The organism is Ruegeria sp. SATB045 (assembly GCF_059613525.1).
The window spans coordinates 1-54,256 of record NZ_JBXWSR010000025.1 but is presented as its reverse complement, the minus strand read 5'-3'; the positions used below and the strand labels follow the sequence as shown (position 1 = coordinate 54,256).

The following is a 54,256-nucleotide window of genomic DNA, read 5'->3' as shown; positions in this document are numbered from 1 at the left end:
ATCTGAGCTGACCGGATCACAATTGACGGGATCTCGGGGATCGTGAAACCTTCGACCACGAACATCTCGGCATAGCTTTTTTCGGTCGGTGAAACGTTGCTGCGCGCGCCCATTAGGCGGTTGATCGGATAGCTGACCAAGCCTGCGATCACGCAAAAACCGACTGTCACACCGGCCGCTTCGGTGGGTGAGAATTTACCGGTGTAGATGCCCCACAGGACCAAACCAATGGCAAAGAAGCCAAGCCAAGCACCGAACGCGGTTTTCAACACTCGGTTCAATTGCAGCGGGATCAGATGCCCCCAGCCATTCATGCGGCAGATGATCCAGCAGGCGAACTGCATCCCTATGACCATAAGCGCACCAGGAATTATGCCGGCCACAAACAGCTCAGATATCGGCAGGTTCATCAAGAATCCGTAGACGATAAAGATAATAGACGGAGGAATGATGATCCCTACAGTTCCACCCGCAGCTGCGGTGGCAGCGCTGAAGCGTTCATCATAGCCACCTTTTACCATCTCAGGGTGCAGCATCGACCCGATGGTTGCTGTTGTTGCCGAGTTGGACCCCGAAATTGCCGCGAACAGCCCGCAGGCCCCCAACGAGGCCATTGCCAAGCCGCCGCGTATCCAGCCCAGACAGGCATAGGCAAAATCGCTGAGGCGCCGCGCAATTCCTGATTTGTTGATCAGGTCTCCAGTCAGGATGAACAATGGCATCGCCAGCAGGGCAAATCCTTTGTTGAAAACGTTCAGCAGTTCGGCGCCCATATTGTCCAGTGTCAGACCGAGGACAAAGGAACAGCCGATGACCCAATAGCCGATCACCAACAGAACTGGCACGCCCAGCATGAATAGAAACGTAACCCCAAGCGAGATCAGTGTGACCATAGTTCCGTCTGTCATCAGTCTGCTCCGATCACGGCCTGCTGAATCAGCGGCTTGCCTGTTGTCCAGTTATGCAGATCGTCGGCGAGGTTCTGAAATACGCGTCCGACCATCAGAAAGAAAGACAGCGGCGCGGCCAGAAGAAACCACCACTGCATGACATTGTCAGTACCCAGTACGATCTGGAAATTAGATGCAGAAAGCGCCACCAGCCGGGTCGTGGTGACGATGACGATCATCGCGAAAATATACCACAGAACCGCATCAAGGATGAGGCAAGCCAGCTGACCTGCCCTCGGCATCGCAGTGCGGAATTCGCTAAAGCTCAAGTGCGTACGCAGGCGTACGTTGTAAGACGCCCCGAACCAAGCCATTACCATGAACAAAAGTGGCGGAATGGTCGTTGACCATGGCTCTTGATCATTAAACACAAAGCGGTCGATCACACCCCAGAAAATGATTAGCGCAATGGTAAGATACGAATAGACCATCACGGATCGTTCCAGATGGCGCTCTATAAAGGGCACCTTTCGATAGACCAGCATGACCAGAAGCCCGCCAAATGCCGAAACCACTGCACCCAGTACCCAAGCAGCGTCAGATTCCAGAGCGGATTGAATCTCGAACGAATCCTGGCTGAGAAAGGCGCTGAAGATCGCGCCTATGTCTGCCCATAACGACATGTACCCCGTCCTCCCAGTCGGTGTGTTTTTGGAACCGGCCCGATTGGGGCCAGTTCACATCAGCTTATCAGGCTTGGCCCATCCACCAACGGCGCGGCTCGACGTTTTCCGGCAGGGTGTCAGCCGGAATTTCACGCGCGATATCGTAAATTTCCTGATACGTATCGATGCCGCCAGCCCATTTGTTCAGACGTTCACGCCACTGTGCCCAAGGCTCAGGGTTATAGTTCGGGGCGCACATCTCTTCGGCCAGTTTGATCTGATCGTCGGGCAGGAAAGCAGGACGCACGCCGTTTTCGGCAAAGATCGTGTTGGGCAGTTGCGGGTCCGAGAATCCCACGGTGTTCAGCAGCGCCGCCTCATTCGCGCCCTGAATCAAAGCCTGTGTGAAATACGAGGACTCCATCACCGCGTCCTGCAACTCGCCGCCGAGACCGTCGAAGACCTTGGCTGACATCGAGGTATGCTCGGTGCCACAGAAGAACTTCAGGTTCACCGACTGCGAAACCACTGGTGCCATGTTGGCGTAAGCCACGGCCGAAGCCCAGGTTTCGGCCCCGTCGATCAGACCGGTTTTCAGGGCGTCCAGCGTTTCTTCCCACGCGACCGGTACCGGGTTCAGGTTCAGCAGCTGCATCGCTATCCGCCCCAACTGCGTGCCTGTCACGCGGTTCTTGGTGCCGAACAGCTCTTCCAGTTTGGTCACTGTAGGCTTGTCGGCAAACGACGAGCCCATTTGCAGGCCACGCAACTCACAATGCGTAAACAGAAACTTCAGCCCATGCCGTTTCTCCAGGGGGTCGCGGAGAATGCGCTGGCTCGCAGGGCTGTAGAAGAAATGGTACTGCGCCGCACGGCTTGGGAACATATAGGCGTAGTCCAGTACGTTCAGATAAGGCGCACCACCAGCCGAGTTCTGAGTCGAAGCGGCGTAGATATCGACGATTCCCTGCTGGGTTTTTTCAACACAGCTGAGCTGACCACAGATCTGGTTGTCGCCGATGAACTCGATCCGAATCTCACCGTCTGTGCGTTCTTCCAGGTCGCGCGCGAACTCGATGGCCCCGGCGCGTTCGATCAGAAGGTTGCGGGTGTTGAAGCCCGAAGCACCGAATTTAAGGGTGTGTTTAGGCTCTTTCGAAAAGCGCTTTTCATAGGTTGATTCTGCGGCTTGAGCCAGATTCGCCAGACTCATCGCCCCTCCGAACCCACCTGCTGCCAGCAACGTGGAACTCATTCCATAACGACCAGCCACGCGGAAGAAATCCCGCCGCGAAATCCCACTTAGTTTTTTACCGATCTCCATTGCTTACCTCCCTGATTGCAATTATTGAGACGTTTTGTATCAAAAAATGCTAGTGTAATTCTTGCATCTTGCATAGAGTTTTTTCAACGGCACGAGGAGGAGGCAGTCATGGAAGTGGATTATGCGGTTGTGGGCGCTGGGTCTTCGGGCTGCGTCATTGCCAACCGGCTCAGCGCCAATCCTAACACGACTGTTGCACTGCTCGAGGCTGGTGGCCGCGATACCAACCCGTGGATTCACATCCCTGTCGGCTATTTCAAAACCATGCATAACCCCTCGGTCGACTGGTGCTATCGCACCGAACCTGATCCGGGGCTGAACGGGCGATCCATCGATTGGCCGCGCGGCAAGGTGCTGGGCGGCTCGTCTTCACTGAACGGGTTGCTCTATGTCCGTGGACAGAAAGAGGACTACGACCGCTGGCGACAAATGGGCAATGAAGGCTGGGGTTGGGACGATGTCCTGCCCCTGTTCAAGCGCTGCGAAGATCAGGAGCGGGGTGAAGATGAATTTCATGGCGTTGGCGGGCCTTTGTCCGTGTCCAATATGCGTATTCAACGCCCGATCTGCGACGCATGGGTGGCCGCAGCGCAGGCGGCGGGATATCCGTTCAACCCGGACTACAATGGTGCAGAACAAGAGGGGGTGGGGTACTTCCAACTGACCACCCGCAATGGCCGCCGGTGCAGCGCTGCCGTTGCCTATCTGAAACCCATCCGGGATCGACAAAACCTGAACATCATCACGAACGCTCTGGTCACGCGCGTGGTTCTGGAAGGGAAAAAGGCAACCGGTTTGGTCTACCGAGACCGTTCTGGCGCTGAGAAGAACTTGACGGTCCGACGCGAAATCATCCTGTCCGGCGGGGCCATAAACTCACCACAAATCCTGATGCTTTCAGGAATCGGGGACCCAGATCACCTAAAGGAAAATGGCATCGAGCCGCTGCACGCCTTACCAGGTGTCGGCAAAGGGCTACAGGACCACTTGCAGGCCCGGCTAGTATTCAAATGCAATGAGCCGACGCTGAATGATGAAGTCCGCAGCCTGTTCAATAAGACGCGCATCGCCCTGAAATACGCGCTGTTCCGTGCAGGCCCTATGACCATGGCCGCCAGCCTTGCTGCCGGATTCATGAAAACCCGCCCGGATGTAGAGACGCCCGACATTCAATTCCACGTTCAACCCTGGTCCGCCGACAGCCCCGGCGAGGGCGTACATCCGTTTTCAGCCTTCACCATGTCGGTTTGCCAGCTGCGTCCGGAAAGCCGGGGAGAGCTACGTTTGGACGGCCCGGATCCGTCTAAACACCTAAAAATAATACCGAACTATCTGTCCACTGAAACGGATTGCCGTACCATTGTCGACGGAGTGAACATCGCGCGCGAAATAGCCAAGCACAATCCCTTGGCCTCGAAGATTTCAGAGGAATTTCGGCCAACAGCTCAGCTGAGTTGCGACGACTATGAAGGCACACTGGAGTGGGTAAGATCAAACACCGCATCAATCTATCATCCCACCGGCACTTGCGCGATGGGAAGCACCGAAGCATCGGTCGTAGATGCAAAACTAAAAGTGCACGGAATAGCGAACTTACGAGTAGCCGACTGCTCGATCATGCCGGAAATCGTGAGTGGTAACACCAATGCGCCAGCCATCATGATCGGCGAAAGGGCCAGCGATCTGATAGGAGCGGATGCCTGAAGCAACAATTAAGGGTAAGGTGCTTGATCCCTCGGTTTGATTGTGTGCTCTTCTCTCTGGAAAAGAAAGAAGACCAACGTTAGGTCTCAAGACATCTACTTCAGCAGCATCTTCCATGGATGGGATTCAATTGGTCAACGTGATCCAAAAAAGTCAATTCATGCATGCCCCCAAGTTTCAGCAATTCGCCAAATTGGCAGACAGCGAAGAGCTGCCAGTCTTGTACGGGGATTCCATCAATTCTGCCACAACGGCAGCTTCGCGTGATTTAGGGCAGTTTGTTTCGTATGCAGCATCGGTGTTTTGGGCTCTTTCCCACCATCCGCTGCGTTCTGCCACAAGGTTCGCGTTGCGGTATCAGACAGTAACTGGCTTTCGCACATGACGAGGAACAACTCGTTGCCAATCGAGACCTTCAAACAGGGCTTCAAGTGTAGAATTTGAAGTTTCCGGATGGCGAGATCAGGAGAGCACTTGGATCAATGAGATGAGGTTTGAACCCGGATCGTAAGCGGGCAAGGTAATCTTGAGTTTGTTACTACGCAGAACGATGTTGAAAGGGGCGTCAGGCTCGACCGGATCCTCTAGAAGGATGATCTTGGAAAATACCCTTTCCTCCCGGACATCGGTTGTCATACGTCCTGCGCGCTGAACGCCACTTGACCAACTTAAAAGCGGCGTGGTCCGGCGAGCTTTTTTTTTCTTGATTTCAATGCATAGCCAAAATATTTCCAAGGGTGGCGCCTCGCATGGTCGCGCTGCTTGCAAGCGACGTCTCTTTCGTGCTCCAACTCACTAATTTTTGCTGTGTCACTATTATTGTCACGCATATTAGCTATGAACTGAACCAATGTTCTGGTTAGTTGCTCCACGGACTTTTCAGTCCACAGATTCACTTCGCTTTCCGGATATTCTTCAAAACGTTCACTGAATATCCCATAGGTCCCATTCACCCTTAGTCTTTCGTTAAGTTTTTGGTTACTTTCTTTGTACGGGCTGTAAAATGCTTCGGCGTCACGCCTGCAAGGTAAATACTTTTTGTCTTCCTCGGTAAGATCCAGGAGAAGTTGTTTTGTTGACGATGGAAGACCCATTTCATTCATAATGTGACCCAGAAACGTCCTACTCTTACCCATAGATGCATTTAGCAAGGGATGATCTATCATGCCCTCCGGTTCAATCGACAAAGTCTTCAAAAAGTCCAACCAGATGTCTGAACCTTCTAATTGGTCCCTCTCGAAAGGACGGACAATTATGTTTTCTTCTCCAAATACATCTGCCCACATTCCAATTCGTTGATTGTAATCAAGATAAAAATCCAACACATTGCTTCGCATAGGCAACGGAGTCGGTCTGTAACCATAAAGTTGCTCCTCCGCCAATCGATCTGGTTTTGCTCCTTCTTGATAGTGTGAAACGGCATGAGCGTCCTGGCGCCTAAGGTATGTCAAAATCGTGACTTTATTAAAGAACGGGTTAATCCTCTGAGCTAGCCTATTGATGCTGTCTTCTGCGAAAAAAAACGAAAAATTCTCAGACGATGCTATGACACGGTCCATGTCATGATTCGTAAGATTTTGAACTAGATCATCGATTTTATAAACACGAAAGCCCTTTGGGATAAGCTTTCGATACTCGACCGGTCCAAGTGACTGGTGAACATTGTTGTGGTCACCCGTTGTTGCAAAATGAACGTTTTTTTTTGACAATTGCTCTCGATAGAGAGCCAATGCTTGTTGAATTGTAGTTGTACCCGTTTTATGGGCACCAATGTGCAAAACCAGCTCCTCTTTCATTTCATTTCCTTTTCGCAAATTTTGTAATCTTCAGTGTCTTGGAGCCGATGCTGACTGGCATTTACTTATTCCTCAAAGCACATTGATAGTGAACAAGGTGACGATTATCTAGAAGGAAAATGTGACTTCCACCTAGGGTCAGGACTCATAACCAGTAGATGACTATTGCTGCGAGGGCGATGGCTGACAGGAAGACCTTCGGGCACCTGTCATAACGGGTTGCCACACGTCGCCAATCCTTCAACCTGCTGAACATGATCTCGATCCTGTTGCGCCGTTTGTAGCGACGCTTGTCATACTTTACAGGTTTCTTCCGCTGGCTCCGGCCAGGGATGCAAGCTGCCGGAATAGACTACACTGGGTTTCGGACAGGAGCTGTGAATAAGGGACCATCTGATACAAATCGTGTATTGAAAGACGCGCTATCGAACCCTTTAACAGTGGACAGGATTACAAAGCTTTATGGAAGGGATTTTGATGCATACGGCTATTCAACCGACCCTTTGGCTCCAACTAATAGCTCAATGAGGGCGGTTAGAACGGAAGGAAAACACCCTGGGTTAGCAAGCTTGGCGAATCTTGCAGTCGCTTTGGACCGTCGCCGGTTTTTGCCTCATGATGCCCAAAGTGAATTCGAAATGGTGACGGACAGGCTTTTCAAAGCGTTCTCCGGCTCGGACACAAGTGTAGATATCCTAGCAGAGATAGATGAAGCGTTGCGCCTGCTGAATGTGACAGTTGGAGACATCCTGAAAGGTTTGGATAAAACAACGGGAGCGCTTAAGGTAAAAAGTGTAGACTACAATCAGATGTTGCAGCAACTGGATCACTGTAAAAGATATCCGTGGAAATGCCTTGTGGGCGCCATAAAGCTGCGACTGCCGGGTGAAAAAACATAGCTCGCAAGTAGTACTTTTTTGACCCAACGTTAACTTCATTCAGAGTTATTGCGGCCAATTATTTGAGTATTTACAACCGTCCCAACAACTCGTCTGTTGGCCACGCATCCGCGGGCAATCCCAGCCGCACCTGTTCTGCCTGCACGGCCGCCCGTGTTCCGGCCCCCAGAATCCCGTCGATCTTGCCCACGTCATGGCCGCGGGCCTGAAGTTTGCTCTGTAGTTGCTTCATTTGCGCGCCAGAAAGGCCTTGCGCCGGGTTACCTGCATCATAAATCTGCGCGCCCTCCAACCGCGTGCCGAAATATGCGGCGGTCAGGACGTAGGTAAAGCTCTGGTTCCACTCGAAATAGACGTCGAAATTCGGATAGGCCAGAAAGGCAGGCCCTTTATGCCCTTGCGGTAGGATCAGCGAGGCGGGCAGGTTGGACAGCGACCCGCTGCGAGCCCGAACGCCCATCGCCTGCCACTCGGACACAGGGCGCGGCTTGCCGGGGCCGGACAGGGACCAGTCCATTCGCTCGGTTACCGTAACTTCTTGCAGCCATGGCTGACCGGGCTGCCAGCCAAAGCTCGAAAGCATTTTTGCGCCCGACATCAGCGCATCCGGGGCCGAGGTTTTCAGTGAGACCTTACCGTCCCCATCCCCGTCCACACCGTTTTCAAGTATGTCGCGGGGCAGCATCTGGACCATGCCGATTTCTCCGGCCCAAGCCCCGGTGGTGCGGGCGGGATCGAAATTGCCTTGTTCGTACAGTTCGATGGCGGCAAAGATTTGCGGGTGAAACAGTTCGGGACGGCGGCAATCATGGGCCAGCGAGACCAGCGCGTTGCGGGTGTTGAAATCGCCCTGAAACGCGCCGTAATCGGTTTCGAACGCCCAGAAGGCCAGCAGTACGCCGCGCGAGATGCCGTATTCGCGCTCGATCCGGTCAAAAACCGCGTCGTATTTGCGCGACATGGCCCGCCCGCGATCAATCCGGTTTTGCGAAATCAGGCGGCGCGAAAATTCAATGAAGGGCTTTTGGAACACGCCCTGCGCACGGTCGGCTTTAAGCACTGCATTGTCCTGTTGCACACCTTTGAAGAAGGCGTTGACGGTGGCGCGGTCATAGCCTTGCTGCGCGGCCTCGGATTTCAGATCCTTGACGAAACTATTGAACCCTCCGCCACATTGGGCAAAGGCGGGCGAGGTCAGCAGGGCGGTGGCCAAAAGGCCAGAAAGCAAGCGCATGAAACGGGTCCGTTACAGAATAAAGCTAAACCCAACCCACACCGACACGAGGCCAAGCGCAAGCCCCCAAACCCGCCATAGCATGTCACATGCGCGGAAAACCTCTGACGCGCCGATATCGCGGGGGGCGTCGCCATTAACCCAGGCAAGATCGCGCAACTGCCCGTCATAACTGCGAGGCCCGGCAAGTGCCACGTTCAGGGCGCGGGCCATTGCGGCTTCGGGCCAGCCTGCATTGGGCGAGATATGGCGGTGCGCATCGGCGAACATCTCAGACCAGCGCGCCCATTGGCCTGATAGGGCTACGATCATCATGCAGGTCAGGCGGGCAGGGATCAGGTTCAGCAGGTCGTCCAGACGGGCGGCGGCCCAGCCGAAGTCTCGGTATTTGTCGGTCCGGTAGCCGATCATGCTGTCGGCCGTGTTAACGGCTTTGAAGACCAGCAGTCCGGGCAAACCGCCAATAAGAAACCAGAAGGCGGGCGCAATGACCCCGTCGCTCAGGTTCTCGGCCGCGCTTTCGATGGCGGATCGAGCCACCTGCGCCTGTGTCATGTCGCGTGTATCGCGTGAAACGATCATGGCGACCTGCGCACGCCCCTCAGGTAGGGATACCCGCAAGCCTTCCCCGACCGCGCGCACATGGTCAACCAGCGATTTTTGCGCCAACAGGATGGCGCAGGCGATGATCTGGACTACTGGTCCCAGCAGTCTGAGTCCCCAACCGATTACCAATGCACCTACTACCAGTAGGATGACCACACCAACGCCCTTCAGCCGCCGATGCGCCCCGTGGTTCAAACGCTTGTCCAGCGCGCCGATCACGTTGCCGATCATGACCGCCGGGTGTTTGACGCGCGACCATAGCCAGTCTGGCTCACCTAAGGCAGCGTCCAGACATAGGGCGCAGACCAGCAGGAAGGCGGTGCTCACAGTGCGGCCTCAAGCCTGTCCCAGCCATCTGCAGGGGGCAGGCCCAACCGCAGGTAGGTTTGGGAATAGGGGAAGATGCGGCTCCAGATATGGGCGCGGGCCAGACGGGTTTGCCATTGGGCAGCGTCATCGACTTGATAGAGGCGGAACAGTGTGGTGCCGCCAGCAAGCTGCGCGCCCTTTGCGATCATAAGCGCATCCAGTCGAGCGGTGTCCGTCGTCAGGCGCTGACGGGTGGAATTGGCCCAATCGGGATCGGTCAGGGCGCGCTGACCGACGCGAAGCGCCGGCCCAGACACTGCCCAAGGGCCGGTCAGGTCGTTCAGGCGGGCGATCAGCAGTGGATCACCGATTGCAAACCCTAGACGCAGCCCGGCCAGCCCCCAGAACTTGCCGAAGCTTTTCAAAACGATCACGCCCGGTCGCGCGGCCAGGTGGATCAGTGACACCTCTGGAGTGACGTCACAAAAGCTCTCGTCAATTATGGTCAGCGGGGCATTCACGTCTGACTTGTCCCAATAGCGACCATCTGGATTGTTGGGGTGGACGATGACGCGGGCCTGGGCCGGTCCACCAGATTGGACTTTCCAGCCCTGCGCGGAAAAGGCTGCGGCATGTTCATTGTAAGTGGGCATGGTGATCTGAACGCGGCCTGTCGGCGCAAGTGCGGGGATACGGGCGATCAGGGCCGATGCGCCGGGCGAGGGCAAAACGGCCGCGTCTGCCGGGACTGACCAGAAGTGTCGGGCGGCTTGCGACAGCTGTTCGAATGCGCCGTGATCTGGAAGTGCGGTCCAATCTTCATGGGACAGCGCGGCTATGGGGTACGGATGAGGATTGATTCCGGTCGAAAGGTCGATCCAGTTCCCGCGCGCGCCGCCATAGGCCGCAATCGCTGCATCCAACCCGCCGCCGTGGTCTCGCGCAGCCCGTGGGTTCAAGTTTTTGTCAGAGCTTGTCATCTAGGTCCCGCCGGAATCGCGTATTTCTGGCTGTTTCAAGCGGATTTTCGCCGTTTTTACAAGCGAATCCGCGCGGTCACGAAAAGCCGAAAACAGCGTTAACACTTTGTTAAGGAAATAACGTGATCACAAACCACAGGGATCGGCACTACTCACCACAACATGGGCCGAGGTTTTGCGTATGAATGTTTTGATTGTTGAGAGTAACCCCGATCTGAGTCGGGTCTGGCAAAGGCATCTTGAACGACAAGGTGCCGAGGTGACGTTGGTCACTGGGCAAGAAGCTGCAATTCTTGCGCTCTATGGGGCTGAGTTCGATATCATCGTGCTCGATTTGGTGTTAGAGGCGGGCAGCGCGCTGGCCGTCGCAGATTTCGCCAGTTATCGCCGCCCCGAGGCACGGGTGATTTTTGTCACCAATACCACCTTCTTTTCGGACGGGTCGATCTTTGCCCACAGCCCTAACGCTTGCGCTTATGTGCAAAGCGCAACGCCGCCAGAGGATCTGGCGGCGATGGTCGAGCACTACGCAGCGGGTCGCTGACCGCGCCCATGAGGTTCCATGAAGTCCAGCATCGGGTTGGTCGGGATGATGCGATGCGGATTGATGCTTTCGTGGCTATAGTGATAGTGGCGCACGATGTGCTCCAGGTTGACCGTGTGTGCGACGCCCGGCCATTGGTATAGCTCGCGCGTGTAGGCCCACAGGTTCGGATAGTCGATCAGTCGCCGCCGGTTGCATTTGAAATGCAGATGATAGACCGGGTCGAACCGGATCAGAGTGGTAAACAGGCGCCAATCGGCCTCGGTGACGCGATCACCCATCAGATAGCGGCTCTGAGACAGGCGCTGTTCGAGCCAATCCAGAGTATCAAATAGCGGTCCCACCGCACTGTCATAAGCGGTTTGGCTGGTGGCGAAACCGGACTTGTAGACCCCGTTATTGACGTCGGAATAGATGCGAGCGTTGACCTCCTCGATGTCGTCGCGCATCGCCTCGGGCCAATAGTCATCGGTGTTTCCGGTGATGCCATCAAACGCCGAATTGAACATGCGGATGATTTCCGAGCTTTCATTGGAAACGATCGTCTCTTGCCGTTTGTCCCAAAGGATTGGCACAGTTACACGGCCGGAATAGGACGGATCCGCCTGGGTATAGACCTGATGGGCATAATCCAGCCCGTAAAGATCGTCGCCGGTCGCGCCGTTGTCATCCGTCTCGAAGGTCCAGCCTTTATCCAGCATATCCGGATGAACGACCGAAACCGAGATCAGGTCGTTTAGCCCCTTGAGTTCGCGGAAGATGAGGGTGCGATGCGCCCAGGGGCACGCGTGGCTCACATAGAGGTGATAGCGCCCCGGTTCCGCATTGAACCCACCCTTGCCCGAAGGGCCGGGCGTGCCGTCGGCGGTCAGCCAGTTGCGGAACTGCGCGGCGCTTCGTTTGAACGCGCCACCTGTGGATTTGGTGTCATACCACGTGTCATGCCACTTGCCGTCGACCAACAGGCCCATCTGTATTCCTCCGCTTAGAGATTTATCGAAAGATAGGCGTTTGAGCGCGGTGTTCCTATGCGAGCAGGCGCGCATTTTGCCTGCGTTTGCGCACAGACCATGGCGCGTGCGCCCGCAACACGGTGATGAAGACTGGATTTAAAGTAACCGGTTTCACTAGATTTTTACGATTGAGAGCGCACAATAGTACTCACTGCCGGGGGAGTTTTTTGATGAGTACCTATGTTTCCAAGGAAATAAGCGCTGAACTGGACGCGGCTCGAATCGCGGGCCTGAAGAGAACGAGCCGTCTTCGTGTAGAATTTGGCGACAATACCTTCAAAATTTTAAGATTGTGGAAGGATGGCTTCACGGTTGAGGCTGAAACCACTCCGCAACTGCGCGGTCTGGTCGATATCTATGACGGCGCGCGCCATCTGTACCAATGCCTGATCATCGCGGATGAAGCGCAGGCGGGTGAAATGCGCTATGATTTCAAACGCAGCACTGCCGCAGCCGACAAGGCGCCGCTGGATTTCTACCGCGCGCCGGATGCGCCGATCGCGCTGTTGGGGCACGAGGACTAGGGGCGGATTTCCACGGTCGTCCCATTTGGCGTCAAACTCCAGCGCCGTGCCATTTCGACATTTGACAGGGCGATACAATCGGCTGCCCAATCACCGGGCAGGGATAGGCCTACAATCCCGTTCGGCTGGCCACGAATGAATATGTCGCCCCCCGGATCAACGCCCTGAGCCCGCGCGCGGGCGATGTCTTTGGGTTTGGGGTAATTGATCCCAAGGGAAAGGTGATAGGCGCTCTGAGGATTGCGCTTGTCAATCTTGAACGCCCTGATGGACGTTTTTCTATCGCCCTTTTGCTGTTTGTCACCCTGCGGCGCAAAGCCCAGTGCGATATCCGATTGCATCACGACCATCCCGTTCGCAGACGCGGTCAGTCGCCGGGCGGATTTTAGATCAGGATGTGGTTGATCTGTGCGGTTTCGGGAACCATTCCGGCGCGGGCGGACGTGGCCCGTATCGGTGCTACCCAACCCATGCTGCGCTGATCAGGCACAGCACAAGAGTTATCTTTAAGGCCCGCCTCACTGCAAATCGGCAAACGCTTGTTTCAGGCGGGCACAGGCGTCCTCCACTCGGCTGCGTTGGGTGGCCAGGTTGAACCGCTCAAAGGTTTCTCCGCCCGCGCCGAAGCCTGGGCCCGATGTGGTGGCGATTTTGGCATCCTGACGCAGGCGACGAATGAATTCGGGATGGTCCATTCCGGTGCCCGAGAAATCAACCCAGGCCAGATAGGTCGCCTGCAGTGGCATGGACCAAAGACCGGGGATTTCCGCAATCGTTGCATCAAACAGACGGCGGTTGCTGTCCAGATGTACGATCTGCTCGTCGACCCATGCGGCGCCCTCTGGGGTGTAGGCGGCCGTGATCATCGCCACGCCAAGCGCACTGGGGTCGTAGTCCAGCGTCTGGATGCGGTTGCGCATGGCCGCGCGCAATTTGGGATCTGGGATGATCATGTTGCCAGTGCGCTGACCGGCGATGTTGAACGTTTTGGAAGGCGCCGTCAGCGTTACGGTCCAGGGCCGCGCATCCGGGGCGGCCACGTCCATCGGGACAAACGTTTGGCCGGGATAGACCAGGTCATGATGAATTTCATCCGACACCAAAACCAGCCCATTCCGTTCGGCAAAAGCTGCAACGGCGCGCAGCTCATCTGGTGTCCAGACCCGCCCCGACGGGTTCTGAGGCGAACACCACAACAGCATCTTTTCTGATCCGTCCAGCCGCGATTGCGCATCATCCAGATCCACCCCGTAGCTTTCGCCATCTCGCACCAACGGGCACTCTACCACCCTGCGGCCCGATTTGTTCACCTTGTGCGCAAACTCATGGTAAACGGGCGAAAAAATGACCACTCCGTCGCCCGGTTCGGTCCAGACGTCCAGACATAGGGCGATCGCGTTCCCCAACCCCTGTGAAGTCAGAACCCAATCGGTGTCGATGTCCCATCCATGACGGTTTTTCATCCACCACTGGACCGAACTCAGATAGTCCGGGTGCATCCAAGAATAGCCAAAAACCCCATGGTCCGCCGCGTGCCGCACGACATCGACAACACATGGCGCCGTAGGATAATCGGAATCGGCCGTCCACATGGCCAGCCCGTCATCCGGTGAAACGCCGTACAGGCGCTCCATCTTATCCCATTTAGAACTATTGGTGCCCCGGCGGTCGATCAAGTCGTTGAACGTCATGTTGTCTCCATCTGTCGGACGGAAAGCTAGTCACAATCGTGGCGGGTGCAAGGGGGGCGTTGCGGCGGGGGGCGCGATGGCCTAAATCAACGACATGAAACGCTCAATTCTTATTCACCCCGATCCGCGCTTGAAAAAAGTTTGCGCCCCCGTTGCTGACCTGACGGATGAACTGCGTAAACTGGCTGATGACATGCTGGAGACAATGTACGACGCTCCTGGTATCGGGCTGGCTGCACCGCAGATTGGCATCCTGGATCGGTTGATCGTGTTGGATTGCGTCAAGGAAGAGGGCGAGGCACCGCGCCCCCTGATCATGTTCAACCCCGAGATCGTGGCCTCTTCGGACGAAACAAATGTTTATGAAGAAGGCTGCCTGTCGATTCCCGAACAATATGCCGAAGTCACCCGTCCCAAAGTGGTGGAGGTGGCTTGGATGGATCGTGACGGTAACGCACAGCAAGAAACGTTTGATGACCTTTGGGCGACCTGCGTGCAGCATGAGATCGACCACCTGAACGGTAAGCTGTTCATCGACTATCTCAAGCCGCTGAAACGCCAGATGATCACGCGTAAGATGCAGAAGTTGAAACGCGAAAAGGCCCGCGCATGACCGTTCGCACCTGCCTGCCTTGGCCCGACAAACGCCTGCGGACCAAGGTTGAGGACGTGGCCGAGATTACCGATGAAATCCGGGCCATCTGGGACGACATGATCGACACGATGGAGGCGATGCCCGGTGTTGGTCTTGCGGGCCCTCAGATCGGAGTGATGTTACGGCTGGCCGTGGTGGATGGCTCGACCGAGCGTGGACGTGCGGTGCGGTTGGCGAACCCGGAAATCCTGCACAGCTCGATTGAACTGCGCGAGCATGATGAAGCCAGCCCGAACCTTCCCGGCGTGTCTGCCAAGGTGAAACGCCCCCGTGCGGTGACGGTGAAATTCCTGAACGAACAGGGCATGATCGATCGTCGTGATTTTGTGGGGATTGAGGCCACCAGCGTGCAGCACCAGATCGACCACTTGAACGGTCGGATGTATTTCGACCGTCTCAGCAAGGTCAAACGCGATATTCTGCTGCGCAAAGCCAGAAAGCAGGGGTAGAAATGCGCATCATTTTCATGGGAACGCCCGATTTCTCGGTGCCGGTACTGGACGCGCTGGTCGAAGCCGGGCATGAGATCGCCGCTGTTTACTGCCAACCACCACGCCCAGCAGGGCGAGGTAAGAAAGACCGGCCAACCCCTGTTCATGCACGGGCCGAGGCGCTTGGCTTTGATGTTCGTCACCCGATGTCATTAAAGTCGATCGAAGAACAAGAAGCCTTCGCAGCGCTGAAAGCGGATGTGGCCGTTGTCGTTGCCTATGGTCTGCTGTTGCCGCAACCTGTTCTGGATGCGCCCAAACAGGGGTGTCTGAATATTCACGCCAGCCTTTTACCGCGCTGGCGCGGGGCCGCGCCACTGCAGCGCGCAATCATGGCGGGGGACACTCAGACCGGCGTCTGCATCATGCAAATGGAGGCCGGACTGGATACCGGGCCGGTCCTTTTGCGACGTGCCACCGATATCGGGGCACAGGAAACCACGGCGCACCTGCATGACAGACTGTCAGAAATGGGTGCAGCGATGATTGTGGAAACGTTGGACACCTTATCGGACCTGACACCGGAACCTCAGTCCGAGGATGGAGTAACCTACGCGGCAAAGATCGACAAGTCCGAGGCGCGTGTCGACTGGACCCGCCCAGCCGTCGAGGTCGACCGGCAAATCCGTGGCCTGTCCCCCTTTCCCGGCGCCTGGACCGAGATGGGAGGCGAGCGTATCAAGCTGTTGGCCTCTCGGTTGGCAGTGGGGCAGGGGCAGCCGGGTGAGTTGTTGGATGATACCCTCCGCGTTGCCTGTGGCGATGGCGCGATTGACCTATTGCGCTTGCAGCGGGCTGGGAAAGCGGCGCAGGATGCAGCAACTTTCCTAAGGGGTTGGCCAGTCGCAGCTGGGACCAATTTAACGTCGGGGTAAAGTAGATGTTCATGGTCTTGATGGGTACGGTGGTTATCGCTGGCATCGTAGGATATCTGTCTGAGAAGACGGGATTTACCCACAATGGGTATCTGCCCTCAATCATCATTTGTGTGGGCGGAGCGTTCCTGTTTTACTTTGTCCGGATCATGTTCGGCATCAGCTTTGGGCCGCCTGGTTTTGATGCCGTGCTGTCCTCGATTGGTGCGCTTATCATCGTTCCGACTCATTGGAGGAAATAACGTGCCCGTCATCGCCCTGATCATCATCGGAGCTGCAGCCGGGTTTCTGGCGACCCGCCTGATGCGGATCGAGGCGGATATCCCCACAACCATGCTGATCGGCATTGTCGGCGCATTGGTGGGCGGGTTTATCCTGCGTGCCCTGATTGCCATGGCGGGCTGGCTGTCGGGTTTTGTTGGCGCGGTTCTGGGCGCTTTGTTGGTGATCTGGATCTGGCAGAGATATCTGCGTCGCTGACCCCTTGACCTTTCGGGTCGAACCCGGCCAGATCGCCAGGAAATTCTATCCGAAAGGCGCCCCATGTCGCATGACTTGAACCCCGGTGACGTTGCCCTGATGGGCGTTCCGCTGGACCTGCATTCTTCGTTCCTGCAGGGGCCTGCCTTTGCGCCGGGCCGCATTCGTGAGGCACTGCATTCCGGAGCTGCCAACCTGACTGCCGAAGACGGCACCGATCTGGGCGCGACCGACCGGTTTAAGGATACCGGCGATCTGGACGTGTTCGAGATGATTGGACAGGAACCCATCGACCGGATCGAGGCCGGGGCCGCCGAGCGTATCGCAACCGGCGCGCGGCTGTTGTCGCTGGGGGGCGACCACTCGGTCGCGTATCCGCTGATCAAAGCGCACTCAGAGCGGTATGAGGGATTGAACATCCTGCATGTCGACTCGCACCCTGACCTTTACGACAGTCAGCAGGTCGGCCCGCTGGGTCACGGTTGCCCCTTCGCGCGGGTCATGGAGACGTGCCAGATCAACCGTCTGGTGCAGGTCGGTATCCGCACCATGAACAAGCATCAGCAGGAACAGGCCGACAAGTTCGGCGTCGAAGTGATCGACATGCAAAGCTGGAGCCCGGATCTTGAGATCAGCTTTGACGGCCCTGTTTACCTTTCGCTGGATCTGGACGCGCTGGACCCGGCCTTTGCGCCGGGTGTTTCGCATCACGAGCCCGGTGGGCTGAGCACGCGCGAGGTGATAAACCTGATCCACCGTTTCAAGGGCCAGTTGGTTGGCGCGGATATTGTCGAGCTGAACCCTCACCGCGATCCCTATGGCATCACCGCGATGGTGGCGGCGAAATTCGTCAAGGAAATCGGCGGGCGTCTGCTGTCGCGCTGACCCTAACGCGCGTCACATTGGGCGGCTGATCCCAGACGGGGTGCGCCACCCGTGGTCATGTCGAACCGGTCAGCCTCGGACGCGTTCATCCAATGCATCCCTTCGGACGGGGCCGCGTCCAACGTGTACCAGTAGAACGCCTCATCCACGCCGATATCTTCGAAATAGTCCAGATATCGGTCATGTTCCGGGTCGTCCTTGGGGATTTCGGTGGCGACGATGTTCCAGCCGCCCCAACTGTGGACGCCGACGCAGGCTCCGGGCTCCAGCACGCGGCGCTTCCCTGCCAGAAACAGGTCGGTTCCGCCCGAAGCGATCAGCCCGTCTGAGGGCACAATCGTATCGAACCCCTGCTCGTGAACCACGCGGGAAAAAACCACATTCGCGTCGTCATCCATCGAGCCTTCAATATAGCTTAGCACCAGTGTTTTTGCGTCGGGGTTTCGCTGGATTACCTCAAGAAACGCATCCAGCGTCGTATGGTCGATAGTACCTGTGGCCACGATTTGATCTCCCTGCGCGGCAAACTGCATGGGGTCATATTGTTGACCGCAGCCAGCGAGGGCAGCGAGTCCGGCGATGACGATACAAAATGCAGGTTTCATGCGTAGAGGCCCTATTCAAACACGCGGTGGGCGGCTTTTGTAGACAGGCAGTTTCCAACCAAACAGCAATGACCCCGCCCTCAAGGCCCAGCAGACCAGCGCACAAGACGCCAGAATGGCCAGATCGTCCAGCCCAAGGCGGCTGGCGGCAACGGCGGTCAGCGCCCCGGCAAAGGCGCACGAGACGTAAAGTTCGCCCTGTTTCAGCACCAGAGGCACTTCGTTGCAGACCACATCGCGCATCAACCCGCCCAGACATCCGGTGCTGATCCCCATCAGCACGACGACCACGCCCGATTGCCCCAGCGACAAAGCGGTGGCCGATCCGGCTGCGACGGCGATTGACAGTGCAAAACTGTCCAGCCAGATCAGCCAGTTATAGCGGCTTTCCACCAGATGTGCGGTGAAGAACACCAATACGGCGGCTGCCACTGCGATCAGGATGTAATCCGGTTGTCCGACCCAGAAAACCGGGTCGCGGTTTAGCAGCAAATCACGGACAGTGCCGCCGCCCACGGCGGTCAGGCTGGCGATAAAGGCAAAGCCCACCAGATCCAGCTGCGCCCGACTGGCCACCAGCGCCCCGGTCAGTGCGAACACAAGAACCGAGGCATAGTCGAGCAGCGCCAGCCAGCTCATGCCTGTGTCTTTTTTGGCTTGAACGGTGCCATGCCGGCGCGGGCCAGTTCATCGGCCTTTTCGTTTTCAGGATGGCCCGCGTGGCCTTTGACCCATTCCCAGGTCACGTCATGACGAGTTTGTGCCTCGTCCAGCCTCTGCCACAGATCTACATTCTTGACAGGCTTCTTATTCGAGGTTTTCCAACCGTTCCGCTTCCACCCGAAAATCCACCCCGTGACGCCGTTTTTCACATAGGCGCTGTCTGTCACAACGGTGATCTTCGAGGCCCGGTCCAACGTTTCGAGCGCGCTGATCGCGGCCAGCAGCTCCATCCGGTTGTTTGTGGTCTCGGCCTCGCCGCCGTTGAGTTCCCGCTCTTTCAGGACATTGTCGCCATCCATCGCGCGCAAAAGCACGCCCCAGCCGCCGGGGCCCGGATTACCGGAACATGCGCCGTCGGTATAGGCAAACAGCTCAGGCATGGGCCAACACCAGAATGAAACCATCATACGAACCCGCAAGGCCCGCACCCACGCCCGTGGTGATCCAGTCGATGGTGAATCCGGTCTGGGACAGCGCTTCTTCGATTTCAGTCTGCGAGAAATAGGTGTAACGGCGGTCCAGATCGTCGCGATGTTCACCAGTCCCGAGTTTTAACCCCAGAAAAAAGACTCCTGCGGGTTTCAGCGCCTTGTGGATGGCTGACAGGTGTCGGGGGAAATCGGCGCGAGGGGCATGTAACAGCGAGAAACTTGCGTAGACTCCATCATACTCGGCCTCTTCGGTCACGTCGTCGAACGTCCCCAGATGAGCGTCCACACCGTTTTCACGCGCGTGTTCGACAAAAGCGGGTGTGGCGTCGATGGCGCGGACGCGCAGACCTTGCCGTTGCAGAAAGGCGCTGTCCGATCCCGGGCCGGCCCCGAGATCCAGTACGTGTCCGCCTTCCACGACCGCTTCTGCAAAAGCCATGCGGGCTTCGATCTGTTCAGGGGGTAGGGGAACACTGAGGTAATCAGCGACGCGAGAGGAATAGGCGTCAATCGTTCTTTTGTCGGTCACAAGTATACTCCAACGGCAAGGCAGACCAGAACGACGGCTGTCAGTAACATGCGCAGACGCATCCACCAAGCCGGCGTCAGTCGCCAGTATGAGAACACAGCGTCCAGCAAAAGTAACCCGGCAAAGCCCCACATCAGGTTGGTACCTGCCGCGAGGGGTCCACCGCCCGTTGTGAAAAAGGCCCAAAGCGCGGGGAGAACGGACAACAGATAGCAGGTCGCAGCCTTACTGCCCGATGTCTTCGTCGCAAACCCCCACAAAACGCCAGACATAAAGCTGAGGATGATCGAGCCGTAGAACAGCTGAACGTAAGGCCCCACGAAACGGGGACCCAGCGCCTGTGTGCCCCAGGCATGCAGATCATCGTTCAAGTAAGTCAGCGCCCCCCAGACGAAGGGGATCAATCCGGCTAGCCCCAAAACCAAAGGGGCGCGTGGAATACCGTTCATGCCGGTTCGCGCAAAACGCGCGGGACTTTGAATTCGACGTTTTCAACCGCTGTTTCGACCAATTCGACTTTTACATCAAAATGATCTCGGAATGCGTCGATCACTTCATTCACTAAGACCTCGGGAGCAGACGCACCAGCAGTGATCGCGACCGAGGAAATCCCTTCCAAGGCGCGCCAGTCGATATCTGTCGAACGTTGTACCAGTTGCGCATAGTTACACCCGGCGCGTGCGGCAACTTCGACCAGACGACGTGAATTGGACGAATTGGGCGCCCCCACAACCAACAGCGCATCGGATTTGGGGGCCACAGCTTTGACAGCTTCCTGCCTGTTCGTGGTCGCGTAGCAAATGTCTTCTTTGTGTGGGCTTACAATGGCTGGAAACCGCGCCTGTAGCGCTGCGATGATGTCCTTGGTATCATCAACGGACAGGGTCGTTTGCGTTACAAAGGCCAGCTTGTCGGGATCGCGCACGGCGACGGTGGCGACGTCCTCGACGGTTTCGACCAGTAGGACCTCGCCCTCGGGCAGTTGCCCCATGGTGCCGACAGTTTCGGGGTGTCCTTTGTGACCGATCATGATCATCTGCAACCCGGCTTCGGCATGGCGCTGCGCTTCGACATGGACTTTAGACACCAGCGGACAGGTCGCGTCGACGTAGATCATCTCGCGCTGGGCAGCCGCTGCAGGTACCGATTTAGGAACGCCGTGGGCCGAAAAAATTACCGGCCGGTCATCGGGGCATTCATCCAGTTCTTCGACGAACACCGCACCTTTTTCACGCAGCCCGTCCACTACGAATTTGTTGTGCACGATCTCATGACGCACATAGACCGGAGCGCCCCATTTCTGTAGCGCCATTTCCACAATCTTAATCGCCCGGTCTACACCGGCGCAGAACCCACGCGGTGCTGCCAGATACAGCGTCAGGGATGGCTTTGTCATGTCACGTTCTCCTTAAGGCCACAGGTAGGTCTTTTCCTCGCCATGGTCCAGACAGGACAGTGTCATTCATCTGACATGAATCAGTGCTATCAAACAGATGTTTCATCACCTGTTTCTAGTTTAAGACGCGCGGTCAGGGCATCAACCCTGACCGCGTTCTTTATCTTTTGGTGTTTGGTGCGTGTTACTGACCGCTTGCAGCCACGCTGCGCGGTTCCATCGGAATGTCACGCGGCGGGCGGCCGATCACATCGCGCAGGTCTTCAAGCTCGATGAAGTTGTCGGCCTGACGGCGCAACTCGTCCGAGATCATCGGCGGCTGGCTACGGATGGTCGACACGACCGAAACGCGCACGCCCTGACGTTGCAGACTTGCTATCAGCGGGCGGAAGTCCCCATCGCCCGAAAACAGCACGATGTGATCAACGCGCGGTGCCAGTTCCATGGCATCGACGGTCAGTTCGATATCCATGTTTCCTTTGACTTTCCGACGCCCCATACTGTCGGTGTATTCTTTCGCCGGTTTTGTCACCATGGTGAAGCCGTTGTAATGCAGCCAGTCTACCAGGGGGCGGATGGGCGAATACTCGTCATTTTCCAAAAGCGCTGTGTAGTAAAAAGCACGAAGCATCTTCCCGCGGCGCATGAATTCCTGACGCAGCAGTTTGTAGTCGATGTCAAATCCAAGTGCTTTCGCGGCCGCATAAAGATTCGAGCCGTCGATGAACAGCGCTAGCCGTTCGTCTTTATAAAACATAAATAGGTCCTTCCGGTATCTACCAGAACGCCGGGTGTTACGTGAGTGAGCTAGGAAATTGGCGGCGCGCTGATACGCCTATAATTAGGGCATTTAATGTGTATCGCAAGTATGCAATTCGCCGAATATAGGGAATAGTATGTGCAAATTTACGTCAGAATCGGTCATTGCATTGGGCGCAAATCTCAATTTGAGAGGCTGCGGACCCAAGGTGACACTAGAACAGGCAATTGACGCAATTTCACGTCAGGGCTTGGTGATTCGCGCCGTCAGCCGATTCTACGAGACCCCCTGTTTTCCAGCGGGTGCTGGACCGGATTACGTGAACGCGGCTGTTTTGGTCGAAACGGAAAAGTCAGCTGCAGACTTGTTGCAACTGCTGCATGAGGTCGAACACGAATTCGGGCGCGAACGAATACAGCGCTGGGGGATGCGGACGTTGGATCTGGATCTGGTATGTTTCGGCGACCAAGTGCTTCCGGATACGTCAACCTATAACCAATGGCGGACGCTGCCGTCGCAGGAACAGATGCAGCAGGCGCCGGACCGGTTGATCCTGCCGCATCCCCGTCTTCAGGATCGCGCCTTCGTGCTGGTGCCAATGGCTGATGTCGCCCCGGATTGGTACCATCCCGTGCTGGGTCTGACGGTCCGGGAAATGGTGGCAGCCCTGCCTGTCGATGATATTGCCGCCGTTACCCCTTTGTGATCGGTGCATTTGCGGCATTTCCTGCTTGTCAAGGCAGGGATTCGCCCTTAGATAAACCTCTTCCTGACATGGACTCAGAAACGGAGAGCGCCCAATGGCCCGCGTGACGGTAGAAGATTGCGTAGACAAGGTACAAAACCGGTTCGAGCTGGTGATGCTTGCCGCCCATCGTGCGCGTGAGATTTCCGCAGGTGCTGCGATCACTGTGGACCGCGACAATGACAAAAACCCGGTTGTGTCGCTGCGCGAAATCGCCGACGAAACCCAAAGCGCTGATGAACTGCGCGAACGCCTGATCGAGGCCAACCAGACCCAGATCGAGGTTGATGAGCCCGAAGAGGACCAGATGGCGCTGCTGATGGGTGCGGAATCCGACAAGCCTGCAGATGATGACATGTCCGAAGAGAAGCTGCTGCGCGCTCTGATGGAGGCTCAAGGCCAGGGGTAATCCCCAAAAACGAAGGTGCGGACCGGATGATTTCTGCTGAAGACCTGATTGCGCTGGTCCGCAACTACAACCCCAAGACAAATGCTGACCGCATTGCCCGTGCCTATGAGTTCGGAAGCCAGATGCATGAGGGTCAGTTCCGCCACTCTGGCGAACCCTATTTCACCCATCCTGTTGCCGTTGCCGCCATCCTGACCGAACAGCGTCTGGATGATGCCACGATCATTACCGCACTACTGCATGACACGATCGAGGATACCAAGGCCAATTACGGCAAGGTGTCCGAGCTGTTCGGGGATGAAGTGGCCAAGCTGGTCGATGGCGTCACCAAGCTGACCAACTTGCAGCTGTCCAGCAGGGAAACCAAACAGGCCGAGAACTTCCGCAAGCTGTTCATGGCCATGTCCAAAGATTTGCGGGTCATTCTTGTCAAGCTGGCAGACCGTTTGCACAACATGCGCACGATCAAGGCGATGCGCCCCGAAAAACAGGTTCAAAAAGCGCGCGAGACGATGGATATCTACGCGCCACTTGCGGGCCGTATGGGGATGCAATGGATGCGCGAAGAGCTGGAGGATCTGGCCTTCCGCGTGCTGAACCCCGAAGGTCGGCAGTCGATCATCCGGCGGTTTATCACTCTGCAAAGGGAAACCGGCGATGTGATCCATCGGATCACCGGCGATATGCGCCTTGAATTGGACAAGGCTGGGATCGAAGCCGAGGTGTTCGGCCGAGCCAAAAAACCCTATTCGATCTGGCGCAAGATGCAGGAAAAGGATCAGGGCTTTTCGCGTCTGTCCGATATCTATGGCTTCCGCATTATCACTCAGACAGAAGAAGACTGCTATAGGACCCTTGGCGCGATCCACCAGCGCTGGCGCGCGGTGCCGGGACGGTTCAAGGACTACATCAGCCAGCCAAAATCGAACGGATACCGCTCGATCCACACAACGGTATCGGGGCGGGATGGCAAACGGGTCGAAGTGCAGATCCGTACCCGCCAGATGCACGACGTGGCCGAAACGGGTGTGGCGGCGCACTGGTCGTACCGCGACGGGGTGCGGTCCGAAAACCCGTTCGCCGTCGATCCGGCCAAGTGGATCGCCAACCTGACCGAGCAATTTGACAGCGAGGATGACCACGAGGATTTCCTCGAAGCCGTCAAGCTTGAGATGTATTCCGACCAAGTGTTCTGCTTCACGCCCAAGGGCGATGTTGTGAAACTGCCGCGTGGGGCGACACCAATCGATTTCGCTTATGCGATCCATACGCGGATTGGCCATGCTTGTGTCGGGGCCAAGGTGGACGGTATCCGAGTGCCGCTGTGGACCCGGATCAAGAACGGTCAGTCGGTCGATGTAATCACGGCCGACGGGCAGACCCCGCAGGTCACATGGCTTGAGATTGCGGTCACTGGCAAAGCCCGCACCGCCATCAGGCGCGCTCTGCGTGAAGTTGACCGCGAGCGTTTCATCAAATTGGGCAAGGAACTGGCGCGCTCGGGGTTCGAACATGTGGGCCGAAAGGCGACGGACAAGGCGTTGGACACGGCCGCCAAGCATTTGCGTCTGAAGGACAGACACGAATTGTTGGCTCGTTTGGGCAGTGCCGAACTGACGGCCCATGACGTGGTGAGCGCCGTTTATCCAGAGCTTACGCAGGATGAAGGGGACGCGATCCCCCTGCGCCGCGCTGTGATTGGTCTTGAGCCGGGTCAGAAATTCGACCGGGCACCATGTTGTCAGCCCCTGCCGGGAGAGCGGATTGTCGGCATCACCTATCGTGGCAAAGGGGTGGTGGTGCATGCCATCGATTGTGACCGCCTGACCGAGTTTGAAGGCGAACCCGAGCGTTGGGTGGACTTGCATTGGCACACTGGCACCCATCCGGCGGTCTATGGCGCGACGCTGGATCTGACCATTGGAAACGATGCGGGTGTACTGGGGCGTATTTGCACATTGATCGGTGAGAAAAAGGCCAATATCTCGAACCTTGAATTCGTCGACCGGAAACCGGATTTTTACCGTCTTCTGATCAATGTCGAACTGCGCGACCTTGAACAGCTTCATTCTTTGATGCTGATGCTTGAGGCCGAAAGCGATGTTGCTGCTGTCGAACGCTACAGAGACAGGACCAAGACCGCCGTGGCGGCTGGCTGAGAAGGGGTGATCAGGAGTGGTTTTCAAGCGCCGAGATCGACGCTCGCCTGTCCAGATCGCATCTGAATTCGTCTACCCCCGTGGCGGATGGACCCGCGCGTTCCACTATGTAAAACACCGCGTCCGTCGGTTGCCGGACTCCCCTGAACGCATCGCACGCGGTATCGGGGCAGGGGTGTTCGCAGCGTTTACTCCGTTCTACGGGTTGCATTTCGTCGTGGCTGCGTTGGCGGCGCGTTTGATCAACGGCAATATTTTGGCTGCGCTGAGCGGAACGTTTTTCGGAAACCCGCTAACTTACGTTCCGATTGGTGTCATCTGCCTTCAGGCCGGTCATTTCATTTTGGGAACCGAGTTTCAGGAGGGCGACACCCATGGCCTTATGGGTAAGTTTGCCGACGCGCTGGGCGACCTCAAGGATAACTTCATTGCCATTTTCACTGATCGCATGGCTGATTGGTCCGGGTTGCGTATATTCTATGACGAAGTGTTCTTTCCCTACCTAATAGGGGGCATTTTGCCCGGTTTGCTGGCCGGGGCGATCTGCCACTATCTGAGCCTGCCTTTGATCCGAACCTACCAGCAGCGGCGGCGCGCCAAAATCAAAGCGAAATTTGACGAAATCCGCCGTTTGGCAGAATCCAAGCCTGCCGTTTCAGTTTCAAAACCACTAGGCTCGGGCCAGAATTCGGCAAAGGAATCAAGCGATGTCTGACAATCCCCTGCGTCTGGGCGTGAATATCGACCACGTGGCCACCGTGCGCAATGCGCGTGGCGGGGCGTACCCTGACCCTCTGCGCGCCGCCAAACTGGCCGAAGAGGCCGGGGCTGATGGCATTACAGCCCATCTGCGCGAAGATCGCCGCCATATATCGGACGCAGATATCGACGGGTTGATGGAGGTTCTGTCGGTCCCGCTGAACTTTGAAATGGCCGCGACGCCCGAGATGCAGCAGATCGCCCTGCGGCACAAACCGCATGCGGTGTGCATCGTTCCCGAAAAGCGCGAGGAACGGACGACCGAAGGCGGTTTGGAAGTCGCGCGCGAGGAAAACAAGCTGGCCCATTTCATCGCCCCCCTGCGCGACGTGGGCTGCCGCGTGTCCATTTTCATCGCCGCCGACCAGCGCCAGATCGAAGCCGCGCATCGCATCGGTGCCGAGGTGATCGAACTGCATACCGGTGCTTATTGCGACGCCGTCTCCGAGGGTCACACAGACGTAGCCAACCAAGAGCTGGACAGCCTGCGTGAGATGTCCGCATTTGCCCATTCGCTTGGGCTGGAAGTCCACGCGGGCCATGGTCTGACCTATGACACTGTGCAACCCGTCGCGGCTTTCCCTGAGGTGCGCGAGTTGAACATCGGTCATTTCTTGATCGGCGAGGCTGTCTTTCGCGGCCTGACCCCGGCGATTGCCGAGATGCGACGGCTGATGGATGAGGCGCGGGCAGTCGTCTGATCGCTAAGGTAACGCTATGGATTCGAACAATTTGTGGCGCTACAGCGTCTTGCTTGTCCAAGTCCGGTTATTAATGCCGATCGCTATTGTCGTTCCGTGGCATGTGACCGGGCTAAATTTAGCGAATGTGGGGATACCCTTCCTGTCAGCGATTGCCGCAGCGATGATAGCGGGCTGCGGCATAGCGCGGTCGATGGGCCGAATGCCGCACTTGCGCGAGGTGCTGGGCTTTGCGGTTGCGGGGACCGTGATATTCATGGTCGTGAACGCTGCGGCCTATCTGATTTTGGCGATCAGCAATATCGGACCGGTCGATATGTCGCTTCTGATGTATTGGCACAGAGGTGGCTATATGGGCAGCCTTATGCTGTATCTGGCGATTTTTGCTTTCTTCGCCAACAGCGTTCTATTCTATCTGTCGACCAAAATGGAACTCAGGGCGATTGCCAGACGGCGTAGCAAAGAAAGCGCGAAATGATCCTAGGCATCGGCACAGACCTCGCGAATATCGAGCGTATTCAGGGTACGCTCGACCGGTTCGGTGACCGGTTCCGCAACCGCGTTTTCACCGACACCGAACAGCGCAAGGCCGAACGTCGCCATGACACGGCTGGCACCTATGCCAAGCGCTGGGCCGCTAAAGAGGCGTGCTCTAAGGCTTTGGGCACCGGCCTGCGCATGGGCATCGCGTGGAAGGACATGGCCGTCACCAACCTGAACACCGGCCAGCCGGTCATGCATGTCACCGGCTGGGCCGCCGAGCGCCTGCGCGAGATGACCCCCGAAGGCCATGAGGCGATCATCCACGTCACCCTGACCGACGACCACCCTTGGGCGCAGGCTTTCGTGGTGATTGAGGCGCGCGCCATCACGAACGCAGCGGCCAGCCTTGACTAACCTCTCTGCGCCCCGCATGTAGCACCCCAACAAACCAAGGACCGGAGAGCAGTATGGCCGAGGACGTCAAAACCGGAAATCCCGTGTGGGAGACGATTAAAACCATCGTCTACGCATTGCTGATCGCAGGCGTTTTCCGGACACTGTTTTTTCAACCCTTCTGGATTCCGTCGGGCTCGATGAAACAGACCCTGCTGATCGGGGATTTCCTGTTCGTAAACAAGATGGCCTATGGTTATTCCTACGCCTCGTGCCCTAGTCTGATCATTCCCAGTGTTGGCCTGAATATCGATGCCGAGGATGTTTGCGGCTGGATGTCGGGGGACGATAACTCGCGCCTTTGGGCCGGCGATCCTGAACGCGGGGATGTCATCGTCTTCCGTCACCCTGTTACAGGGCGTGATTTCATCAAACGCCTGATTGGTTTGCCCGGTGATCGTATCCAGATCCGCGAAGGCCAGATCATCCTGAACGGTACGCCTGTTCCACAGCAACCGGATGGTGTTTTCACCGAAACCGCTTTGCCACAGGGGCCGCAAGGTCTTCGTCCGCGATGTGAAAACGGCCCGGTCGGGATTGGGGCGATTTGCGAAAAGTCCCGGACGATCGAAACGTTGCCAAACGGCGTCTCTTACGACGTACTCAATATCGGCAACCAGGGATCCGACAACACCGGGATCTACACTGTTCCCGAAGGTCACTATTTCTTCATGGGCGACAACCGTGACAATTCCAGCGACAGCCGTCTGCCGCAATCTGCGGGTGGCGTGGGCTATGTGCCTTACGAAAACCTGATTGGTCGCGCAGATCGGATCATGTTCTCTTCCGCTGGCCGGTCGATGCTGTTCTTCTGGACCTGGCGGAGTGACCGATTCTTCAAGGCGGTCAAGTGAAGCTTTCTGCCGAGATAAAGTCTTTTCAGCATCGGTTGGGCTACACGTTTTCCAACCCTGAGCTGCTTGTTCGCGCGCTGACTCATGGCTCAGTCTCGTCCTCAACTCGACCGGATAATCAGCGGTTAGAGTTTTTGGGCGACCGTGTATTGGGGTTGGTTATGGCTACGGCCCTGCTAGAGGCCGACAAAAAGGCAACTGAGGGTCAACTCGCTCCGCGATTCAATGCGTTGGTCCGAAAGGAAGCCTGCGCCGATGTCGCGCGACAGATCGACCTCGGTGCGGTTCTGAAACTGGGCCGATCTGAGATGCTGTCGGGTGGCCGTCGAAAACAGGCACTCCTGGGCGACGCGATGGAGGCGGTCATCGCCGCAATCTACCGCGATGCCGGGTTCGAAGCGGCACGAGACGTGATCATTGCTTTGTGGGGCGATCGCATCCATTCGGTCGAAGCGGATGCGCGCGATGCCAAAACGTCTCTTCAGGAATGGGCGCAGGCACGCGGCCAGAAACCTCCGTCTTACGTCGAGGTCAAACGCAGCGGACCCGATCACGCCCCGGTATTCACGATCGCCGCGCGTTTGCAGGACGGTACAGAGGCGCAAGCCACTGCAGGATCAAAGCGCCAGGCGGAACAGGCCGCAGCCAAATCGCTACTCGATCAGTTAACGAAATAGCATATCCCTTTGGCGAGGAGGCTGGCTCCCACTGGATCGGATTGGCGCAAACAATTCGAAATTGAAACGACCTGATACCACCCGACCTGACAGCCGATTATCCAGTGATAAGACGCCTCATTCTTAGGGGCCGCGACGCCTCCTTTGGCAAGCACCGGAAACTCTAGCCAGATCAGGTCTGCCAACGTCGACAACCAATCCAGATGAGCCCACTTTCTTAAGCACAGCTGCCCTGATGGTGCTTTCTCTCCAAGAGAAGTGCAAACCCGCTATGAGACAAAACCCTCTGGCCCGCGAAGTCTTTCTGCTATAGGGGTGCGCACTTGCAAACAGGATCGCAGTACACATGACCACACGCGCCGGATTTATCGCCCTGATCGGAGAGCCCAACGCGGGCAAATCCACCCTTCTGAACCGCATGGTTGGGGCCAAAGTCTCGATCGTGACGCATAAGGTGCAGACCACGCGTGCGCGCATTCGCGGCGTCGCGATGGAGGGCGAGGCCCAGTTGGTCTTTGTTGACACGCCGGGTCTTTTCAAGCCGCGCCGCAGGTTGGACCGCGCTATGGTCGCTGCCGCCTGGGGGGGCGCAGCTGATGCAGATGTCGTGGTCTTAATGGTCGAAGCGCATCGCGGTATCACCGAAGGAGTCGAACGCATTCTGGAAGGTCTGGACGAGATCGGGCAAGGCCGCACCGTCGCCCTGGCCATCAACAAGATCGACAAAGTACCATCCGAGAAACTGCTGGCCCTAACCAGCGGCCTGAACGCACGCTATCCGTTTGCTGAAACCTTCATGATTTCAGCCGAAAAAGGCCACGGGGTTGAAGACCTGCGCAAATGGCTGGCGGGCGAGCTGTCCGAAGGGCCTTGGCTCTACCCCGAGGATCAAATTGCCGATTTGCCCTTGCGCATGATCGCCGCCGAAATGACGCGCGAGAAACTGACCCTGCGCCTGCATCAGGAACTGCCCTATCAGCTAACCGTCGAAACCGAGAACTGGGAAGAGCGCAAGGACGGATCCGCCAAAATCGATCAGGTCATCTATGTTATGCGCGACGGCCACAAGGGTATCGTTCTGGGCAAACGTGGCGAGACGATCAAGGCGGTTAGCCAAGCTGCGCGCGCCGAGCTGGAAGAGTTTCTTGATCGCAAAATTCACCTTTTCCTTCAGGTCAAAGTGCGTCCAAATTGGCTTGAGGAATCTGAGCGTTACTCGGAAATGGGTCTGGATTTCAAAGACGGCAACGCATGAGCGGGACGAAGAAATCTCGTCGTAAATTGTTGGCGCCTTTGCTAAGGAGCGCGCAATGACCCGGCTGACGGCGGAATTTTGGGTTCACGCCTACTTGGCCCGCCTGCGGTTTCAAGAAATTCCTGCGTTTGTCGTCGCTCACGGTGACAACACGGCCGGCGCTGTCCTGGTCAAGCTCAATACTCTGGATGGGCAGGCCGTCGCGTTCCAGCGCAGTTTTGATCTGATGAGTGGGGAGCGCAAATGGGTCGAACTATCCGCTGGTCCCGAGGCCGACGTGGATGTGGCGATTACAAAACAACGCAGTTTTGATCCAGACCTTTGGGTGGTCGAGGTCGAAGATCGACAGGGGCGGCATTTGTTGGGTGAAGACGGGTTAGAGTAATTGCCCGCCTCACTTAAAAGCTGAAAAGACTGCAACTTCTGTCCGGTATTTCTGTACGACCTGATTTTAGAATCTCACGTTTTATTGATCCGACGCGCCGCGCCCCCCGTAGTTACAGCACATGTCTACCAAAAAGGGGGAAATTATGAAGATTTTGACAATCACTGCAGCCGCGGCTGTCGCACTGGGTACTGTTGCAATGGCAGATCCGGGAAAGAGCAAGGGAAAAGGAAATAACGATCAGGCTCAGGCAATGTCAGGCGCACTGCAAGGGAACCGTGGATTTGCGAGTGTCGCCGCAGATGTAAGCGGCAAAAACGCATTGGGCAAAGGTCTGTCGGGTTGGGGTAACGCCGGTAGTTCTTTGGATGACGGAAACAGCGTCAGTGGTAGAATCACAAGCGACGACGATTGATGAAATGGGGCGTCGGCTTAAGTTGGCGCCCCTGCTTTAGACGACCGATCAGAAAAGCCTTTATCAACCACCGATGAATAGTGCTTTTGCCGACGAAGTCGCTGCTCATTATCAACAAACAACTTGTGTTGGGCGTTATCTTTGGATTTTCTACCTACATTCTGAGACAAACGGCGGCAATGTGGACTGGCGCGATCACGGTATACTTCTGACCACACGCCGACATGGTGAGACAGCGGCGATCATCGAGGTCTTCACCGAAATCCACGGACGTCATGCCGGGGTTGTGCGCGGTGGGACCAGTCGGAAAATTGCGCCGATCCTGCAGCCGGGAGCGCAGCTAGACGTGCTTTGGCGCGCGCGGCTCGAAGAGCATATAGGCACGTTTCAAGTCGAACCCCTGCGTTCTCGTGCAGCGGTGGCGTTTTCGGGGCGGCTGGCACTGGCGGGATTAAACGCGGTCGTGGCACTTTTGGCCTTCTGCCTTCCCGAACGGGAACCGCACCCGGTCATCTACAAACAAACCGAACAGTTGATGGACCTGCTGGGGCAGGATGATGTATGGCCGCTGGCCTACTTGCGATGGGAATTGGCCATGCTTGAAGAGTTGGGCTTTGGTCTTGATCTGACCGCTTGCGCAGTTACCGGGGCGGTCGAAGATCTGATCTATGTCTCTCCGAAATCGGGCCGCGCGGTTAGTGAGAAAGGGGCGGGGGAATGGGCGGATAAGCTGTTGCCACTGCCCCCATGTCTGCGCGGCGAGGGGGCCGCGCCGGATCCCGAGATTGCCGAGGCACTACGCACCACCGGGTACTTTCTGGAGCACCGGGTCGCGCCGTCCCTCGGTCATCGCCCGCTGCCCGAAGCGCGGGCGCGGTTTGTCGAGCAGTTTACTCGGCGGCTTTGAACACCATTTCGTGGCCGTCCTCGTTCCGCAGGATCAAAACATCTCCGGCCACTTCAGACTGTGTCATGGCAATCAGAGCGGCGAAATAGTATCCTTCGGCTTCCAGCCCCGCGCAGGCTGCGCGGGTGGCGGTCAATCCGGTCACTTCAAACCAGGGATATGGGGCGCTTAGGGTGCCGTTGTAGCTGTTGCACGGGGCGTTACCCGCAATCTTCCCGTCTTCCGTAAAACGTAGCAAAGCGCTGGCTTCATAAGGCTGACCGTCGATCTCTTGCAGCGCCCATGTTCTATCCGCCGCACCATAGGCGGCGACGGTTTCATCCCTGTCGCATTGAAACAGAGCCATGAAGGGCAGGATCAGGGTTAGTCGTATCATTTGATCACGTTAGCCCAAATCACCCTAAATCCGAACAGGGTTAATAGGGGTTCTGACCGCTCACCAACTCGGCCCTTACTTCGCTGCGAGGGCGCCAATTATATCGTGTATCCTCGCGTGTAGGAGCCCAGGTCAGTGCGCCGCTGTTGCGCCATGGATCAAGAATAAGCCCATCATACATCGAATCCCCCTTGGCGCTGATCAGCGCAGAATGATGGATTATGCGAAATGCCGTGGGGGGCGAAGTCGCCCAATGCAGATCCAAAGTCTCGAAATTCTCTTGCCGAAGCCGGGCAGTCATGGCTTCGGCCCAATCGTTGCACAGTCCTTTCTCGCGCAGGCCATTGACGACCTTGGCGTTGTGAATGATGGCTGGATCGGTCACGTTCCATTCCTGCGCCAAACGGCTCGAGTATGTGTACGCGATTTCAGCGGCTTGCTGCGCTTCGACAGGGTCGACGTTGGGCCCGAGGTCGCGGATAGCCAGCGCCAGTTCGTCAATGTCGTTCTGGCCAGCGGCTGGGTATTGCTTGGCGCAGCCTCCTAGCGCCATAGCCACTATTACTGCGAGGCAGGCCAGAATAGATCGCATCATGTCGTGTAATTTCCTGTTCACTGTCCCAGCTGATGTAACCGTATTCAAGGCATCGTGGTAGTGAGAAATTCCGGGCGTTGGCGAAACTGGGCCTATGTCATTAGCAAAAAAAGACCCGGCGCGCGCGCCGGGTCAAGTTGGGGAAACAGGGCTACCTATAAGATCAACCCAGCAAACGCCGAGCGATGACCTGTGCCTGAATTTCGGCAGCCCCTTCGAAAATGTTCAGGATGCGCGCATCACACAGAACGCGGCTGATCTTGTATTCCAGCGCAAACCCGTTGCCGCCGTGGATCTGCAGGCCATTATCCGCAGCAGCCCACGCAACCCGTGCACCCAGCAGCTTGGCCATGCCGGCCTCAAGATCGCAGCGATGTCCGTTGTCCTTTTCCCACGCGCTGAAATAGGTCAGCTGGCGCGCAATCATAATCTCGACCGCCATCATCGCCAGCTTGCCCGAGACGCGGGGAAAGTTGATCAGCGACTTGCCGAACTGCTTGCGATCCTGCGCGTATTGCATGGCGATATCCAGCGCGCTTTGCGCCACGCCGATGGCGCGGGCAGCGGTCTGAATGCGGGCAGATTCGAAGGTCTCCATCAGCTGTTTAAAGCCTTTGCCTTCTTCGCCGCCCAGCAGGTTCTCACCTTTCACCTTAAAGCCGTCAAAGCCCAGCTCGTATTCCTTCATGCCGCGATAGCCCAGAACCTCGATCTCGCCGCCGGTCATGCCGGGCGTGGGGAAGGGGGCCTCGTCCGTGCCGGGAGTTTTCTCGGCCAGGAACATCGACAACCCGCGGTGGTCAGAGCTGTCGGGGTTGGTGCGGGCCAGCAGGGTCATCACATGGGTGCGGGCCGCGTGTGTGATCCAGGTCTTGTTGCCGGTGATCTCATAATCGCCTTCGGCATTCTTGACTGCGCGGGTGCGCAGGCTGCCAAGGTCGGACCCGGTGTTGGGCTCGGTGAACACGGCGGTGGGTAGAATCTCAGCGCTCGCGAGTTTTGGCAGCCAGTTGGCCTTTTGCTCGTCCGTGCCGCCGGCGATGATCAGCTCGGCCGCGATCTCGGACCGGGTGCCCAACGAACCCACGCCAATATAGCCGCGCGACAGTTCCTCGGACACCACACACATCGAGGCTTTGGACAGGCCGAACCCGCCGAATTCTTCGGGAATGGTCAGGCCAAAGACGCCCATCTCAGCCAGTTCCTCGATGATTTCCATCGGGATCAGCTCATCTTTCAGGTGCCACTCATGGGCGTGCGGTTCGACCTTTTCGACCGCATAGCGGCGGAACTGGTCGCGGATCATTTCCAGTTCTTCGTCCAGACCGGATGCGCCAAACATTGTGGCACCGGATTGATCTTCCATCAATTCTACAAGGCGGCTGCGGGCGGCTTGTGTATTGCCGCCTTGGGTCAGAGTCATCACCTCAGGGATCATCAACGCGCGCATATCATCTTGGCTGAGGCCAAGATCCTGCAGGCGAACGATTTCACCCTGATTCATTTGGATGCCGCCATAGACCTGCCACAGATATTCGCCGAACGCGATTTGATGCAGCAGCTGTTCGATTTCACCAAACTTGCCATCACGATCCAACGTCTCGGCCCAACGCTGCATCTGTTGCAGCGACTGACTGTAGGTGGCCAGCCACGCGAGGCCATGAGCGGCCGTTTGGTTGGCTTCGATCAACGCACCGGACACGCGACCCTCGACAGTCACCATCTGGCGCACAGATTCACGCGCGCGGTCGAACACAGCTTCGACTGCCGGGACTGCGGCGCGGGTCAGTGTCAGAAGGTCGGGCAAAATCGCGGATGCTGTCATCTGGGTCATATCCTGTCCGTCATGGGCCATGAATCAAGTCCTTTTCTGGGTCGATTGGTCATACCATGCTGCACGTGCAGCGCAACAAAAATACGAATTACGTTGCGAAATAGTTCAAAAATTTCTTGCGCAGTTTTGCGATGCAGAATTTTTCAGGAGTGATATCACAGGCGCATGACCCTGTTCTCCGTTGTGTCACCGTCGGAAATTCTGTTTGCCCTTGCCGCCGCTTTTGCGGCGGGTTGGGTCAAAGGGATGGTCGGTTTTGCCATGCCCATGGTGCTTGTCTCTGGACTTAGTGTTTTCCTGTCGCCGCAACTGGCGCTGGCGGGATTGATCCTGCCTACGTTGGCCACAAATGGCGTGCAGGCATTTCGCGAAGGGGTTCCGGCCGCGATCGATGCCATACGGCAGTTTCGCGTTTTTCTGTTGGTTGGCCTCGTGTTTTTGTTAGCTGGGGCACAACTGGTCCGCTTCGTGCCCGAGACGGTGTTTCTGTTGATGATCGGCATTCCGGTCTCGGTCTTTGCTGTGATTCAGATCGCCGGGTGGAAACTGACCCTCGAAAAGACCTCGACCCGAGTTGAGGCTGCGATTGGAGCCGTAGCCGGTTTCGTGGGGGGGATGTCGGGGATATGGGGGCCTCCGACGGTCGCTTATCTGACAGCGTTGAATACGCCCAAGGATGTGCAAATGCGCGTACAGGGCGTAATCTACGGGCTTGGGGCAGGCGCATTGGTTATTGCGCATCTGGGCTCGGGTATTTTGCGGGCCGAGACAGCACCATTCTCGGCAATTCTGATCCTGCCCGCACTGCTTGGGATGTGGGTCGGCCTGCGCCTGCAGGCGCGCATCGACCAGGCGCGGTTTCGGAAACTGACTTTGATGGTGCTATTGATCGCAGGATTGAACCTTCTGCGTAAAGCGGTGATGGGTTAACTGCGGCTATCTGCCAAGCGGAAGGCGAAATACAAACCCAGCATCAGGAAGAACAGACCTGAAATGTCGCCGATCAAATAGGCAATGTATTCGACGCGTGCGCTGCCAAAAGCCATATTTGTCAGACCTGCCACAAGGAATGAGGTGATCACACCGACACCCATGACACAGACCCAGCACGGTTTGCGATCAGCCCTTGGAAACAGATCCCATCCGGCCCATTTGAGCAAATAGAAGACTGCCGGTACTGTCAGAACGGCGATTGCAATAGCGGCAAGACGGCTGGGCAGGAAAACGTCGCTGCCCCCCAGCGCCGCAAAGACGATGAAAACGCCGGGAAGAAGGGCAAAAATGGCTCGCCAGCCCAATAGCCATGCAGACAATACCCGAACCCCATGGGGCAGGAACAGAAGGCTGGCCCGGCTTGGATATTCTGGAAAAAACATGTTCTGAAGGGGCATCAGAACCTCGAATGTAAGATACGATGCCACGACATATGCCAACGAGGCAAAAAACGTTTCAGAAGTCCATTTGCGCACGACAATCAGCCATTGTCGTGGCTGTTGGGCGCGTCACCTGGGAGCATGAACGACGTACCGCCCCCGGTTTGCGCTGCCGCTTTGCGAAAGGTATCCCTTTTGCACCAGGGACTTGAGTGCACGGAAAAATGTCGGGCGCGATACGCTTTGAACCAGTGTATGTTCGATCAAACCAAAGGTGCGAACTTCCTGATCGTTTTTCGACAATTCCTCAGCCGCGTAATAGATATCGCGCTCAACCGGAGAGAGTTGTTCCAGGCCCAGCGTCCGCTCCATACTTTGCATCAATTTACGCAGTTCGGTGAGTTTCGAGATTTCTGTCATATCGTTACCTGCCTTATTCCGTGTCTTCCGCCCCTTTACGGTGACGAACTGAGGTATGCCGTTTTACGAGTTACCCGGCAAATCTCATATTGACACTCATCCCCTTTAGAATACACTAGCTATCTGATTAGGCTGCTCAAATCGCGTTTGTGAGTGTGCGCTTGAGCATCCCACAGGTCTTTTCACTTCTCACCCGATGCGAGAGCGTCGGGTTTTGCCATATTTCTGACATGCCGAGATACCTCAGATCGACACTTCGAGCAACGCAATTGCATTCACATTTTGCAATATACAACTTATGCGCGATCACGATGTAGTGAGACTCTTTAAAGAAAAGGGGGCGATTTCGCCCCCTTTTTTCGATTAACCGATTGCTACGGCTTTGATGTCTTCGTCGATGAACGGAAGGTACTGTTCAAAGTTCTCGGCGAACATCTGCACCAGTTTTTCAGCCTGCTTGTCGAAGGCCGCCTGATCATCCCAGGTGCGGCGCGGGTCCAAAAGGACTTCGGCCACGCCGGGCACCGAAACCGGTACGTCAAAGCCGAAATTGGCATCTTTGCGGAACTCGGCATCCCGCAGCGATCCGTCCAGCGCAGCTGTCAGCAGTGCACGGGTCGCGCGGATCGGCATCCGGCTGCCCACACCATAGGCGCCACCGGTCCAGCCGGTGTTGACCAGCCAGCAGGTCGCGCCGTGCTGGGCGATCTTGTCGCGCAACAGGTTGCCGTACTCTTCCGGGCGACGCGGCATGAACGGCGCGCCAAAGCAGGTCGAGAAAGTGGGCTGAGGTTCGGTAATGCCGCGCTCGGTCCCGGCAACCTTGGAGGTGAAGCCCGACAGGAAGTGATACATCGCCTGCGCCGGGGTAAGCCGCGCGATCGGAGGCAGCACGCCGAACGCATCACAGGTCAGCATGATGATGTTCTTAGGGTGGCCACCCAGTGCGCTGCTGGACGCGTTCGAGATATACTCCAACGGATAGGCGCAGCGCATGTTCGCGGTCAGGGAGTCGTCCTCGAAATCCAGTTCCTTGGTTTCGGGATCGAACACCATGTTTTCGATCACAGTGCCAAATTTGGTGGTGGTCGCGTAGATTTCCGGCTCGGCCTCGGCGTTCAGGTTGATCGTCTTGGCATAACAGCCACCTTCGAAGTTAAAGGTGCCGCGATCGGACCAGCCATGCTCATCATCGCCGATCAAAGTGCGGGCCGGGTCAGCGGACAGGGTTGTCTTGCCAGTGCCGGACAGGCCAAAGAAGACGGCGGTGTCGACCGGGTTACCAACCGCATGGTTGGCCGAGCAGTGCATCGGCATCACGCCTTTTTCCGGCAGCATGTAGTTCAGCAGAGTAAAGACAGATTTCTTGTTCTCGCCTGCATACTCGGTGCCGCCGATCAGGATCATCTTGCGGTCGAAGTTCATCGCGATCACCGTCTCAGACCGGCAGCCGTGCTTAGCCGGGTCGGCCTGGAAGCTGGGGCAGTTGATGACGGTGAAATCGGCGATGAACTCGTTCAGATCTTCACGATCCGGGCGTCGCAGCAGGTGACGGATGAACAGATTGTGCCAAGCTAGTTCGGTAACCATGCGCACGTTGATCGAATAGGCCGGGTCGGCTCCGCCAACCAGATCCTGTACGAAGTAGTCGCGGCCTTTCATGTGGGCCAGCATGTCCTGATACAGCGCGTCAAAGCCCTCGGGGCTCATCTCGGCGTTGTTTTCCCACCAAATATGGTCCGCAACGCTGTCAGTGCGCACGACGTGTTTGTCCTTGGGCGAGCGGCCGGTGAACTTGCCGGTGGTAACCAAAAAGGCTCCGCCATTGCCCAGAGTGCCTTCGCCGCGCTTCAGCGCCTCTTCGATCAGCGCCGGTTCCATGAAGTTGTAATAGACATTTCCCAGACCCTCGATGCCCTGATCCTCGAGGCGGAATTGCGGGTTAACCCGTCCAGATGTCATGTGTGTCTTCTCCGTGTGGCGGCGCGTTGGCGGTTGGGCCGGATGCGCCATTGGGCAATTAGCCGGGAAAAACCGGCGGATGGCCGCGTCTTACCACGGTCATTCGGGACATGAACAGGAGGGTTTGACGCAGTTAGCGCAACCAAGCCCAAGTTTAGCGCCATCACAAATTTCCTGTCGGAAATCAAAGCGCCTTTCCGGCAACATTAACGGCTTTTTTGCTGCATCTATGTGACAACAATCGCACGATTCGCAGTTACGGATTGATTCGCGGCCTTAAAAACGCCAGAAATGCCATACTAATAAGCGATAAATTGCATGAGTGAGCAGGAATAGGGGTTAACCCGATGTCAAAGATTGCATTGGTGGATGACGACAGAAACATTCTGACGTCCGTATCCATGACTCTCGAAGCCGAAGGTTTTGAGGTTGAAACATATAATGACGGGCAGGCCGCGCTAGACGCCTTCAACAAGAAACTGCCTGACATGGCTGTGCTGGATATCAAGATGCCGCGTATGGACGGCATGGATCTGTTGCAGCGCCTGCGGCAGAAGACCCAGATGCCAGTGATTTTCCTGACCTCGAAAGATGACGAGATTGACGAGGTTCTTGGCCTTCGCATGGGCGCGGATGACTATGTGAAAAAGCCTTTCTCGCAGCGTTTGCTGGTCGAGCGTATCCGGGCATTGCTGCGCCGACAGGAAGCCACTTCAGGTGACGCGACTGTCGCCAATACTGGCGACGCTAAGGTTATGGAACGCGGAGAATTGCGGATGGATCCTCTGCGCCATGCGGTCAGCTGGAAGGGAGAAGACGTGTCCCTGACAGTGACCGAGTTCCTGTTGCTGCAGGCGTTGGCACAGCGACCAGGCTTTGTCAAAAGCCGCGATCAACTGATGGACGTGGCCTATGACGATCAGGTCTATGTGGACGATCGGACCATTGACAGCCACATCAAGCGTCTGCGCAAGAAAATGCGCGCCGCTGATTCAGAGTTTTCGGCCATCGAAACGCTCTATGGCATTGGTTACCGGTACAACGAAGAATAAGAACGCCAATCTGAAAGGGTAGTTGGGTCTCGTGCGCGATACGGAACAAGCCAGCGAATTCAAGGATGGCGATGTCGTTCTGGGGGATGATTGGGTCATTCCACAGGACGGAGAATCAGGCGAGCTGCGCGCATCGCGGCGTCGCCGAAATCTGTTCGCCTTGCGTGAGTCCCCGCTGGCGCGCAAAATCGTTACTATCAACTTGGTGGCCTTGGTTATTCTGGTAACCGGACTGTTGTACTTGGACGATTCTCGTGAGGAACAAGTTCAGCAGACTGCGCGAAATATCGTCGGAAACGCGCAACTGGTCAGCAACGTCTTTGAAACACGGTTGCGTCAAACCGGCGATCAACCGTCGCAAGATGCCAGTCAATTGAACGTTGAAGACACTTTGGCCGGTCTGAGCCTGCCGCCGGGTGGCGAAGTTTTTGTGTATGACATGTCCGGCACTCTTATCGGTTGGACGCGCGGTGAGGCTTCATCATCCACAATGGCCGTGCTGCTGCGAACTGATGCCGAGGTTCAGACAGGCAGCACGCTGATCAGCGACGCATTGAATGCGGTGTGGAACGGTCTGACCCGCGTTTTCACGAATTACGATCCCAGCACGGCACCCACTTTGGCGCAGCGGGTTCAGGCTATTGTCCCCTCAGCGCTTGATGGCGCAACACAGGTTCAGGCGGTAAAGGACGAACAACGCGAGACGGTTGTTGTTGCGGCTACGCCGATCCTGCAGGACGGAGTACCAGTCGGGGCTGTTGCGATTACGGGCCCCGCAGGCGAAATTGACGCTCTGGCGCGACGTGAGCAAGAGCGTATTCTACAGATGTTCGTGGTCGCCTTGCTTGTCTCCATCGGGTTAAGCCTTGTTTTGGCCTCGACCATTGCAAACCCATTGGCGGATTTGGCCTCTGCTGCAGAGACGGGCAGAGACCGTGGCACAGGTATGAACCCTGGCCGTATCCGTATCCCTGACCTCAGTGCGCGGCCGGATGAAATAGGGCGTCTTAGCCGGGCATTGCGAGGCATGGTCACGGCGCTTTACAACCGCATTGACGCAAATGAACAGTTCGCCGCCGATGTGTCACACGAGATCAAGAATCCTTTGGCCAGCCTGCAATCCGCAGTTGGCACCCTGCGTATGGTCAAACGCGAAGACCAGAGGGACAAACTGCTGGGTGTGATCGAGCACGATGTGCGGCGGTTGGATCGTCTGGTCAGCGATATCTCGAATGCATCGCGTCTTGATGCCGAACTGGTCAAGGAAGAAGAGCAGCCGTTCGATTTGCTCAAGCTACTGGGCAACATCGGCCAGTATTTGGGCGAGGACGCGCGCGAAAAAGGCATCGATTACATCACGGATATGCCGAGTCAACCGATCGTGATCCACGGTCTCGAAGCACGCCTTGCACAGGTCTTTGTCAACTTAATCACCAATGCGATTTCTTTCTGCGAGGACAGCGATGCGATACGTGTCTGGGTCCGCCAGCGCGAAAATCGGGTCTTGGTTGTGGTTGAAGACACCGGTCCCGGTATCCCGGAACAGGCACTGACGAAGGTGTTCAAGCGCTTCTATTCCCAACGCCCGGCCGAGCATTTCGGGAACAACTCGGGCCTTGGTTTGGCGATTTCCAAGCAGATTGTCGAAGCACATGGCGGCGTTATCTGGGCCGAAAACATTCGACCGACCGAAGCGGACATCACCTCGGATCCGCTGGGCGCCCGGTTCGTCGTCGGGTTGCCCGTATAGGTCATGCCGGACACCACGCTGTCGGCCGTTGAAAATCTGGATTCTGCAGTTGTTCACGCCACCTGCGTTGCGGTCGACGGGCGCGGTATCTTGATCATTGGCGCGTCCGGTTCAGGGAAATCCGCGCTTGGGTTGCAGATGATGGCGGCGGGCGCCGGGTTGGTTGCAGACGACCGCGTCAGTCTACGCATGAAGAGCGGAGCTGTATTAGCGGATACCGCCCCCAATATTAGCGGCATAATCGAGGCCCGTGGTATTGGCCTTCTGCAAGCTGTTCCGGTCGGGCCCGTCCCACTTCGTTATGTTGTTGATCTAGATACGCCCGAGCACGCGCGCCTGCCCGAACACGCAACTGTTCTCGCCCTGAGGCAAACTGTTCCCTTGCTACGGGCAGCGGCTGCCCCCAATTTGTCAGCAGCTCTTATGCAGCTTTTGAAAATGGGGCGAGTGGGTCCAGAATGGCCGAACGCATGACACAACAACGGATAGTTCTGGTGACCGGACCTTCTGGTGCGGGGAGATCCACCGCTATTCGGGTGCTCGAAGATTTGGGTTTTGAAGCCATAGACAATTTACCGATGGGCCTATTGCTTCGCTTGCTGGAAGGACCGGCGCGCGAGCGGCCCATGGCTTTGGGGCTGGATGCAAGAAATCGGGATTTCTCGACAATTGGTTTTATCGAACTATCCGCGAAACTGCGCCGTATGGCTGATGTCGACCTGGCCACCTTGTATCTCGATTGTAGCGATGAGGTCTTGCTACGTCGGTTCTCTGAAACGCGACGGCGCCATCCAGTCGCGGCGAATGCCAGCCCTGAAACCGGGGTGATGCAGGAAAAAGAGTTGCTGGCGCCGATCCGAGAGATTGCTGACACGCTAATTGATACCAGCCCGCTCAACGTGCACCAGCTGCGGCAAGAGGTCGAACGTTGGTTCGCGCCACAGGGAGGCCGACATCTAGCTGTATCGGTCGAGTCGTTTTCGTATAAACGCGGGTTACCCCGTGGTCTGGACATGGTATTTGATTGCCGTTTCCTCGCTAACCCATACTGGCAGCCAGACCTGCGGGGCGAAGACGGTCGAAACCCGGACGTGGCGCGCTACGTTCAATCAGACGGAAATTATGCGCCGTTTTTTGAACGCGTGGTCGATCTGCTTTTAATCCTGCTTCCGGCCTATCGTGCCGAAGGAAAAGCGCATCTGTCCGTTGCATTCGGGTGTACGGGCGGTCAGCACAGATCGGTCGCCACAGCGGAAGCGGTTGCAAAGGCTCTTGCGGAAGGGGGGCAGCAGGTGGCAATTAGGCATCGCGAAATGGAACGTCGATCGTTGAATGTGAGGCCGGATTGATCGGGATCGTACTCGTAGCACATGGTGGGTTGGCGCAGGAATATCTTGCGGCCATGCAGCATGTCGTGGGAAAGCAACCTGGCCTTGCGGCGATTTCGATCGAAGCGGACCATGACCGCGAGGCCAAGCAGGCAGAAATCTGTGCTGCCGCCGACAGCGTTGATGTTGGCGATGGCGTCGTTGTCGTGACAGATCTTTTCGGCGGCAGCCCGTCGAATCTCAGCTTGCGCGCCTGTACACCTCATGACCGACGTATCCTTTACGGTGCAAATCTGCCTATGTTGATCAAACTGGCTAAATCCCGCCACTTGCCAATTGGCGACGCGGTGCGGCAGGCGATGGAAGCTGGGCGCAAGTATATCAATGCGCAAAACGTGACCTTTGACCAAGAGCGGACCGACTAAGAATGACCACCCGAAGCTTGAAAATAGTTAATGAAAAGGGCCTGCACGCGCGCGCCTCGGCTAAGTTGGTTGAAGTGGTCGAGGGGTTTGATGCACAGGCCGAAGTGTCAAAAGACGGGCTTTCAGCGTCAGGCGACAGTATTATGGGTCTTTTGATGTTGGCAGCGTCGCGCGGAACGACTATTGACGTCGAGACGTCCGGACCGGATGCTGAGGCGTTGGCCGACGCGTTGGAAACCCTCGTGAACGACAAGTTCGGGGAGGGGTTCTGAGCGCATCAGCCGCGATACCAATAACGGGAAGACCAGGAATTGGCGGAAACTACGCACGAGACCAAGACAGGCCCGGTTGTCGATGGGACCGAGGACCAGGGCGAAATCTACGACCGTAGAACCCTGACCTATGCGAACTCGTTTGACGACGCCTGGACCGCGACAGCCATTCGCGCCATCGAATGGTGCACCGGTAAGCTGACCATTTTGCGTATGGTCAACAAGTTTGAGAAGAAGAACGAATACTACCGGGGCCAGCGTTTCTGGGGCGGCGCGCTTGAGGTGATGGGAATCAATCTGACCACACCGCAGGAACAGATTGCCCGTATCCCCAAAACCGGACCTGTGGTCGTCGTGGCAAATCACCCTCACGGTATGGTCGATGGCATGATTCTGGCCGAGCTTATCGGTCAGGTGCGCAACGACTATCGCATTCTGACACGCTCGGTCCTGACTGGCCTAGATGAGGCCGCGACGTCGTTTATGATTCCAGTGCCTTTCCCGCATGACCCGGAAGCGCAGGCCAAAATGCTGGAAATGCGTGGTAAGGCGATGGATCACCTTAAAAACGGAGGCGTTGTAGCTCTGTTCCCGTCAGGTGTCGTTATGTCCTCGGATGATTGGTTCGGCCCTGCGATTGAACGCGAGTGGAACGTTTTCACTGCCAAGATGATCCGGAGATCCGGCGCGCAGGTGGTGCCGATTTTCTTCCCGGGCCGCAACTCTCGCGCCTATCAGATCGCGAACAAACTATCAGCCATTATGCGCCAGGGCCTTTTGCTGCACGAGATCGTCCGGTCTTGTAACAAGCCTCAATCCCCAGTCATTGGTGAACCTATATCGGAAGATGACATGCAACTTCTGGAACGCGATCCACGCGGTTTCATGGCGTGGCTCCGAAAGCACACTTTGTCCTTGGGCGAGACACGCGGAACCTGATCCGCTGCTTCATCTGGCTAAAAATATCTCGGGGGTGAGCCCGGACAACGTCCGGGCGAGGGGGCTGGCCCCCTTCACCGGGTCGGAACGGGGAACTCACCTCGATAGTCATAAAACCCGCGCTGGGATTTGCGACCAAGCCACCCTGCCTCAACATATTTCGTGAGCAATGGGCAAGGGCGATACTTGGTGTCCGCCAAACCATCATGCAGCACGTTCATGATGGCCAAACACGTGTCCAGCCCAATAAAGTCGGCCAGTTCCAAGGGCCCCATAGGATGGTTTGCCCCTAGTTTCATCGACTGGTCGATCGACTGCACATTCCCGACCCCTTCGTACAGCGTGTAAACCGCCTCGTTGATCATTGGCATGAGAATACGGTTCACGATAAAGGCCGGAAAGTCCTCGGCGCTGGCTGCAGTTTTCCCCAGCTTGTCGACGACGGCCTTACACGCGCTGAACGTTTCTTCATCTGTGGCGATGCCGCGAATCAGTTCGACCAGTTGCATAACGGGAACCGGGTTCATGAAATGAAATCCCATGAACCTTTCGGGTCGGTCCGTACGGCTGGCCAGACGCGTGATCGATATAGACGACGTATTCGATGTCAGAATCGTATGCGGCAGAAGATGAGGTTGCAGATCTTCAAAAATCGCCTGCTTAATCGCTTCGCGTTCGGTGGCCGCCTCGATCACCAGATCGGTCTTGCCCAGTTGCGGCAATTCCAGCGTGGTTGTGATGCGTTTCAAGGCGTTCTGTACCGCCTCATCCGTTATCTTTCCGCGTGATGCCTGGCGGGTCAAATTGCCTTCAATAATGGCCATCGCAGCGTTTAACGCATCCTGGCTGACATCGTTCAGAACAACATCATAATCCGCCAAGGCCAACACATGGGCGATACCGTTGCCCATCTGACCTGCGCCAATCACTCCGACTGATTTTACATCCATATTCAGGTGCCTCTGTCCCACGGGTTATGGCGACAGTATCGGCAGATGGGGGCGGGCGGCAAGAGGATGAGACCCATCGAATTTGCTTCAAATGCGCACATTAGTAATTTCTCAAGATATGCGGCTGCAAAGTGTCTCCCGGGTGAAAAATGGGTGAGTGTAATGAGCTATTACCAAACAGGCTCGGGGGCTCCCGAGGATGCCGTCTGCCAGTATTCGGGCTCACGGCTTTGGTTTCGTGGTCCCGAGCGATCACTGGATACGCCATATATGGCTTGCATCGGTGGGACAGAGACGTTTGGCCGTTTCGTCGAAACTCCGTTCGCGTCCGTTTTGGAAGACAAGCTTGACAGGCGGTGTTTAAACCTTGGCAGCCTGTTCTGCGGTGTCGACGCGTTGTGTCGCGATTCCGGTCTTCAGTCGTTGATGGACAAGGCTGAACTGTGCGTGTTGCAAGCGCCGGATCTACTTGGACAATCGAATCGCTTCTATCGCGTCCATCCAAGGCGGAACGATCGATTTCTGGCCGCCACGGATGATCTGATTTCGCTATACCCCGATGTCGATTTTGCCGACGTGAATTTCGTGCATCACCTGATGGCGCTGTTGCGTGGCCATCAGGACGCACGTTTCGAAGCCGTTGCGGACGAGCTACGGCGCAATTGGTTAAAGCAGATGCGGGCCCTGCTGGAAAAACTGGACGTGCCAGTGATTCTTCTGTGTTTGCAGGTTGTTGGTCAATCGGATGGCGGGGACCCTGCCGATGAAGCAGACGTGCCATTGTCTCTTGGATTGCTGGACGCGGTTAGACCTTTTTGCGCGGCAATCGTGCGTGAGACTGTCAGCGTTTCTGGGCAATCGGACGAGCTTGAAGACATGCTATTCGGAACTTTGCAGCAGCCGATGGCTGAGTACATGATTGGGCCTGCTGCGCACAGGACCATAGCCGAGGCGCTGGCGGGTCCAATTCGGGATCTGCGCTAAGAAAAAGGCCCGCCATTTTGGCGGGCCTGTCAGATTTTTCGTCGAAAAGCCTCGGCTTAAGATCAGCCGAGTTTTTCGGTCAGTTCCGGTACGGCTTGGAACAGGTCGGCAACCAGACCGAAGTCAGCAACCTGGAAAATCGGTGCTTCTTCGTCTTTGTTGATCGCAACGATGACCTTCGAGTCCTTCATACCAGCAAGGTGCTGGATCGCGCCCGAGATGCCGACGGCAACATACAGATCAGGGGCAACAACCTTACCGGTCTGACCCACCTGCCAGTCGTTCGGAGCGTAGCCCGAGTCAACGGCGGCGCGCGACGCGCCAACGGCGGCGCCCAGCTTGTCTGCCAGGGTTTCGATCAGTTTGAAGTCCTCTTCCGAGCCGACGCCACGGCCGCCCGAGACAACAACGCCAGCCGAGGTCAGTTCCGGGCGATCGCTTTCGGCAACCTTGTCCTCGACCCACGAAGACAGACCCGGGTTGTCACCAACCGAGATCGTCTCGACCGCGGCCGAGCCGCCTTCGCCTGCAGCATCGAAGGACGCGGTACGGAAGGTGACGACTTTCTTGGCGTCGTTCGATTTCACGGTCTGGATCGCGTTGCCTGCGTAAATCGGACGCTCGAAGGTCGAACCGTCAACCACGCCGGATGCATCCGAGATCACCATCGCGTCCAGCAGGGCTGCGACGCGGGGCATCACGTTCTTGGCGTCGGTGGTAGCCGGTGCGACGATGTGCTCATAGCCATCGGCCAGGCCCACGATCAGGGCTGCGGTCGATTCCGCCAGGCGGTGACCCAGTGATGCGTCTTCGGCAACCAGAACCTTGGAGACACCGTCGATCTTTGCGGCAGCCTCACCGGCAGCAGCGGCAGAACCACCTGCGGCCAGAACGGTCACGTCGCCCAGCGCCTTCGCGGCGTTGACGGCTTTGGCGGTGGCGTCCAGCGCCAGTTCACCATTATTGACTTCGGCGAGAAGAAGAACAGCCATTACACAGCCCCCGCTTCTTTGAGTTTCGCAACCAGCTCGTCAACCGAGCCCACGACGATACCAGCGGCACGTGCCGGCGGCTCTTCGGTTTTGACGATTTCCAGACGAGGAGTGACGTCGACGCCGTAATCGGCAGCAGTTTTCTCGTCCAGCGGCTTTTTCTTCGCCTTCATGATGTTGGGCAGCGAAGCATAGCGCGGCTCGTTCAGGCGCAGGTCAACGGTCACGATGGTCGGCATCTTGACGCTGATGGTCTGCAGACCGCCGTCAACCTCGCGGGTGATCTTGGCGCTGTCGCCTTCGATATCCACCTCAGAGGCGAAGGTGCCTTGGCTCCAGCCCAACAGGGCTGACAGCATCTGACCAGTGGCGTTCATGTCGTTGTCGATCGCCTGTTTGCCCGCCAGAACGATGCCCGGCTGCTCTTCTTCGACCACTTTGGCCAGAATCTTGGCAACGGCCAGCGGTTCGATATCGGTGTGCACGTCATCAGCCGCAACAACCAGAATTGCGCGGTCGGCACCCATGGCCAGAGCGGTGCGCAGGGTTTCCTGCGCCTGCTTGACGCCGATGGAAACAGCGACGACTTCATCCGCCTTGCCTGCTTCTTTCAGACGGATCGCCTCTTCGACGGCGATCTCGTCGAACGGGTTCATCGACATTTTGACATTGGCGAGATCAACACCGCTGCCGTCCGCTTTGACGCGAACTTTCACGTTATAGTCAATCACGCGTTTGACAGGCACGAGTACCTTCATTTTGCGCTTGCTCCTCACAAATAACGGTGAGCCGCGACGCGACTCCACCAATGCTCTCGGACGTCTGAATAACGTCTCAAGCCACACGACAACAGGGCAAAATCGTCATCTCGTGGGCTTGGGACGTCGCGTTTCATATTTTTTGACGCTACGGCGCGCTCAAGCCAACGCTTCAGCGGTTCGCGCCCGGAACCCACAGCACATCCGCCGAGCCGTTTTCGTTCGCGCAGCGGGCGGCCACGAAAAACCAGTCGCTTAGGCGATTGAGGTATTTTACCGCCACTTCGTTGACAGGTTCCATATTGGTCAGCTCAACCGCCAGACGCTCGGCCCTGCGCGAGACGGTGCGGCACACATGTAGATGGGCCGCCAGGCGTGACCCACCGGGTAGGATGAAGCTGCGCAGCGGCGCTAGCGCTTCGTTCATGGCGTCGATCTCAGCCTCAAGCCTGTCGATCTGAGAGGGTACGATGCGCAGCGGCGTGTATTCAGCCTCGGCATCCTTATCCATGTCGGGGCGGCAGAAATCGGCACCCAGATCGAACAGGTCATTCTGGATGCGCGACAGCGCGGCTTCGACCTCACCATCAGCTTCGGTTCGGGCGACGCCGACAAATGAATTCAGTTCATCCACCGTGCCATACGCTGCAACTCGACCCGAATACTTGGCAACGCGTTCCCCATTGCCCAAGGCTGTTTTGCCGTCATCGCCGGTGCGTGTGTAGATTTTGTTAAGTACAACCATTTACTGACCTCCCTGTCCGCGAAGCCAGACGTAGAGCACGATCAGCACCACGGCAATGAATTGAAACAGGATGCGCAGCTGCATCATCTTGTTGCTCTTCAGCGCGGCACTTTTCCCTGCCTTGCCGAAGTTTGAAATGCCGATCACCAGCACGACGACCACCGCCGCCATCGCCAGCAATAATACGACCATCAATAGGTCCATGGGTACACCGTCCGCGTTTTTTGCATTAGCTTACCATCTAGACCCATGGCGGAGAAAAGCGAACGGGTAATTTCGCCTCAGACGTCCGAGAGGATACGGTCAATCGTACGTGTTGGCAGAATGCGGCGCAGGTAGCCTGCGATGTAAGTTGGAGTCGTAACGTAGTAGCGGGGGCGCGGTCGTTTTGCCTCGACCGCATGGGCCAGCTTGTCGGTCACGGCGGATGCGGGCAGTTCAAACCGATCTGTGCCTGAGGTTTCGTATAGCCTTTTCAACAGTGTCGCCTGATACCGCTCGCGCAGGGCTGAGTTCTGCCAGTCGATGAAACGTTCGAAGAAAGGGATCGAGTTCTCGCGGATTTTCGAGGTGATCGGGCCGGGTTCGATCAGGCTGACCTTGATGTCGGTATCCGCCAGTTCCAACCGCAATGTGTCGGTCAGGCCCTCGATCGCATATTTTGTGGCCACATAAGCTCCGCGCCAGGGGAAGGCGACCAGTCCCAGAACCGAGGAGTTCTGCACGATTCGCCCGTGGCCTTGCGCTCGCATCACTGGGATGACCTGACGGGTCAGTTCGTGCCAGCCAAAGAAATTAGCCTCGAAGATCGCGCGCAACCCGTCGGTGGGCAGATCTTCGACTGCGCCGGGTAGACCGTGTGCGCCGTTATTGAACAGTGCGTCCAACGTGCCTCCGGTGGCCTCAAGCACCTCGGCCAGACCAGCGGCGATGCTGTCGGTGTCGGTATAGTCGATGCGGGGGCTTTCAAAGCCTTGCGCGCGTAGCCTGTCACAGTCCCGCTGCTGTCGGCACGATGCAAAGACGCGCCAACCGCGAGCGCGCATGCCATGCGCTGCGTCCAGCCCGATTCCGGACGAACAGCCGGTTATTAGAATCGATTTCTGCATAGTGTCCCCGATACCAAGCCTTACCCCTAGCTAGGGCGTGATACCGGGTGGGACAATCGTTGCACTGCGTCAGTTTACGGGTTTTTCGACCAGAGATGCCGATATCCATCCGACCTGTTGCTGCGGCAACACGCGCAGGCGAAGCCAACCTGTGCCCGAGTCGCTCAGGATTTCGACTTTCTGGCCAATGCCGACCTTTGCGATGATTGGATAGATCGTGCCGGGACCGTCGCGGAGATTGACCCGTGTTCCAGAAATCTCGCGAATGTCCTTCTCGGGCTCAGTGGGGGCAATCGGTTCCGCGATCTGTTCAGGCGCTTCTGGTTCGATCTGCTGCAGGCCGCTCACTCCATCTTCAAGCGATGCGAGCGTAAAATTGGAAGTTTGATCATCAAAAACCGAAATTTCCCTGAGCGCTTCAACGCTTGCGGTTTCAGTCACAAATTCAACAACGGCCGGTTGAGGCTCGATCGGTTTGGCCCGGACGGCCGGGGTGCGGCTGGCGACATTGGTCACAAGATTTTGGGCAGGCGCAGGTGCGATCTGCACTGGCTTGGATTGGGTGGCGACACGCACAGGCCGTTCGGCACGCAGGCCGCGCGGTTCAAAGTCTGGCCCACCGCTCATGACGTAAAAACACCAGCCAAGTGCAGCGAAACTAACAACGATAAGGCGCGTCATGGCGCTTCCCCCGGGTAATCGTAAAAGATGAAATAGGCAGCAGTCTAATGACCGAGAGCTTACCATATCTGAGGTCTCGAGTCGAAAGATCGGGGGAAATCCGTCGGTTGCCTCCCCCTGTTGCAAAAAGCGCCACTTGTCCCCAGCAAAATGCTTACCGGTTGCTTTACCGCGGCGCGCTTGCGTCGTATCACATCATATATGAACGACACGATCGACGACCCCAACATGGAGGCCCCCGAAGGTGGGGGCGAGGTAGCCGAACCGCTGCGCCGCGCGATTGGCGAACGCTATCTGACCTATGCTTTGTCCACCATCATGCACAGGGCGCTGCCCGATGCGCGCGATGGTCTGAAGCCGGTTCACCGGCGAATCCTCTATGCAATGCGCGAGCTGCGACTCAGCGCGACAGGGGGATTCCGTAAGTCCGCCAAGATCTCGGGCGACGTGATGGGTAACTATCACCCCCACGGTGATGCCGCGATCTACGACGCGATGGCGCGTCTGGCGCAGGACTTTAACGTGCGTTATCCGCTGGTCGACGGGCAGGGGAATTTCGGCAATATCGACGGCGATAACCCGGCGGCCTCGCGATACACTGAGGCGCGGATGACCATCGTGGCCGAAGCGCTGCTGGAAGGTCTGAACGAAGACGCTGTTGATTTCCGTGACAACTATGACGGGACGCTGACTGAACCGGTCGTTCTGCCGGCGCAGTTCCCGAACCTGCTGGCAAACGGCGCCAGTGGTATCGCGGTGGGCATGGCGACGAATATCCCGCCGCATAATATCTCTGAGCTCTGCGATGCCTGTCTGCATCTGATCAAAACGCCGGACGCGCGGGATGACACGCTGCTGAACTATGTCCCCGGCCCGGACTTTCCGACTGGTGGCGTGATTGTCGAGCCCCCTGAGAATATCGCGCAGGCTTATCGCACCGGGCGTGGATCGTTCCGCCTGCGCTGTAAGTATGAGGTCGAGGATCTGGGGCGTGGCCAGTGGCAGATCGTTGTCACCGAGATCCCATATCAGGTTCAGAAATCCAAGCTGATCGAAAAGATCGCGGAGCTGATCCAGACCAAGAAAATCCCCATCCTCGGCGATGTCCGCGATGAATCCGCGGATGACATTCGTCTGATCCTTGAGCCGCGTTCTAAAAACGTGGACCCCGAGGTGCTGATGGGGATGCTCTACCGCAACTCGGACCTTGAGGTGCGTTTCAGCCTGAATATGAACGTGCTGATCGACGGGGTGACGCCCAAGGTCTGCTCGATGAAGGAAGTGCTGCGCGCCTTCCTTGACCACCGGCAAGAGGTGTTGTTGCGGCGTTCGCGTCACCGCATGGCTAAGATCGACCACCGGTTAGAAGTGTTGGAGGGCTTTATCGTTGCCTTCCTGAACCTCGACCGTGTGATTGACATCATCCGTTATGACGATGATCCCAAAGCTGCTTTGATGCGCGAAGATTGGGGCATCGACCACGTTCGTGCGACGGACGAATCCGACTATGTCTCGCCCAAACCAGGCGAGGGCGAACTGTCCGAGGTTCAGGTCGACGCCATCCTCAACATGCGCTTGCGCAGCCTGCGCCGTCTGGAAGAGATGGAGCTGGTCCGCGAGCGTGACGCGTTGATGGAAGAGCGCGCCAATCTCGAAGACCTGCTGGCTGATCCCGCACTGCAATGGGCCAAGATCGCCGAGCAGTTGAAAGAGACCAAGAAGACCTTTGGTAAAGATTACGAAGGCGGCGCACGCCGTACCCAGTTCGCTGAGGCTGGTCAGGCCGAGGAAGTGCCGCTTGAGGCGATGATCGACAAGGAGCCGATCACGGTCGTCTGTTCGCAGATGGGCTGGATTCGCGCCATGACCGGCCATATCGACCTCAAGCGCGAGCTGAAGTTCAAGGACGGTGACGGCCCGCGTTTCATCTTCCACGCGGAGACCACGGACCGCCTGTTGGTCTTTGCCTCAAACGGTCGGTTCTACACGGTCAGCGCCGCCAACCTGCCTGGCGGGCGGGGCATGGGCGAGCCGCTGCGTCTGATGGTCGACCTGCCGAACGAGGCGCAGATCATCGACATCCTGATCCACAAGCCGGGGCGCAAGCTGTTGGTGGCTTCGGAAGCGGGCAACGGGTTCATGGTGCCCGAGGATGACGTGCTGGCGCAGACCCGCAACGGCAAGCAGGTGCTGAACGTCAAAGGTGATGAAACGGCGGTGATCTGCAAACCGGTCGCGGGCGACCACGTAGCGGTGGTGTCTCAAAACGGCAAGTTCCTGGTCTTCCCGACCGAAGAATTGCCTGAGATGACCCGCGGCAAGGGTGTACGTTTGCAGAAATACAACATGGCGCGCGGGCGTCAGGGCACGCTGGAGCTGGATGGCGGTCTGTCCGACATCACCACTTTCAACTGGGAGGAGGGCCTGAAATGGTCCATGGGTGGCGACAAGACCCGGCACGAGGCGGATATGTCTCAATGGCTGGCCAAACGCGCCAGCGTCGGGAAAAAGCCGCCTTACGGCTTCCCGAGGGACTATAAATTCTCGTGATTTTGCGACCGCTTTCGGGGAATTCCGCCGATACGGCTTGGCACAGTCCGTGTCGGTGCGCTAAATCAAAGAAAACAGGCCTATCGAGACGAGAGACATGTTGCGTATTTTGACCTTGATCACCGGACTGGCCCTGTTGGGCGCGTGTACGCAGACGCAAGTGTACGAAGAGCCCGAGTCGCTCGGCGAATTCAAACTGCGCGTCAACTATGCCTTTGCCGAAAAGGCTGTGCAGGGACCGGTCTCACGCGACGCTACGCCGGACGAGTGGACGGCCGCGATCCAGAATGCGGTGGATATCCGCCTTGGCCGATACGAAGGCGCGCAGGATTATGATATCGGCATCAGCCTAGAGGGATATATGCTGGCGCCTCCGGGCATTCCGGTGATCTACAACCCACGCAGCACCGCGATTGTGCTGGTGAATGTCTATGATGTGAACAAGAAAGAATTCCTGGCCAAGGGCAAACAATTTCAGGTTCTGGAAGACACCACTGGCGGCAGCGCGCTCAAGGGTTCGGGCCATGAGCGTACCAAAGAAGAGCAGATGAGCGGTCTGGCCTTGAAGGTTGCGGACCGAGTCGAGGAATGGCTGGCCGAAGAACATCAACAGAACGGTTGGTTCAAAAGTCGCCCCGATCTGATCCAGCCGCTGGATTCCGGCGAGCTCACGCAAAATCCAGCGTCGTAAACGGCTTTTCCCTCAGGATGTGCTTGATTTTCCCCTGCGAACCAAATATCTCGCGCGCGCAGATGTAACCACGGGACCAAGGGTCCCCCAAATCGCAAAAGGGCGCCTGAGGAATGGCAAAGGAAAAGTTTGAGCGTACAAAACCGCACGTCAACATCGGCACGATTGGCCACGTTGACCATGGTAAAACCACGCTGACCGCAGCGATCACCAAGTATTTCGGTGACTTCAAAGCGTATGACCAGATTGACGGTGCGCC

Annotated in this window: 66 protein-coding genes and 1 pseudogene (1 of these 67 cut by a window edge); 36 read left to right on the top strand and 31 right to left on the bottom strand. The window is 57.0% G+C overall.

Annotated elements, in window-relative coordinates:
* The 3 genes from AC2FNR_RS14405 to AC2FNR_RS14395 all read right to left on the bottom strand — a co-directional run.
* Positions 1-908, bottom strand: the 5' portion of a protein-coding gene (locus tag AC2FNR_RS14405) for a TRAP transporter large permease (RefSeq protein WP_170356766.1). The gene continues 451 nt to the left of window position 1, outside the view; only the first 908 of its 1,359 coding nucleotides appear in the window; it begins with the start codon at positions 906-908; its stop codon lies off the left edge, out of view.
* Positions 908-1,573 (bottom strand): TRAP transporter small permease, encoded by a 666-nt coding sequence (locus AC2FNR_RS14400; RefSeq protein ID WP_170356764.1) that lies wholly within the window; start codon positions 1,571-1,573, stop codon positions 908-910. The genes AC2FNR_RS14405 and AC2FNR_RS14400 overlap by 1 nt, the downstream gene beginning before the upstream one ends.
* Before the next feature lie 67 nt (positions 1,574-1,640).
* The gene (locus tag AC2FNR_RS14395) at positions 1,641-2,879 is read right to left on the bottom strand and encodes a TRAP transporter substrate-binding protein (protein ID WP_480870488.1); all 1,239 of its coding nucleotides are present in this window, start codon (positions 2,877-2,879) and stop codon (positions 1,641-1,643) included.
* Between the two features lie 108 nt (positions 2,880-2,987).
* On the opposite strand from AC2FNR_RS14395, the gene AC2FNR_RS14390 reads away from it, so the two are divergent.
* Positions 2,988-4,583 (top strand): GMC family oxidoreductase, encoded by a 1,596-nt coding sequence (locus AC2FNR_RS14390; protein WP_496849661.1) that lies wholly within the window; start codon positions 2,988-2,990, stop codon positions 4,581-4,583.
* Between the two features lie 115 nt (positions 4,584-4,698).
* Positions 4,699-4,968: a hypothetical protein gene (locus tag AC2FNR_RS14385; protein ID WP_496849659.1), complete on the top strand. Its 270-nt coding sequence runs from the start codon at positions 4,699-4,701 to the stop codon at positions 4,966-4,968.
* 283 nt (positions 4,969-5,251) lie between these two features.
* On the opposite strand, the gene AC2FNR_RS14380 is transcribed toward AC2FNR_RS14385, so the two are convergent.
* Positions 5,252-6,379: a hypothetical protein gene (locus tag AC2FNR_RS14380; RefSeq protein ID WP_496849658.1), complete on the bottom strand. Its 1,128-nt coding sequence runs from the start codon at positions 6,377-6,379 to the stop codon at positions 5,252-5,254.
* A 145-nt stretch (positions 6,380-6,524) separates the two neighbouring features.
* Positions 6,525-6,716, bottom strand: a pseudogene (locus AC2FNR_RS14375) (transposase); the annotation flags it as partial.
* A 40-nt stretch (positions 6,717-6,756) separates the two neighbouring features.
* On the opposite strand from AC2FNR_RS14375, the gene AC2FNR_RS14370 reads away from it, so the two are divergent.
* Positions 6,757-7,278 carry a hypothetical protein gene (locus tag AC2FNR_RS14370; protein ID WP_496849656.1) on the top strand — a complete coding sequence of 174 codons (522 nt, stop codon included), beginning with the start codon at positions 6,757-6,759 and terminating at the stop codon, positions 7,276-7,278.
* A 70-nt stretch (positions 7,279-7,348) separates the two neighbouring features.
* On the opposite strand, the gene AC2FNR_RS14365 is transcribed toward AC2FNR_RS14370, so the two are convergent.
* From AC2FNR_RS14365 to cobD, 3 genes are read right to left on the bottom strand one after another with little or no spacing between them, the layout of a single operon-like run.
* Positions 7,349-8,512: a lytic murein transglycosylase gene (locus tag AC2FNR_RS14365; protein ID WP_496849654.1), complete on the bottom strand. Its 1,164-nt coding sequence runs from the start codon at positions 8,510-8,512 to the stop codon at positions 7,349-7,351.
* A 12-nt stretch (positions 8,513-8,524) separates the two neighbouring features.
* Positions 8,525-9,445 (bottom strand): adenosylcobinamide-phosphate synthase CbiB, encoded by a 921-nt coding sequence (gene cbiB / locus AC2FNR_RS14360; RefSeq protein ID WP_496849652.1) that lies wholly within the window; start codon positions 9,443-9,445, stop codon positions 8,525-8,527.
* Positions 9,442-10,407, bottom strand: coding sequence for a threonine-phosphate decarboxylase CobD (gene cobD, locus AC2FNR_RS14355; RefSeq protein WP_480870401.1), 966 nt, complete (start codon positions 10,405-10,407; stop codon positions 9,442-9,444). The genes cbiB and cobD overlap by 4 nt, the downstream gene beginning before the upstream one ends.
* Positions 10,408-10,588: 181 nt before the next feature.
* Between cobD and AC2FNR_RS14350 the strand changes: the two genes are divergently transcribed.
* Positions 10,589-10,951, top strand: coding sequence for a response regulator transcription factor (locus tag AC2FNR_RS14350; RefSeq protein ID WP_496849651.1), 363 nt, complete (start codon positions 10,589-10,591; stop codon positions 10,949-10,951).
* Here AC2FNR_RS14350 and AC2FNR_RS14345 read toward each other — a convergent pair.
* Positions 10,933-11,922, bottom strand: coding sequence for a glutathione S-transferase family protein (locus tag AC2FNR_RS14345; RefSeq protein ID WP_496849649.1), 990 nt, complete (start codon positions 11,920-11,922; stop codon positions 10,933-10,935). The two genes, AC2FNR_RS14350 and AC2FNR_RS14345, sit on opposite strands and share 19 nt — an antisense overlap.
* A gap of 212 nt (positions 11,923-12,134) precedes the next feature.
* Here AC2FNR_RS14345 and AC2FNR_RS14340 point away from each other — a divergent pair, with 212 nt between their 5' ends.
* Positions 12,135-12,488 (top strand): hypothetical protein, encoded by a 354-nt coding sequence (locus tag AC2FNR_RS14340; protein WP_209198160.1) that lies wholly within the window; start codon positions 12,135-12,137, stop codon positions 12,486-12,488.
* Here AC2FNR_RS14340 and AC2FNR_RS14335 read toward each other — a convergent pair.
* On the bottom strand, positions 12,485-12,829 hold the full coding sequence (locus AC2FNR_RS14335) for a L,D-transpeptidase family protein (protein ID WP_496849647.1): 345 nt from the start codon (positions 12,827-12,829) through the stop codon (positions 12,485-12,487). The two genes, AC2FNR_RS14340 and AC2FNR_RS14335, sit on opposite strands and share 4 nt — an antisense overlap.
* A 177-nt stretch (positions 12,830-13,006) precedes the next feature.
* Positions 13,007-14,179, bottom strand: a complete 1,173-nt coding sequence (locus tag AC2FNR_RS14330; RefSeq protein WP_496849646.1) for a MalY/PatB family protein — start codon at positions 14,177-14,179, stop codon at positions 13,007-13,009.
* Positions 14,180-14,273: 94 nt separating this feature from the next.
* Here AC2FNR_RS14330 and def (AC2FNR_RS14325) point away from each other — a divergent pair, with 94 nt between their 5' ends.
* The 6 genes from def (AC2FNR_RS14325) to speB all read left to right on the top strand — a co-directional run bounded on the left by def (AC2FNR_RS14325) (position 14,274) and on the right by speB (position 17,565).
* Positions 14,274-14,792 carry a peptide deformylase gene (def, locus tag AC2FNR_RS14325; protein ID WP_170356749.1) on the top strand — a complete coding sequence of 173 codons (519 nt, stop codon included), beginning with the start codon at positions 14,274-14,276 and terminating at the stop codon, positions 14,790-14,792.
* On the top strand, positions 14,789-15,283 hold the full coding sequence (def, locus tag AC2FNR_RS14320) for a peptide deformylase (protein ID WP_496849644.1): 495 nt from the start codon (positions 14,789-14,791) through the stop codon (positions 15,281-15,283). The genes def (AC2FNR_RS14325) and def (AC2FNR_RS14320) overlap by 4 nt, the downstream gene beginning before the upstream one ends.
* Positions 15,284-15,285: 2 nt before the next feature.
* On the top strand, positions 15,286-16,200 hold the full coding sequence (gene fmt / locus AC2FNR_RS14315; protein WP_496849643.1) for a methionyl-tRNA formyltransferase: 915 nt from the start codon (positions 15,286-15,288) through the stop codon (positions 16,198-16,200).
* A gap of 5 nt (positions 16,201-16,205) precedes the next feature.
* Complete coding sequence (locus AC2FNR_RS14310) at positions 16,206-16,442, top strand: hypothetical protein (protein ID WP_170756075.1); 237 nt, start codon at positions 16,206-16,208, stop codon at positions 16,440-16,442.
* A gap of 1 nt (position 16,443) precedes the next feature.
* On the top strand, positions 16,444-16,680 hold the full coding sequence (locus tag AC2FNR_RS14305; RefSeq protein ID WP_480483547.1) for a GlsB/YeaQ/YmgE family stress response membrane protein: 237 nt from the start codon (positions 16,444-16,446) through the stop codon (positions 16,678-16,680).
* A 63-nt stretch (positions 16,681-16,743) separates the two neighbouring features.
* Positions 16,744-17,565: an agmatinase gene (speB, locus tag AC2FNR_RS14300; protein WP_480870378.1), complete on the top strand. Its 822-nt coding sequence runs from the start codon at positions 16,744-16,746 to the stop codon at positions 17,563-17,565.
* Between the two features lie 2 nt (positions 17,566-17,567).
* On the opposite strand, the gene AC2FNR_RS14295 is transcribed toward speB, so the two are convergent.
* The 7 genes from AC2FNR_RS14295 to AC2FNR_RS14265 form a co-directional block, all read right to left on the bottom strand.
* Complete coding sequence (locus AC2FNR_RS14295) at positions 17,568-18,170, bottom strand: COG3904 family protein (RefSeq protein WP_480870375.1); 603 nt, start codon at positions 18,168-18,170, stop codon at positions 17,568-17,570.
* 15 nt (positions 18,171-18,185) lie between these two features.
* Entirely contained in the window at positions 18,186-18,809 is a 624-nt protein-coding gene (locus AC2FNR_RS14290; RefSeq protein WP_480870372.1) for a trimeric intracellular cation channel family protein, read from the bottom strand.
* A complete protein-coding gene (rnhA, locus tag AC2FNR_RS14285; protein ID WP_170356742.1) occupies positions 18,806-19,273 on the bottom strand; it encodes a ribonuclease HI in 468 nt (155 codons plus the stop codon). The genes AC2FNR_RS14290 and rnhA overlap by 4 nt, the downstream gene beginning before the upstream one ends.
* Positions 19,266-19,853, bottom strand: coding sequence for a class I SAM-dependent methyltransferase (locus AC2FNR_RS14280; protein ID WP_480870366.1), 588 nt, complete (start codon positions 19,851-19,853; stop codon positions 19,266-19,268). Before AC2FNR_RS14280 ends, rnhA begins: the two co-directional genes overlap by 8 nt.
* A complete protein-coding gene (locus AC2FNR_RS14275) occupies positions 19,850-20,302 on the bottom strand; it encodes a DUF3429 domain-containing protein (protein WP_496849638.1) in 453 nt (150 codons plus the stop codon). Before AC2FNR_RS14275 ends, AC2FNR_RS14280 begins: the two co-directional genes overlap by 4 nt.
* A complete protein-coding gene (gene ispH, locus AC2FNR_RS14270; protein WP_170356739.1) occupies positions 20,299-21,249 on the bottom strand; it encodes a 4-hydroxy-3-methylbut-2-enyl diphosphate reductase in 951 nt (316 codons plus the stop codon). Before ispH ends, AC2FNR_RS14275 begins: the two co-directional genes overlap by 4 nt.
* A 184-nt stretch (positions 21,250-21,433) precedes the next feature.
* Positions 21,434-22,006, bottom strand: a complete 573-nt coding sequence (locus AC2FNR_RS14265) for a LabA-like NYN domain-containing protein (RefSeq protein WP_170356738.1) — start codon at positions 22,004-22,006, stop codon at positions 21,434-21,436.
* Positions 22,007-22,145: 139 nt separating this feature from the next.
* Between AC2FNR_RS14265 and folK the strand changes: the two genes are divergently transcribed.
* The 13 genes from folK to recO all read left to right on the top strand — a co-directional run bounded on the left by folK (position 22,146) and on the right by recO (position 32,211).
* Positions 22,146-22,715 (top strand): 2-amino-4-hydroxy-6-hydroxymethyldihydropteridine diphosphokinase, encoded by a 570-nt coding sequence (gene folK, locus AC2FNR_RS14260; RefSeq protein WP_496849636.1) that lies wholly within the window; start codon positions 22,146-22,148, stop codon positions 22,713-22,715.
* 94 nt (positions 22,716-22,809) lie between these two features.
* A complete protein-coding gene (rpoZ, locus tag AC2FNR_RS14255) occupies positions 22,810-23,163 on the top strand; it encodes a DNA-directed RNA polymerase subunit omega (RefSeq protein WP_170356736.1) in 354 nt (117 codons plus the stop codon).
* A gap of 26 nt (positions 23,164-23,189) precedes the next feature.
* Positions 23,190-25,322 (top strand): RelA/SpoT family protein, encoded by a 2,133-nt coding sequence (locus tag AC2FNR_RS14250; protein ID WP_170356735.1) that lies wholly within the window; start codon positions 23,190-23,192, stop codon positions 25,320-25,322.
* Positions 25,323-25,338: 16 nt separating this feature from the next.
* Positions 25,339-26,037 (top strand): DUF2062 domain-containing protein, encoded by a 699-nt coding sequence (locus AC2FNR_RS14245; RefSeq protein ID WP_480870356.1) that lies wholly within the window; start codon positions 25,339-25,341, stop codon positions 26,035-26,037.
* Positions 26,030-26,782 (top strand): pyridoxine 5'-phosphate synthase, encoded by a 753-nt coding sequence (locus AC2FNR_RS14240; RefSeq protein ID WP_496849633.1) that lies wholly within the window; start codon positions 26,030-26,032, stop codon positions 26,780-26,782. Before AC2FNR_RS14245 ends, AC2FNR_RS14240 begins: the two co-directional genes overlap by 8 nt.
* Before the next feature lie 73 nt (positions 26,783-26,855).
* A complete protein-coding gene (locus AC2FNR_RS14235; RefSeq protein ID WP_496849632.1) occupies positions 26,856-27,260 on the top strand; it encodes a hypothetical protein in 405 nt (134 codons plus the stop codon).
* Complete coding sequence (acpS, locus tag AC2FNR_RS14230) at positions 27,257-27,679, top strand: holo-ACP synthase (protein ID WP_170356731.1); 423 nt, start codon at positions 27,257-27,259, stop codon at positions 27,677-27,679. Before AC2FNR_RS14235 ends, acpS begins: the two co-directional genes overlap by 4 nt.
* A gap of 53 nt (positions 27,680-27,732) precedes the next feature.
* The gene (gene lepB, locus AC2FNR_RS14225) at positions 27,733-28,572 is read left to right on the top strand and encodes a signal peptidase I (protein ID WP_170356730.1); all 840 of its coding nucleotides are present in this window, start codon (positions 27,733-27,735) and stop codon (positions 28,570-28,572) included.
* On the top strand, positions 28,569-29,249 hold the full coding sequence (rnc, locus tag AC2FNR_RS14220; RefSeq protein WP_353394792.1) for a ribonuclease III: 681 nt from the start codon (positions 28,569-28,571) through the stop codon (positions 29,247-29,249). The genes lepB and rnc overlap by 4 nt, the downstream gene beginning before the upstream one ends.
* A 346-nt stretch (positions 29,250-29,595) precedes the next feature.
* Positions 29,596-30,504 carry a GTPase Era gene (era, locus tag AC2FNR_RS14215; RefSeq protein WP_496849629.1) on the top strand — a complete coding sequence of 303 codons (909 nt, stop codon included), beginning with the start codon at positions 29,596-29,598 and terminating at the stop codon, positions 30,502-30,504.
* Positions 30,505-30,559: 55 nt separating this feature from the next.
* A complete protein-coding gene (locus AC2FNR_RS14210) occupies positions 30,560-30,889 on the top strand; it encodes a DUF1491 family protein (RefSeq protein WP_496849627.1) in 330 nt (109 codons plus the stop codon).
* A gap of 145 nt (positions 30,890-31,034) precedes the next feature.
* Positions 31,035-31,304, top strand: a complete 270-nt coding sequence (locus AC2FNR_RS14205) for a hypothetical protein (RefSeq protein ID WP_170724876.1) — start codon at positions 31,035-31,037, stop codon at positions 31,302-31,304.
* Positions 31,305-31,485: 181 nt separating this feature from the next.
* Positions 31,486-32,211, top strand: a complete 726-nt coding sequence (gene recO / locus AC2FNR_RS14200; protein WP_170756089.1) for a DNA repair protein RecO — start codon at positions 31,486-31,488, stop codon at positions 32,209-32,211.
* On the opposite strand, the gene AC2FNR_RS14195 is transcribed toward recO, so the two are convergent.
* The 3 genes from AC2FNR_RS14195 to AC2FNR_RS14185 all read right to left on the bottom strand — a co-directional run bounded on the left by AC2FNR_RS14195 (position 32,195) and on the right by AC2FNR_RS14185 (position 35,037).
* Positions 32,195-32,587, bottom strand: a complete 393-nt coding sequence (locus AC2FNR_RS14195) for an META domain-containing protein (protein WP_170756061.1) — start codon at positions 32,585-32,587, stop codon at positions 32,195-32,197. The two genes, recO and AC2FNR_RS14195, sit on opposite strands and share 17 nt — an antisense overlap.
* A 40-nt stretch (positions 32,588-32,627) precedes the next feature.
* A complete protein-coding gene (locus AC2FNR_RS14190) occupies positions 32,628-33,182 on the bottom strand; it encodes a hypothetical protein (protein WP_353394805.1) in 555 nt (184 codons plus the stop codon).
* A gap of 163 nt (positions 33,183-33,345) precedes the next feature.
* Positions 33,346-35,037: an acyl-CoA dehydrogenase family protein gene (locus tag AC2FNR_RS14185; RefSeq protein ID WP_496849624.1), complete on the bottom strand. Its 1,692-nt coding sequence runs from the start codon at positions 35,035-35,037 to the stop codon at positions 33,346-33,348.
* A 144-nt stretch (positions 35,038-35,181) separates the two neighbouring features.
* Here AC2FNR_RS14185 and AC2FNR_RS14180 point away from each other — a divergent pair, with 144 nt between their 5' ends.
* Positions 35,182-35,946 carry a sulfite exporter TauE/SafE family protein gene (locus AC2FNR_RS14180; protein WP_496849622.1) on the top strand — a complete coding sequence of 255 codons (765 nt, stop codon included), beginning with the start codon at positions 35,182-35,184 and terminating at the stop codon, positions 35,944-35,946.
* Here the strand turns inward: AC2FNR_RS14180 and AC2FNR_RS14175 are convergent.
* From AC2FNR_RS14175 to AC2FNR_RS14165, 3 genes are all read right to left on the bottom strand, one after another.
* Complete coding sequence (locus AC2FNR_RS14175) at positions 35,943-36,407, bottom strand: hypothetical protein (RefSeq protein WP_496849620.1); 465 nt, start codon at positions 36,405-36,407, stop codon at positions 35,943-35,945. The two genes, AC2FNR_RS14180 and AC2FNR_RS14175, sit on opposite strands and share 4 nt — an antisense overlap.
* Before the next feature lie 111 nt (positions 36,408-36,518).
* On the bottom strand, positions 36,519-36,809 hold the full coding sequence (locus AC2FNR_RS14170; RefSeq protein ID WP_170356721.1) for a hypothetical protein: 291 nt from the start codon (positions 36,807-36,809) through the stop codon (positions 36,519-36,521).
* A 363-nt stretch (positions 36,810-37,172) separates the two neighbouring features.
* The gene (locus AC2FNR_RS14165; protein ID WP_170356720.1) at positions 37,173-38,771 is read right to left on the bottom strand and encodes a phosphoenolpyruvate carboxykinase; all 1,599 of its coding nucleotides are present in this window, start codon (positions 38,769-38,771) and stop codon (positions 37,173-37,175) included.
* Positions 38,772-39,118: 347 nt separating this feature from the next.
* On the opposite strand from AC2FNR_RS14165, the gene AC2FNR_RS14160 reads away from it, so the two are divergent.
* From AC2FNR_RS14160 to AC2FNR_RS14130, 7 genes are read left to right on the top strand one after another with little or no spacing between them, the layout of a single operon-like run.
* Positions 39,119-39,823 carry a response regulator transcription factor gene (locus AC2FNR_RS14160; RefSeq protein WP_170356719.1) on the top strand — a complete coding sequence of 235 codons (705 nt, stop codon included), beginning with the start codon at positions 39,119-39,121 and terminating at the stop codon, positions 39,821-39,823.
* A gap of 31 nt (positions 39,824-39,854) precedes the next feature.
* Positions 39,855-41,573, top strand: coding sequence for an ATP-binding protein (locus tag AC2FNR_RS14155; RefSeq protein ID WP_496849618.1), 1,719 nt, complete (start codon positions 39,855-39,857; stop codon positions 41,571-41,573).
* A 3-nt stretch (positions 41,574-41,576) separates the two neighbouring features.
* A complete protein-coding gene (locus tag AC2FNR_RS14150) occupies positions 41,577-42,047 on the top strand; it encodes an HPr kinase/phosphorylase (RefSeq protein ID WP_480870321.1) in 471 nt (156 codons plus the stop codon).
* Positions 42,032-42,922 (top strand): RNase adapter RapZ, encoded by an 891-nt coding sequence (rapZ, locus tag AC2FNR_RS14145; protein ID WP_496849616.1) that lies wholly within the window; start codon positions 42,032-42,034, stop codon positions 42,920-42,922. Before AC2FNR_RS14150 ends, rapZ begins: the two co-directional genes overlap by 16 nt.
* Positions 42,919-43,326, top strand: coding sequence for a PTS sugar transporter subunit IIA (locus AC2FNR_RS14140; protein WP_496849615.1), 408 nt, complete (start codon positions 42,919-42,921; stop codon positions 43,324-43,326). The genes rapZ and AC2FNR_RS14140 overlap by 4 nt, the downstream gene beginning before the upstream one ends.
* A gap of 2 nt (positions 43,327-43,328) precedes the next feature.
* A complete protein-coding gene (locus AC2FNR_RS14135) occupies positions 43,329-43,598 on the top strand; it encodes an HPr family phosphocarrier protein (RefSeq protein WP_170356715.1) in 270 nt (89 codons plus the stop codon).
* 39 nt (positions 43,599-43,637) lie between these two features.
* Positions 43,638-44,537 (top strand): lysophospholipid acyltransferase family protein, encoded by a 900-nt coding sequence (locus tag AC2FNR_RS14130; RefSeq protein ID WP_170756054.1) that lies wholly within the window; start codon positions 43,638-43,640, stop codon positions 44,535-44,537.
* Between the two features lie 74 nt (positions 44,538-44,611).
* Here AC2FNR_RS14130 and AC2FNR_RS14125 read toward each other — a convergent pair whose 3' ends face one another.
* On the bottom strand, positions 44,612-45,487 hold the full coding sequence (locus tag AC2FNR_RS14125; protein WP_209198265.1) for a 3-hydroxybutyryl-CoA dehydrogenase: 876 nt from the start codon (positions 45,485-45,487) through the stop codon (positions 44,612-44,614).
* Positions 45,488-45,649: 162 nt separating this feature from the next.
* Between AC2FNR_RS14125 and AC2FNR_RS14120 the strand changes: the two genes are divergently transcribed.
* Entirely contained in the window at positions 45,650-46,471 is an 822-nt protein-coding gene (locus tag AC2FNR_RS14120) for a DUF6473 family protein (RefSeq protein ID WP_496849612.1), read from the top strand.
* A gap of 62 nt (positions 46,472-46,533) precedes the next feature.
* Here the strand turns inward: AC2FNR_RS14120 and AC2FNR_RS14115 are convergent, their stop codons facing one another.
* The 6 genes from AC2FNR_RS14115 to AC2FNR_RS14090 form a co-directional block, all read right to left on the bottom strand.
* Positions 46,534-47,463, bottom strand: coding sequence for an electron transfer flavoprotein subunit alpha/FixB family protein (locus tag AC2FNR_RS14115; protein ID WP_170756053.1), 930 nt, complete (start codon positions 47,461-47,463; stop codon positions 46,534-46,536).
* Complete coding sequence (locus AC2FNR_RS14110) at positions 47,463-48,221, bottom strand: electron transfer flavoprotein subunit beta/FixA family protein (RefSeq protein WP_170775374.1); 759 nt, start codon at positions 48,219-48,221, stop codon at positions 47,463-47,465. The genes AC2FNR_RS14115 and AC2FNR_RS14110 overlap by 1 nt, the downstream gene beginning before the upstream one ends.
* 172 nt (positions 48,222-48,393) lie before the next feature.
* Positions 48,394-48,966: a cob(I)yrinic acid a,c-diamide adenosyltransferase gene (locus AC2FNR_RS14105; protein WP_170356710.1), complete on the bottom strand. Its 573-nt coding sequence runs from the start codon at positions 48,964-48,966 to the stop codon at positions 48,394-48,396.
* Positions 48,967-49,170 carry a twin transmembrane helix small protein gene (locus AC2FNR_RS14100; protein WP_170356709.1) on the bottom strand — a complete coding sequence of 68 codons (204 nt, stop codon included), beginning with the start codon at positions 49,168-49,170 and terminating at the stop codon, positions 48,967-48,969.
* A gap of 77 nt (positions 49,171-49,247) precedes the next feature.
* Positions 49,248-50,075, bottom strand: coding sequence for an SDR family oxidoreductase (locus AC2FNR_RS14095; RefSeq protein ID WP_480870312.1), 828 nt, complete (start codon positions 50,073-50,075; stop codon positions 49,248-49,250).
* A gap of 69 nt (positions 50,076-50,144) precedes the next feature.
* Positions 50,145-50,756 (bottom strand): SH3 domain-containing protein, encoded by a 612-nt coding sequence (locus tag AC2FNR_RS14090; protein ID WP_496849608.1) that lies wholly within the window; start codon positions 50,754-50,756, stop codon positions 50,145-50,147.
* A gap of 201 nt (positions 50,757-50,957) precedes the next feature.
* Between AC2FNR_RS14090 and parC the strand changes: the two genes are divergently transcribed.
* The 3 genes from parC to AC2FNR_RS14075 all read left to right on the top strand — a co-directional run.
* Positions 50,958-53,306, top strand: coding sequence for a DNA topoisomerase IV subunit A (parC, locus tag AC2FNR_RS14085; protein WP_496849607.1), 2,349 nt, complete (start codon positions 50,958-50,960; stop codon positions 53,304-53,306).
* Between the two features lie 97 nt (positions 53,307-53,403).
* A complete protein-coding gene (locus tag AC2FNR_RS14080) occupies positions 53,404-53,997 on the top strand; it encodes a hypothetical protein (protein ID WP_170356706.1) in 594 nt (197 codons plus the stop codon).
* A gap of 113 nt (positions 53,998-54,110) precedes the next feature.
* Positions 54,111-54,256, top strand: a 146-nt coding sequence (locus tag AC2FNR_RS14075) for a GTP-binding protein (RefSeq protein WP_480637420.1), incomplete at its 3' end; no start/stop codon positions are given.

Excerpts from the sequence above, each read along its gene's own strand:
- AC2FNR_RS14400 (WP_170356764.1), bottom strand. The coding sequence starts at position 1,573 with ATGTCGTTATGGGCAGACATAGGCGCGATCTTCAGCGCCTTTCTCAGC.
- AC2FNR_RS14395 (WP_480870488.1), bottom strand. The coding sequence starts at position 2,879 with ATGGAGATCGGTAAAAAACTAAGTGGGATTTCGCGGCGGGATTTCTTC.
- AC2FNR_RS14390 (WP_496849661.1), top strand. The coding sequence starts at position 2,988 with ATGGAAGTGGATTATGCGGTTGTGGGCGCTGGGTCTTCGGGCTGCGTC.
- AC2FNR_RS14385 (WP_496849659.1), top strand. The coding sequence starts at position 4,699 with ATGGATGGGATTCAATTGGTCAACGTGATCCAAAAAAGTCAATTCATG.
- AC2FNR_RS14380 (WP_496849658.1), bottom strand. The coding sequence starts at position 6,379 with ATGAAAGAGGAGCTGGTTTTGCACATTGGTGCCCATAAAACGGGTACA.
- AC2FNR_RS14365 (WP_496849654.1), bottom strand. The coding sequence starts at position 8,512 with ATGCGCTTGCTTTCTGGCCTTTTGGCCACCGCCCTGCTGACCTCGCCC.
- cobD (WP_480870401.1), bottom strand. The coding sequence starts at position 10,407 with ATGACAAGCTCTGACAAAAACTTGAACCCACGGGCTGCGCGAGACCAC.
- AC2FNR_RS14350 (WP_496849651.1), top strand. The coding sequence starts at position 10,589 with ATGAATGTTTTGATTGTTGAGAGTAACCCCGATCTGAGTCGGGTCTGG.
- AC2FNR_RS14345 (WP_496849649.1), bottom strand. The coding sequence starts at position 11,922 with ATGGGCCTGTTGGTCGACGGCAAGTGGCATGACACGTGGTATGACACC.
- AC2FNR_RS14340 (WP_209198160.1), top strand. The coding sequence starts at position 12,135 with ATGAGTACCTATGTTTCCAAGGAAATAAGCGCTGAACTGGACGCGGCT.
- AC2FNR_RS14335 (WP_496849647.1), bottom strand. The coding sequence starts at position 12,829 with ATGCAATCGGATATCGCACTGGGCTTTGCGCCGCAGGGTGACAAACAG.
- AC2FNR_RS14330 (WP_496849646.1), bottom strand. The coding sequence starts at position 14,179 with ATGACGTTCAACGACTTGATCGACCGCCGGGGCACCAATAGTTCTAAA.
- def (WP_170356749.1), top strand. The coding sequence starts at position 14,274 with ATGAAACGCTCAATTCTTATTCACCCCGATCCGCGCTTGAAAAAAGTT.
- def (WP_496849644.1), top strand. The coding sequence starts at position 14,789 with ATGACCGTTCGCACCTGCCTGCCTTGGCCCGACAAACGCCTGCGGACC.
- fmt (WP_496849643.1), top strand. The coding sequence starts at position 15,286 with ATGCGCATCATTTTCATGGGAACGCCCGATTTCTCGGTGCCGGTACTG.
- AC2FNR_RS14310 (WP_170756075.1), top strand. The coding sequence starts at position 16,206 with ATGTTCATGGTCTTGATGGGTACGGTGGTTATCGCTGGCATCGTAGGA.
- speB (WP_480870378.1), top strand. The coding sequence starts at position 16,744 with ATGTCGCATGACTTGAACCCCGGTGACGTTGCCCTGATGGGCGTTCCG.
- AC2FNR_RS14295 (WP_480870375.1), bottom strand. The coding sequence starts at position 18,170 with ATGAAACCTGCATTTTGTATCGTCATCGCCGGACTCGCTGCCCTCGCT.
- AC2FNR_RS14290 (WP_480870372.1), bottom strand. The coding sequence starts at position 18,809 with ATGAGCTGGCTGGCGCTGCTCGACTATGCCTCGGTTCTTGTGTTCGCA.
- rnhA (WP_170356742.1), bottom strand. The coding sequence starts at position 19,273 with ATGCCTGAGCTGTTTGCCTATACCGACGGCGCATGTTCCGGTAATCCG.
- AC2FNR_RS14275 (WP_496849638.1), bottom strand. The coding sequence starts at position 20,302 with ATGAACGGTATTCCACGCGCCCCTTTGGTTTTGGGGCTAGCCGGATTG.
- ispH (WP_170356739.1), bottom strand. The coding sequence starts at position 21,249 with ATGACAAAGCCATCCCTGACGCTGTATCTGGCAGCACCGCGTGGGTTC.
- AC2FNR_RS14265 (WP_170356738.1), bottom strand. The coding sequence starts at position 22,006 with ATGTTTTATAAAGACGAACGGCTAGCGCTGTTCATCGACGGCTCGAAT.
- folK (WP_496849636.1), top strand. The coding sequence starts at position 22,146 with ATGTGCAAATTTACGTCAGAATCGGTCATTGCATTGGGCGCAAATCTC.
- rpoZ (WP_170356736.1), top strand. The coding sequence starts at position 22,810 with ATGGCCCGCGTGACGGTAGAAGATTGCGTAGACAAGGTACAAAACCGG.
- AC2FNR_RS14250 (WP_170356735.1), top strand. The coding sequence starts at position 23,190 with ATGATTTCTGCTGAAGACCTGATTGCGCTGGTCCGCAACTACAACCCC.
- AC2FNR_RS14240 (WP_496849633.1), top strand. The coding sequence starts at position 26,030 with ATGTCTGACAATCCCCTGCGTCTGGGCGTGAATATCGACCACGTGGCC.
- AC2FNR_RS14235 (WP_496849632.1), top strand. The coding sequence starts at position 26,856 with ATGCCGATCGCTATTGTCGTTCCGTGGCATGTGACCGGGCTAAATTTA.
- acpS (WP_170356731.1), top strand. The coding sequence starts at position 27,257 with ATGATCCTAGGCATCGGCACAGACCTCGCGAATATCGAGCGTATTCAG.
- lepB (WP_170356730.1), top strand. The coding sequence starts at position 27,733 with ATGGCCGAGGACGTCAAAACCGGAAATCCCGTGTGGGAGACGATTAAA.
- era (WP_496849629.1), top strand. The coding sequence starts at position 29,596 with ATGACCACACGCGCCGGATTTATCGCCCTGATCGGAGAGCCCAACGCG.
- AC2FNR_RS14210 (WP_496849627.1), top strand. The coding sequence starts at position 30,560 with ATGACCCGGCTGACGGCGGAATTTTGGGTTCACGCCTACTTGGCCCGC.
- AC2FNR_RS14205 (WP_170724876.1), top strand. The coding sequence starts at position 31,035 with ATGAAGATTTTGACAATCACTGCAGCCGCGGCTGTCGCACTGGGTACT.
- AC2FNR_RS14195 (WP_170756061.1), bottom strand. The coding sequence starts at position 32,587 with ATGATACGACTAACCCTGATCCTGCCCTTCATGGCTCTGTTTCAATGC.
- AC2FNR_RS14190 (WP_353394805.1), bottom strand. The coding sequence starts at position 33,182 with ATGATGCGATCTATTCTGGCCTGCCTCGCAGTAATAGTGGCTATGGCG.
- AC2FNR_RS14185 (WP_496849624.1), bottom strand. The coding sequence starts at position 35,037 with ATGGCCCATGACGGACAGGATATGACCCAGATGACAGCATCCGCGATT.
- AC2FNR_RS14180 (WP_496849622.1), top strand. The coding sequence starts at position 35,182 with ATGACCCTGTTCTCCGTTGTGTCACCGTCGGAAATTCTGTTTGCCCTT.
- AC2FNR_RS14175 (WP_496849620.1), bottom strand. The coding sequence starts at position 36,407 with ATGCCCCTTCAGAACATGTTTTTTCCAGAATATCCAAGCCGGGCCAGC.
- AC2FNR_RS14170 (WP_170356721.1), bottom strand. The coding sequence starts at position 36,809 with ATGACAGAAATCTCGAAACTCACCGAACTGCGTAAATTGATGCAAAGT.
- AC2FNR_RS14165 (WP_170356720.1), bottom strand. The coding sequence starts at position 38,771 with ATGACATCTGGACGGGTTAACCCGCAATTCCGCCTCGAGGATCAGGGC.
- AC2FNR_RS14160 (WP_170356719.1), top strand. The coding sequence starts at position 39,119 with ATGTCAAAGATTGCATTGGTGGATGACGACAGAAACATTCTGACGTCC.
- AC2FNR_RS14150 (WP_480870321.1), top strand. The coding sequence starts at position 41,577 with ATGCCGGACACCACGCTGTCGGCCGTTGAAAATCTGGATTCTGCAGTT.
- rapZ (WP_496849616.1), top strand. The coding sequence starts at position 42,032 with ATGGCCGAACGCATGACACAACAACGGATAGTTCTGGTGACCGGACCT.
- AC2FNR_RS14135 (WP_170356715.1), top strand. The coding sequence starts at position 43,329 with ATGACCACCCGAAGCTTGAAAATAGTTAATGAAAAGGGCCTGCACGCG.
- AC2FNR_RS14125 (WP_209198265.1), bottom strand. The coding sequence starts at position 45,487 with ATGGATGTAAAATCAGTCGGAGTGATTGGCGCAGGTCAGATGGGCAAC.
- AC2FNR_RS14120 (WP_496849612.1), top strand. The coding sequence starts at position 45,650 with ATGAGCTATTACCAAACAGGCTCGGGGGCTCCCGAGGATGCCGTCTGC.
- AC2FNR_RS14115 (WP_170756053.1), bottom strand. The coding sequence starts at position 47,463 with ATGGCTGTTCTTCTTCTCGCCGAAGTCAATAATGGTGAACTGGCGCTG.
- AC2FNR_RS14110 (WP_170775374.1), bottom strand. The coding sequence starts at position 48,221 with ATGAAGGTACTCGTGCCTGTCAAACGCGTGATTGACTATAACGTGAAA.
- AC2FNR_RS14105 (WP_170356710.1), bottom strand. The coding sequence starts at position 48,966 with ATGGTTGTACTTAACAAAATCTACACACGCACCGGCGATGACGGCAAA.
- AC2FNR_RS14100 (WP_170356709.1), bottom strand. The coding sequence starts at position 49,170 with ATGGACCTATTGATGGTCGTATTATTGCTGGCGATGGCGGCGGTGGTC.
- AC2FNR_RS14095 (WP_480870312.1), bottom strand. The coding sequence starts at position 50,075 with ATGCAGAAATCGATTCTAATAACCGGCTGTTCGTCCGGAATCGGGCTG.
- AC2FNR_RS14090 (WP_496849608.1), bottom strand. The coding sequence starts at position 50,756 with ATGACGCGCCTTATCGTTGTTAGTTTCGCTGCACTTGGCTGGTGTTTT.
- parC (WP_496849607.1), top strand. The coding sequence starts at position 50,958 with ATGAACGACACGATCGACGACCCCAACATGGAGGCCCCCGAAGGTGGG.
- AC2FNR_RS14080 (WP_170356706.1), top strand. The coding sequence starts at position 53,404 with ATGTTGCGTATTTTGACCTTGATCACCGGACTGGCCCTGTTGGGCGCG.